This is a genomic window from Peribacillus sp. FSL E2-0159, assembly GCF_038643155.1.
Taxonomy (GTDB): domain Bacteria; phylum Bacillota; class Bacilli; order Bacillales; family DSM-1321; genus Peribacillus; species Peribacillus simplex.
Map to the genome: position 1 here is coordinate 5,684,306 of NZ_CP152053.1, position 57,671 is coordinate 5,741,976.

At 40.4% G+C, this 57,671-nt stretch carries 54 protein-coding genes, 1 tRNA gene, 3 pseudogenes and 1 riboswitch (2 of these 59 running past the window's edge); of the genes and pseudogenes, 13 read left to right on the forward strand and 45 right to left on the reverse strand.

Going from position 1 to position 57,671, the window contains the following annotated elements:
• From pdxK to bshB2, 3 genes are all read left to right on the forward strand, one after another.
• Nucleotides 1–582: the 3' portion of a pyridoxine/pyridoxal/pyridoxamine kinase gene (pdxK, locus tag NYE63_RS27810; RefSeq protein WP_342603587.1), read on the forward strand. It extends 246 nt beyond the left edge of the window; the window shows 582 of its 828 coding nt (coding positions 247–828); its start codon lies off the left edge, out of view; the stop codon is at nucleotides 580–582.
• Nucleotides 583–706: 124 nt separating this feature from the next.
• Nucleotides 707–1,054: a YojF family protein gene (locus tag NYE63_RS27815; RefSeq protein ID WP_063234205.1), complete on the forward strand. Its 348-nt coding sequence runs from the start codon at nucleotides 707–709 to the stop codon at nucleotides 1,052–1,054.
• An 88-nt stretch (nucleotides 1,055–1,142) separates the two neighbouring features.
• Nucleotides 1,143–1,808 carry a bacillithiol biosynthesis deacetylase BshB2 gene (bshB2, locus tag NYE63_RS27820; RefSeq protein ID WP_214744304.1) on the forward strand — a complete coding sequence of 222 codons (666 nt, stop codon included), beginning with the start codon at nucleotides 1,143–1,145 and terminating at the stop codon, nucleotides 1,806–1,808.
• Nucleotides 1,809–1,956: 148 nt separating this feature from the next.
• Here bshB2 and NYE63_RS27825 read toward each other — a convergent pair whose 3' ends face one another.
• The 21 genes and pseudogenes from NYE63_RS27825 to NYE63_RS27925 form a co-directional block, all read right to left on the reverse strand.
• Nucleotides 1,957–3,162 carry an MFS transporter gene (locus tag NYE63_RS27825; RefSeq protein WP_342603588.1) on the reverse strand — a complete coding sequence of 402 codons (1,206 nt, stop codon included), beginning with the start codon at nucleotides 3,160–3,162 and terminating at the stop codon, nucleotides 1,957–1,959.
• Between the two features lie 18 nt (nucleotides 3,163–3,180).
• Complete coding sequence (locus tag NYE63_RS27830; protein WP_342603589.1) at nucleotides 3,181–3,600, reverse strand: MarR family transcriptional regulator; 420 nt, start codon at nucleotides 3,598–3,600, stop codon at nucleotides 3,181–3,183.
• A gap of 410 nt (nucleotides 3,601–4,010) precedes the next feature.
• Entirely contained in the window at nucleotides 4,011–5,105 is a 1,095-nt protein-coding gene (locus NYE63_RS27835; RefSeq protein ID WP_342603590.1) for a PQQ-dependent sugar dehydrogenase, read from the reverse strand.
• 27 nt (nucleotides 5,106–5,132) lie between these two features.
• The gene (locus NYE63_RS27840) at nucleotides 5,133–5,999 is read right to left on the reverse strand and encodes a Cof-type HAD-IIB family hydrolase (RefSeq protein ID WP_342603591.1); all 867 of its coding nucleotides are present in this window, start codon (nucleotides 5,997–5,999) and stop codon (nucleotides 5,133–5,135) included.
• A 166-nt stretch (nucleotides 6,000–6,165) separates the two neighbouring features.
• Complete coding sequence (locus NYE63_RS27845; protein ID WP_342605882.1) at nucleotides 6,166–7,284, reverse strand: PRK06851 family protein; 1,119 nt, start codon at nucleotides 7,282–7,284, stop codon at nucleotides 6,166–6,168.
• 89 nt (nucleotides 7,285–7,373) lie between these two features.
• On the reverse strand, nucleotides 7,374–7,850 hold the full coding sequence (gene ybaK, locus NYE63_RS27850) for a Cys-tRNA(Pro) deacylase (RefSeq protein ID WP_342603592.1): 477 nt from the start codon (nucleotides 7,848–7,850) through the stop codon (nucleotides 7,374–7,376).
• 97 nt (nucleotides 7,851–7,947) lie between these two features.
• Nucleotides 7,948–9,492: a gluconokinase gene (gntK, locus tag NYE63_RS27855; protein ID WP_342603593.1), complete on the reverse strand. Its 1,545-nt coding sequence runs from the start codon at nucleotides 9,490–9,492 to the stop codon at nucleotides 7,948–7,950.
• A 22-nt stretch (nucleotides 9,493–9,514) separates the two neighbouring features.
• Nucleotides 9,515–10,349, reverse strand: a pseudogene (locus tag NYE63_RS27860) (SLC13 family permease).
• A 265-nt stretch (nucleotides 10,350–10,614) separates the two neighbouring features.
• A complete protein-coding gene (locus tag NYE63_RS27865) occupies nucleotides 10,615–11,313 on the reverse strand; it encodes an ATP-binding protein (protein ID WP_342603594.1) in 699 nt (232 codons plus the stop codon).
• Nucleotides 11,310–11,804, reverse strand: coding sequence for an ECF transporter S component (locus NYE63_RS27870; RefSeq protein ID WP_342603595.1), 495 nt, complete (start codon nucleotides 11,802–11,804; stop codon nucleotides 11,310–11,312). Before NYE63_RS27870 ends, NYE63_RS27865 begins: the two co-directional genes overlap by 4 nt.
• A gap of 2 nt (nucleotides 11,805–11,806) precedes the next feature.
• Entirely contained in the window at nucleotides 11,807–12,391 is a 585-nt protein-coding gene (locus tag NYE63_RS27875; protein ID WP_342603596.1) for a cob(I)yrinic acid a,c-diamide adenosyltransferase, read from the reverse strand.
• 14 nt (nucleotides 12,392–12,405) lie between these two features.
• Nucleotides 12,406–12,780, reverse strand: a complete 375-nt coding sequence (locus NYE63_RS27880) for a bifunctional adenosylcobinamide kinase/adenosylcobinamide-phosphate guanylyltransferase (RefSeq protein WP_260397938.1) — start codon at nucleotides 12,778–12,780, stop codon at nucleotides 12,406–12,408.
• A gap of 5 nt (nucleotides 12,781–12,785) precedes the next feature.
• Nucleotides 12,786–13,403: a histidine phosphatase family protein gene (locus tag NYE63_RS27885; protein ID WP_342603597.1), complete on the reverse strand. Its 618-nt coding sequence runs from the start codon at nucleotides 13,401–13,403 to the stop codon at nucleotides 12,786–12,788.
• Nucleotides 13,361–14,152 carry an adenosylcobinamide-GDP ribazoletransferase gene (gene cobS, locus NYE63_RS27890; RefSeq protein ID WP_342603598.1) on the reverse strand — a complete coding sequence of 264 codons (792 nt, stop codon included), beginning with the start codon at nucleotides 14,150–14,152 and terminating at the stop codon, nucleotides 13,361–13,363. The genes NYE63_RS27885 and cobS overlap by 43 nt, the downstream gene beginning before the upstream one ends.
• Nucleotides 14,149–14,724, reverse strand: coding sequence for a bifunctional adenosylcobinamide kinase/adenosylcobinamide-phosphate guanylyltransferase (locus NYE63_RS27895; RefSeq protein WP_342603599.1), 576 nt, complete (start codon nucleotides 14,722–14,724; stop codon nucleotides 14,149–14,151). Before NYE63_RS27895 ends, cobS begins: the two co-directional genes overlap by 4 nt.
• Nucleotides 14,697–15,770 (reverse strand): threonine-phosphate decarboxylase CobD, encoded by a 1,074-nt coding sequence (gene cobD, locus NYE63_RS27900; protein WP_342603600.1) that lies wholly within the window; start codon nucleotides 15,768–15,770, stop codon nucleotides 14,697–14,699. The genes NYE63_RS27895 and cobD overlap by 28 nt, the downstream gene beginning before the upstream one ends.
• Nucleotides 15,745–16,710: an adenosylcobinamide-phosphate synthase CbiB gene (cbiB, locus tag NYE63_RS27905; protein ID WP_342603601.1), complete on the reverse strand. Its 966-nt coding sequence runs from the start codon at nucleotides 16,708–16,710 to the stop codon at nucleotides 15,745–15,747. The genes cobD and cbiB overlap by 26 nt, the downstream gene beginning before the upstream one ends.
• Nucleotides 16,707–18,179, reverse strand: coding sequence for a heme ABC transporter ATP-binding protein (locus NYE63_RS27910; protein ID WP_342603602.1), 1,473 nt, complete (start codon nucleotides 18,177–18,179; stop codon nucleotides 16,707–16,709). The genes cbiB and NYE63_RS27910 overlap by 4 nt, the downstream gene beginning before the upstream one ends.
• Nucleotides 18,180–18,185: 6 nt before the next feature.
• On the reverse strand, nucleotides 18,186–19,241 hold the full coding sequence (locus NYE63_RS27915; protein ID WP_342603603.1) for an iron ABC transporter permease: 1,056 nt from the start codon (nucleotides 19,239–19,241) through the stop codon (nucleotides 18,186–18,188).
• Nucleotides 19,204–20,169 carry an ABC transporter substrate-binding protein gene (locus NYE63_RS27920; protein WP_342605883.1) on the reverse strand — a complete coding sequence of 322 codons (966 nt, stop codon included), beginning with the start codon at nucleotides 20,167–20,169 and terminating at the stop codon, nucleotides 19,204–19,206. Before NYE63_RS27920 ends, NYE63_RS27915 begins: the two co-directional genes overlap by 38 nt.
• A gap of 173 nt (nucleotides 20,170–20,342) precedes the next feature.
• Nucleotides 20,343–20,518, reverse strand: a riboswitch (cobalamin riboswitch).
• A gap of 86 nt (nucleotides 20,519–20,604) precedes the next feature.
• A pseudogene (locus NYE63_RS27925) lies at nucleotides 20,605–21,289 on the reverse strand (polysaccharide deacetylase family protein); the annotation flags it as partial.
• A 379-nt stretch (nucleotides 21,290–21,668) separates the two neighbouring features.
• Between NYE63_RS27925 and NYE63_RS27930 the strand changes: the two are divergent.
• Nucleotides 21,669–21,742, forward strand: a tRNA-Arg gene (locus NYE63_RS27930).
• Nucleotides 21,743–22,220: 478 nt separating this feature from the next.
• Complete coding sequence (locus NYE63_RS27935) at nucleotides 22,221–22,385, forward strand: hypothetical protein (protein WP_156404392.1); 165 nt, start codon at nucleotides 22,221–22,223, stop codon at nucleotides 22,383–22,385.
• 54 nt (nucleotides 22,386–22,439) lie between these two features.
• Here the strand turns inward: NYE63_RS27935 and NYE63_RS27940 are convergent.
• Nucleotides 22,440–22,702, reverse strand: a pseudogene (locus tag NYE63_RS27940) (DNA topoisomerase III); the annotation flags it as partial.
• Nucleotides 22,703–22,957: 255 nt separating this feature from the next.
• Between NYE63_RS27940 and NYE63_RS27945 the strand changes: the two are divergent.
• The gene (locus NYE63_RS27945; RefSeq protein WP_342603604.1) at nucleotides 22,958–25,150 is read left to right on the forward strand and encodes a DNA topoisomerase III; all 2,193 of its coding nucleotides are present in this window, start codon (nucleotides 22,958–22,960) and stop codon (nucleotides 25,148–25,150) included.
• Between the two features lie 508 nt (nucleotides 25,151–25,658).
• On the opposite strand, the gene NYE63_RS27950 is transcribed toward NYE63_RS27945, so the two are convergent.
• The 6 genes from NYE63_RS27950 to NYE63_RS27975 form a co-directional block, all read right to left on the reverse strand.
• On the reverse strand, nucleotides 25,659–26,300 hold the full coding sequence (locus NYE63_RS27950) for a hypothetical protein (RefSeq protein WP_342603605.1): 642 nt from the start codon (nucleotides 26,298–26,300) through the stop codon (nucleotides 25,659–25,661).
• Nucleotides 26,297–26,920, reverse strand: a complete 624-nt coding sequence (locus tag NYE63_RS27955; protein ID WP_342603606.1) for an ABC transporter ATP-binding protein — start codon at nucleotides 26,918–26,920, stop codon at nucleotides 26,297–26,299. The genes NYE63_RS27950 and NYE63_RS27955 overlap by 4 nt, the downstream gene beginning before the upstream one ends.
• Nucleotides 26,921–26,929: 9 nt before the next feature.
• A complete protein-coding gene (locus NYE63_RS27960; RefSeq protein ID WP_342603607.1) occupies nucleotides 26,930–27,658 on the reverse strand; it encodes a DUF2705 family protein in 729 nt (242 codons plus the stop codon).
• Nucleotides 27,645–28,367, reverse strand: a complete 723-nt coding sequence (locus NYE63_RS27965; protein ID WP_342603608.1) for a WxPxxD family membrane protein — start codon at nucleotides 28,365–28,367, stop codon at nucleotides 27,645–27,647. Before NYE63_RS27965 ends, NYE63_RS27960 begins: the two co-directional genes overlap by 14 nt.
• The gene (locus NYE63_RS27970) at nucleotides 28,357–29,118 is read right to left on the reverse strand and encodes a hypothetical protein (RefSeq protein ID WP_342603609.1); all 762 of its coding nucleotides are present in this window, start codon (nucleotides 29,116–29,118) and stop codon (nucleotides 28,357–28,359) included. The genes NYE63_RS27965 and NYE63_RS27970 overlap by 11 nt, the downstream gene beginning before the upstream one ends.
• A gap of 120 nt (nucleotides 29,119–29,238) precedes the next feature.
• A complete protein-coding gene (locus NYE63_RS27975; RefSeq protein ID WP_342603610.1) occupies nucleotides 29,239–29,685 on the reverse strand; it encodes a DUF2712 domain-containing protein in 447 nt (148 codons plus the stop codon).
• Between the two features lie 1,060 nt (nucleotides 29,686–30,745).
• Here NYE63_RS27975 and NYE63_RS27980 point away from each other — a divergent pair.
• Nucleotides 30,746–32,296 carry an ABC-F family ATP-binding cassette domain-containing protein gene (locus NYE63_RS27980; protein WP_342603611.1) on the forward strand — a complete coding sequence of 517 codons (1,551 nt, stop codon included), beginning with the start codon at nucleotides 30,746–30,748 and terminating at the stop codon, nucleotides 32,294–32,296.
• A 103-nt stretch (nucleotides 32,297–32,399) separates the two neighbouring features.
• Here the strand turns inward: NYE63_RS27980 and NYE63_RS27985 are convergent, their stop codons facing one another.
• Genes NYE63_RS27985 through NYE63_RS27995 form a run of 3 tightly spaced genes read right to left on the reverse strand, consistent with a single transcriptional unit; the run spans nucleotide 32,400 to nucleotide 36,290 of the window.
• Nucleotides 32,400–33,587 carry a class I SAM-dependent methyltransferase gene (locus NYE63_RS27985; protein ID WP_342603612.1) on the reverse strand — a complete coding sequence of 396 codons (1,188 nt, stop codon included), beginning with the start codon at nucleotides 33,585–33,587 and terminating at the stop codon, nucleotides 32,400–32,402.
• 33 nt (nucleotides 33,588–33,620) lie between these two features.
• Nucleotides 33,621–34,529: a phosphotransferase gene (locus tag NYE63_RS27990; protein WP_342603613.1), complete on the reverse strand. Its 909-nt coding sequence runs from the start codon at nucleotides 34,527–34,529 to the stop codon at nucleotides 33,621–33,623.
• Between the two features lie 15 nt (nucleotides 34,530–34,544).
• A complete protein-coding gene (locus NYE63_RS27995) occupies nucleotides 34,545–36,290 on the reverse strand; it encodes a DEAD/DEAH box helicase (RefSeq protein WP_342603614.1) in 1,746 nt (581 codons plus the stop codon).
• A 301-nt stretch (nucleotides 36,291–36,591) separates the two neighbouring features.
• Between NYE63_RS27995 and NYE63_RS28000 the strand changes: the two genes are divergently transcribed.
• On the forward strand, nucleotides 36,592–37,884 hold the full coding sequence (locus NYE63_RS28000; RefSeq protein WP_342603615.1) for an NCS2 family permease: 1,293 nt from the start codon (nucleotides 36,592–36,594) through the stop codon (nucleotides 37,882–37,884).
• An 85-nt stretch (nucleotides 37,885–37,969) separates the two neighbouring features.
• Here the strand turns inward: NYE63_RS28000 and NYE63_RS28005 are convergent, their stop codons facing one another.
• The 12 genes from NYE63_RS28005 to NYE63_RS28060 all read right to left on the reverse strand — a co-directional run bounded on the left by NYE63_RS28005 (nucleotide 37,970) and on the right by NYE63_RS28060 (nucleotide 51,136).
• Complete coding sequence (locus NYE63_RS28005; RefSeq protein ID WP_342603616.1) at nucleotides 37,970–38,506, reverse strand: hypothetical protein; 537 nt, start codon at nucleotides 38,504–38,506, stop codon at nucleotides 37,970–37,972.
• 10 nt (nucleotides 38,507–38,516) lie between these two features.
• Nucleotides 38,517–39,638 (reverse strand): glycosyltransferase, encoded by a 1,122-nt coding sequence (locus NYE63_RS28010; RefSeq protein WP_342603617.1) that lies wholly within the window; start codon nucleotides 39,636–39,638, stop codon nucleotides 38,517–38,519.
• Nucleotides 39,635–40,918 (reverse strand): hypothetical protein, encoded by a 1,284-nt coding sequence (locus NYE63_RS28015; RefSeq protein ID WP_342603618.1) that lies wholly within the window; start codon nucleotides 40,916–40,918, stop codon nucleotides 39,635–39,637. Before NYE63_RS28015 ends, NYE63_RS28010 begins: the two co-directional genes overlap by 4 nt.
• The gene (locus NYE63_RS28020; RefSeq protein WP_342603619.1) at nucleotides 40,915–42,192 is read right to left on the reverse strand and encodes an oligosaccharide flippase family protein; all 1,278 of its coding nucleotides are present in this window, start codon (nucleotides 42,190–42,192) and stop codon (nucleotides 40,915–40,917) included. Before NYE63_RS28020 ends, NYE63_RS28015 begins: the two co-directional genes overlap by 4 nt.
• Nucleotides 42,193–42,243: 51 nt before the next feature.
• The gene (locus tag NYE63_RS28025) at nucleotides 42,244–42,957 is read right to left on the reverse strand and encodes a WbqC family protein (protein ID WP_342603620.1); all 714 of its coding nucleotides are present in this window, start codon (nucleotides 42,955–42,957) and stop codon (nucleotides 42,244–42,246) included.
• Nucleotides 42,958–43,584: a PIG-L deacetylase family protein gene (locus NYE63_RS28030; protein WP_342603621.1), complete on the reverse strand. Its 627-nt coding sequence runs from the start codon at nucleotides 43,582–43,584 to the stop codon at nucleotides 42,958–42,960. It lies immediately after the preceding gene.
• Nucleotides 43,584–44,561: a Gfo/Idh/MocA family oxidoreductase gene (locus NYE63_RS28035; RefSeq protein ID WP_342603622.1), complete on the reverse strand. Its 978-nt coding sequence runs from the start codon at nucleotides 44,559–44,561 to the stop codon at nucleotides 43,584–43,586. Before NYE63_RS28035 ends, NYE63_RS28030 begins: the two co-directional genes overlap by 1 nt.
• Entirely contained in the window at nucleotides 44,551–45,675 is a 1,125-nt protein-coding gene (locus tag NYE63_RS28040) for a DegT/DnrJ/EryC1/StrS family aminotransferase (RefSeq protein ID WP_342603623.1), read from the reverse strand. The genes NYE63_RS28035 and NYE63_RS28040 overlap by 11 nt, the downstream gene beginning before the upstream one ends.
• A gap of 115 nt (nucleotides 45,676–45,790) precedes the next feature.
• Nucleotides 45,791–46,963 (reverse strand): glycosyltransferase family 4 protein, encoded by a 1,173-nt coding sequence (locus NYE63_RS28045; RefSeq protein WP_342603624.1) that lies wholly within the window; start codon nucleotides 46,961–46,963, stop codon nucleotides 45,791–45,793.
• A gap of 192 nt (nucleotides 46,964–47,155) precedes the next feature.
• The gene (locus NYE63_RS28050) at nucleotides 47,156–48,877 is read right to left on the reverse strand and encodes a hypothetical protein (protein WP_342603625.1); all 1,722 of its coding nucleotides are present in this window, start codon (nucleotides 48,875–48,877) and stop codon (nucleotides 47,156–47,158) included.
• Between the two features lie 514 nt (nucleotides 48,878–49,391).
• Nucleotides 49,392–49,934: a hypothetical protein gene (locus NYE63_RS28055; protein ID WP_342603626.1), complete on the reverse strand. Its 543-nt coding sequence runs from the start codon at nucleotides 49,932–49,934 to the stop codon at nucleotides 49,392–49,394.
• Between the two features lie 8 nt (nucleotides 49,935–49,942).
• Complete coding sequence (locus tag NYE63_RS28060; protein ID WP_289333799.1) at nucleotides 49,943–51,136, reverse strand: ParM/StbA family protein; 1,194 nt, start codon at nucleotides 51,134–51,136, stop codon at nucleotides 49,943–49,945.
• A gap of 364 nt (nucleotides 51,137–51,500) precedes the next feature.
• On the opposite strand from NYE63_RS28060, the gene NYE63_RS28065 reads away from it, so the two are divergent.
• The 4 genes from NYE63_RS28065 to NYE63_RS28080 all read left to right on the forward strand — a co-directional run bounded on the left by NYE63_RS28065 (nucleotide 51,501) and on the right by NYE63_RS28080 (nucleotide 54,926).
• Entirely contained in the window at nucleotides 51,501–51,920 is a 420-nt protein-coding gene (locus NYE63_RS28065; protein ID WP_342603627.1) for an FAD-binding oxidoreductase, read from the forward strand.
• Nucleotides 51,921–52,301: 381 nt separating this feature from the next.
• Nucleotides 52,302–53,822, forward strand: coding sequence for an FAD-dependent oxidoreductase (locus tag NYE63_RS28070; RefSeq protein WP_342603628.1), 1,521 nt, complete (start codon nucleotides 52,302–52,304; stop codon nucleotides 53,820–53,822).
• A gap of 111 nt (nucleotides 53,823–53,933) precedes the next feature.
• Complete coding sequence (locus NYE63_RS28075; protein WP_063234246.1) at nucleotides 53,934–54,128, forward strand: YwbE family protein; 195 nt, start codon at nucleotides 53,934–53,936, stop codon at nucleotides 54,126–54,128.
• 141 nt (nucleotides 54,129–54,269) lie between these two features.
• Nucleotides 54,270–54,926 (forward strand): SIMPL domain-containing protein, encoded by a 657-nt coding sequence (locus NYE63_RS28080; RefSeq protein ID WP_342603629.1) that lies wholly within the window; start codon nucleotides 54,270–54,272, stop codon nucleotides 54,924–54,926.
• Nucleotides 54,927–54,982: 56 nt separating this feature from the next.
• Here NYE63_RS28080 and purU read toward each other — a convergent pair whose 3' ends face one another.
• Both purU and NYE63_RS28090 read right to left on the reverse strand, forming a co-directional pair.
• On the reverse strand, nucleotides 54,983–55,882 hold the full coding sequence (purU, locus tag NYE63_RS28085) for a formyltetrahydrofolate deformylase (protein ID WP_342605884.1): 900 nt from the start codon (nucleotides 55,880–55,882) through the stop codon (nucleotides 54,983–54,985).
• A gap of 582 nt (nucleotides 55,883–56,464) precedes the next feature.
• Nucleotides 56,465–56,785: a hypothetical protein gene (locus NYE63_RS28090; protein ID WP_063234248.1), complete on the reverse strand. Its 321-nt coding sequence runs from the start codon at nucleotides 56,783–56,785 to the stop codon at nucleotides 56,465–56,467.
• Between the two features lie 813 nt (nucleotides 56,786–57,598).
• Between NYE63_RS28090 and NYE63_RS28095 the strand changes: the two genes are divergently transcribed.
• Nucleotides 57,599–57,671 carry the 5' end (the start) of a transporter substrate-binding domain-containing protein gene (locus NYE63_RS28095; RefSeq protein WP_342603630.1) on the forward strand. It continues 707 nt past the right edge of the window, so only the first 73 of its 780 coding nucleotides appear in the window; its start codon is at nucleotides 57,599–57,601; the stop codon falls past the right edge of the window.

Consider the following 57,671-nt stretch of genomic DNA (forward strand, 5'->3'; position numbering starts at 1 on the left):
GGATCAGTGGAAATCATTGAACTTGTTGCCCGTAAAATAGACGAGCTGAAACTGGACAAAGTCGTTATCGATCCAGTTATGGTATGTAAAGGTGAAGATGAAGTATTGCACCCTGAAACGGCTGTAGCTCTGCGCGAACTGCTTGTTCCACGTGCAACTGTAGTCACTCCAAACCTGTTCGAGGCCGCTCAGTTAGCGGGAACTGCGCCTATCAAGACGATTGACGACATGAGAGCTGCAGCTGAAAAGATTCATGCACTTGGCGCAAAGTATGTCTTGATCAAAGGCGGTAATAAGCTGGATCATGATAAAGCCATCGACCTTTTATATGATGGAAAAGAATTTGAAATCCTTGAATCCGAGAAAATCGAAACGACCAATACACATGGTGCCGGCTGTTCATCTTCTGCAGCTATTGCAGCTCAATTGGCTGAAGGGAAAAGCCCTCGTGAGGCTATCCTCGTTGCTAAAGACTTCATTACCGAGGCGGTTCGCCACTCTTGGAAGATGAATGACTATGTTGGACCTGTCAATCATGGTGCATACCATAAATATGGAATTGCTGAAAAAACACAAAAATAAAACATCAAGTATAATGGCCGCTCAAATTCGTCGAGCGGCCTTTTTCGCTTTTTTTGTTTTTATTTAGTAAAATAGAAAGAAGGAAAAGCTTATCTAGCCGCCCAGTTAAGGAGGAAATTATAGAATGAAACCTATAGACCGTACAGAGGTGCAAAATGCCATTGATTCTTTCGCCGGACAAGATGTATATCTTCACCTTGAAACGACAAATGGTGCCTATGCCACTCATGTAGATGAAGCTTTCTTTTCGGCAGGTGCTTATATTCGTAATGCTTTTATAAAGTATGAACACGGGAAGATAGTTGGCGATGGACCCTACCGCATCGGCTTGAAGCTCAATATTGGCTGGGTATATGCAGAAGGCGTTAACCACTTCGAAATGGATGAACAAGGGAGATTGCTATTGGCAGGCCTTGATTTTTCCGGAAAGCTTGCCGTCTCCATGCAGCTCAGTCCTACTCCCTTTGAATGATGACAACTTGCTTGATATACTTCCGATGAAAACTCCCATTCACCGATAACCATACTCACTGTAAGTAGAACGGAAGGAGAAATATACCTTGGAAAAAGAACGCCATGTATTAGTCATATTCCCACATCCCGATGATGAAGCCTTCTCGGTCTCCGGAACGCTTGCCCTTCATAGAGAAGCGGGCACTCCTGTCACCTATTTGTGCTTAACTTTAGGAGAAATGGGACGTAATTTAGGAAACCCTCCATTTGCAACAAGGGAATCGCTCCCCAAAATTCGTAAAAAGGAATTAATCGATGCAGCAAATGCGATTGGCATCCAAGATTTACGCATGCTTGGATTGCGTGATAAGACAATTGAATTCGAAGATGATGAAAAGCTGACTTCATTATTTACCGATGCCATCAATGAATTGAATCCTTCATTGATCATTACATTTTACCCAGGATACAGTGTCCATCCAGACCATGAAGCGACAGCACGGGCTGTGGTTCGGGCCGTGGAAAGAATGGAAGAGAAAGAGAGACCTAAACTGCATTGTGTCGCCTTCTCGAATAACTGCATTGACGAATTGGGACAACCTGACATCATCCATGATATTTCTGCCGTCGAAGAAAAAAAGGTAGCAACATTCACTGCCCACCGTTCGCAAACGCAGGCAATGGTGATCGATTGGAAAGAGAAGTTCGAAAATCAGGATGCAGATTTTCTGGACTGGATCCGTAAAGAACGATTATGGACCTATAAATTTTAAAGAAACCGCCAATTAGGCGGTTTTCTGTGTTTATGACATAAAAAAACGCCTGTCGATTACAGGCGGAGAAAAGGGGGATACTTTGGAAAATCAATCATAATATAAGCATCCCCAAAATTCTTCATTTTATACAATCATGTTCAAAAAATTAGGCAGACAAGCGCTTCTCATGCTGCATTTTCGTTCTTGCCGAGGCTTTTTTTCCATGTGCCAAGTAATAAATGCCAATAAGTACGAATGCAAAGATTGACATCCCTATGAATAACCCTTTGAACCCTGTAAATGGAATAAGGAATCCCAATAGGAATGGGCCAACACCAATACCGAAGTCATACATTGTAAAAAACGTGGAAGTGGCTAATCCCATTCGATTTGATGGGGCTTCCTTAATGGAAATCGCTTGACAACTTGATTGGAACGTACCATACCCCACTCCGATAAAGGCACCGGCAATCAGAAGCGTGATACCATGATGAGATTGGCTGAGGATGACCATACCGACGGCAAATAGTAAGAGCGATGGGTAAATAACTGCATTTTCCCCCTTCACATCAAACATCCGTCCTGTAAACGGACGGGACGCCAAAAGGAATACAGCAAATACGACAAAGAAAAAGCTCGCCGCATCCATTAAATCCATTTCCTTTGCAAAAGACGTTAAATAAGACAAGATGCTCGAATAGGTAAATCCGGCAAATCCGATAAAAATGGAAATGGGCAGTGCCCTTTTTTCAAAGTAATCACTGATCTTAAATCCTTTTTGTGGTGAAGCTCCGCCCTTTTCCCCTTCAGGCACTTTCATGAATAATGATGCAACTAAAGAAAATCCGGCAAATAAGGAGGCTGCATAGAAAATGATGGAATAACTGAAATGCTGTGTTATCAGCAATCCAATAAACGGACCGAATGCCATTGCCAAGTTTGTACTCATAGCAAAGTAACCTGTACCTTCACCGCGTCTTTCATTCGGAATGATATCTGCAGCAATGGTTCCAGTTGCCGTAGTGGCAAGGCCAAAAGCAAATCCGTGAATAAGCCGATCGATCAATAAGAGGGATAAACCATTCACCAGGAAATAGCCAATGGATGCAATCAGGAATAGAACCAACGAGCCAAGCAACATCTTTCTGCGGCCGATCTTGTCGATTTTTTCCCCTGCAATCGGTCTGACAAGCACAGCCCCGAGAACAAAGATACTTGAAGCAAGTCCTGCTTGTGCTTGCGACGCATGAAAGTTATCCATCGTATAAATGGTCAATGTCACCATCAAGACATAAAAAGTTAAAAATAAAAAAAAGTTCGCAGACGAGACAATCAAAAAGTCTTTCGTCCACAATTTCGGTTTGTGATTCATTTCAATCCTTCTTCCTTACTATTGTTTTAATTTTTCCTTCAGGAAAATCAACGTTCGCAACGTTGCCTCTCGATCCTCTTCAGCCAAACCGCTCATTAATTGAAGTTCAAATTCTTCAACTACCTTTTTGGCCTCCTGATAAGTCCTTAAACCTGATTCCGTTAACTGGATTCTCCGCTCCCGCTTATCTTTTCCTGGGATTTGTTCAATCAAATCAAGTTCTTCCAACCGGTTTACCGTCCTCGTTACCGTCGGTTTCTCCACATCCAGATAAGTGCTTATTTCAACAAGCGTAGAACAGCCAAACTGCTTCAGATAATATACAATCGACCATTGGGAATGAAAAAGATCAACCTTGGCTAATTGTTCATTTAACTTTTTGGTAAATGACCTTGAAAATTGTAAGTTATGATGAAAAAAACCATTATTAAAGGACAAAGGTATTCCTCCTGTAAATTAGTTACCTAGGTAACTATACACCTATTCATTAGAAATGTCTAGCGATCGGATGAACGAAAATAATCGTATGGACACTTTTTCCTCAGCTTCTCCATTGCTTCCGAGACAAAAAAATACCCTTTTCAGGAGATTCGGGATTTTACTTGAGAGTGGGGAGGAACTACTGTGCATTTAGAGCAAATACTCGTGAGTTTGGGCGAAATGGTAGGGGCAAATCGGGCCCATGCCATGCTCTTTGGGGCCGCTACTTCGAGGCCATATACAAAAAGGAAACCCCGCTATTAAAAGCGAGGCTTCCGATATTTAATCTTTGCGTTGTGGTATGATTTCATCCGAAAACTATTTTGAACCACACAAATACCACATCTCCGAACTTCTCATTAATAACTTCAGGGCATATTTCCCTTTAACCAAGAAAGTGGCAAACGATAAAGTTTATCATCTTTTTCATCAGGATTTCCTCGGCCGTCCGTATTATTGCTTATGAAATAAAGGAATTCTTCATCAACGAATACATCACGTACCCTTCCTGAGCCCGAAATGATATTAGTCAGTTTTCCGCTCTTTACATCATAACTCTCAAGCGCTTCACCCCTTAAGGCTGCAAAATAGAGCTTTCCGTCAAAATAGGCCATGCCAGAAGGAGCCCATGTATTTTCACCGGAATGAATCAATGGCTTTACCATATCAGGTTTTTGCTCATCGCCCTTTATCTCTGGCCAGCCATAGTTCTTACCTGGATTAATTTTATTTAATTCATCGTGTGCCGAATCTCCGTGCTCACTTTCATACAACTGTCCTGCCTCATCCCAGGCCAGACCTTGTGGATTGCGGTGACCGTATGAATAGACGTAAGAATTCCCGAAAGGATTATCTTTCGGAATGGTGCCATCCAGGTTCATGCGCAGAATATTCCCGCCTAAAGAATCTATGTCCTGTGCGATCTCAGGCTTTCTTGCATCACCTGTTGTTGCGTATAGCTTATCATCCGGTCCAATCTTGATCCTGCCGCCATGGTGGTAGTCCCCGCTTGGTATTCCGTCGATTAAGGTCTCCATCTCCTGCCATTTATCATCATTTTTTTCTAAAACGACGATTCGATTGATGGAATTGCCGCCTTCTTCATAAGTATAATAGGCGAAAGCTTGCCCGCTCTTAGAGAAATCGGGAGCTAGCAAAAATCCAAGCAACCCAGCTTCCGCTTTAGTTGACAATGTCTTTTTAAGGTTGACCTTTTGCCGTGTCATCTTATCCTTGTCCCATTCAACGATGGTTCCTGTCCGCTCTGACACATACATTGTGTCCCCATTCTTCTGAATCGACCATGGTGCATGCAGGTTCGTTACCAGCACATCCGGATCTTCCCCTAAAGTGCCCGTCACTTCTTTGTCAGGATTCGGCTGGGTTTTGCTGTCGTCATCATTCATGTTACAACCAGTTAAAATCAATGGAACCATAAGGAAAAATAAGAGCGATCTTTTCAAAAGTCTTTCCTCCTTCGATTCATGAGTTTAATAGGCTGACTGTTTAAGTACCTTTAAAATGGCCTCCGCTACACCGGATTCATCATTCTTGCCTGTTACTTCATCACACAGTTTTTTTATTTCGAGCGGAGCATTTCCCATTGCGACTGACAAACCTACCCGTTCAAACATGGATACATCATTATAATTATCCCCAATAGCCATCGTTTCCTGCATCGAGCCGGATTTTCCATTCACATATGTTTCAAGTGCCGTTCCTTTTTGAGCTGTTTCACTCATGATTTCCACATTTTCACGCCCCGATGAAGTGACTGTAACTCCCTGTCCTTGCAATTTCGAAGCAATTTGATTTAATAAAGTTAAATCCTTTGAGAAGCTGAGAATTTTATAGTATTCCTCATTCGAACGGCCGAATAACTCGGAATAGTCGGAAATGGAAGTTACCTGTCCAAGCTGTAAACGCTCCTCCGCATATTTCCGCATGCCCTCAGGGTCAATGTCCGGATTGGCTGTAACGAATACATCCACCAAAACAGATATTGCGTTCTCATAGTCTTTAGAATAAATTCCCTGACTCGTATATATTTCGAAATAAATCCCTTGTTCTTCGAGGAATCCAGCTACCATTTTAGCAGTGGCAGCTGACATTGGATTGGAAGCGGCAATCTTTCCTTCCTCTGTGAAGAGGGCAGCACCATTTACACAGATGACAGGGCAAACGATGCCTGCTTCATCTAAAGCGAACCTTGCTTCCACATAAGATCTTCCAGTAGCAATGATCACTTCCACTCCCTCACTTTGCGCCCTCTGGATAGCGTGTTTATTTTCCTCACTGACCTTTTGCATTTTGTTTAGCAATGTTCCGTCCATATCAATCGCAATCGTCTTTATCAATTCAACCGGCTCCTTTTTTCAATATAATCCCTATTTTAACCGAAAGGACGTGGATAAACACGTTTAACAAACCCGTATATATTCTTAGAGTGACTTCAGTCATTAAAAAATCCTATTATGTATATAAATAAACTGCACCTAATGAAGATAGGTGCAGTTTTCTTTTTTAATGTAGAATCGTTTTACTATTGACATCTTGTGCCCGTTCAATAATTTGTTCGTGGATGTCTCTTTGAATATCATCGATGGCTGTAAAGTCCATTGCTTTTACATAAATCTTTTCGAGTTCGTCATGCAGCTCTTTTGCCTTAGCCAGATTTGCTGTCGCTTCATTCATTTTCGTCCGGTACCTGGTGGAAACATCCTTTAACTGATCGGCATATATTTCATCTGTTCCTGGCAGGATGGCCGTTTTATATATATCAATGATTTCATCCCCTCCACAACTCGGGAAATATTCATGCGGGGAGGTGCTGTCAAAAATGGCGATCCCTGCCTCCCGGACGATTACCATGTCCAAGCTATGCGGATCGAAACCACAATGATATACTTCCACATCAAAGCCTCTTTGCTCCGCAGCCTTTGCAATCTTCTTCAGCATCGTTGATTTCCCTGAACCTGGACGTCCCTTTAAAAAGTACCGTTTTTGTATTCCCTCAGTAATATTGGGGATGAAATCAACTGCACCCTTTGGTGTAGCTGCACCTAAGAATCGGTGACGAACATCCGACTTCTTATTAAGGACGATATCTCTATAAAAGCCTTCTATCAATTTATTGGTCAACTCATTCAATTTAGCGAAATCAATATTTGCCTTATAAATGTCTTCCCATTCATCATGTATCCTCAACGCTTCAGCGAATAGGGCATATGCCTTCTCGAAACTCTTGCTTCTCGCATTCGTCAATCTTATGATGGCCGCTCTCTCAGAAGCCAGCTGCTGGGAATTCCAGGCAGACCCTAGATTGACATATTCCTCAATGGCCCCTGGTGCCTTCGGCTCAATCACATGCGGCGCGGTCCCATCCACGATTCCGATTTTCAAAGCCGGTATGATTACTCCATCAATGGAATCATTATCGGATGAACAATGTAAATACTCGATGTCATAGCCTTTATCCAGCCATTCTTGGCCGATTTTTTTCATAATGGTCGATTTACCGGAACCAGGTCCGCCCTTTAATATGAATAATCTTTCCAGACCTGTTAAATTGGAATCATATAAACTATAAAAACCTTTAGCCGTATTGCCTCCAGCAAAATAATTCATCACTTTTCCTGTCACTTTCACACTCTCCCCCACAATAAAGATGTGATCTTCAAGACAGCGTATGATGAAAAGACCCCATAGGTGAATACCTAAAGGTAAACAGTTTATTTTATTAGGGCCACAGATTCCGCTTGTGTGACTTCCAGGAATTCTGACGGTTTTAAAACGATCTGTGTACCGATCTTCCCTCCACTTACGATGATTTCAGGAAGGTTTGTTGCACTTTCATCGATAAAAGTCGGGTATTGCTTTTTCATTCCGATCGGGGAACAGCCTCCCCGAATGTACCCAGTGTATTTTTGCAGATCTTTAACCGCAAGCATTTCAATTTTTTTTGCACCTGCGGCCTTCGCTGCTTTTTTCAAGTCCAGTTCGGTTGCTACAGGAATGACAAATACGTAAAGCTGCTGCGGTCCGTTATGGGTAACAAGCGTTTTAAAAACGGTTTCTGGCGCTTTTCCAATCTTGTCCGCAACAGTGATCCCGTCGATTTTTCCATCGCGTGCATCATAACTCATCATGCCATACTCTATACGTTTGTTATCAAGAATTCGCATTGCATTCGTTTTACTGGCTCCCATAAGAAAATTCCCCTTATCGTTTTCTACCATTTTACCATTTTAAATACCCTGCAAAAAAAAAAGCACAGTGCTTATGCATCTGTGCTCTCCCTAAAAATTATTCTAAATGACGTCTTTGGAAATCAGCGATCCTCTTGTAGTCGCCGTCCAATTGCCTGCTCACGGATAAATAAATCGACATTAATTCTTCATACACTTTAACGTTCTCTTCGATCGGGACAAGTTCATTCGTTTCACCAACCATACCCTCAACCTCATCAAGGCTTTCGATTTCGCCTAAAGCGTACAATCCAAGAACGGCTGCACCTAAGCTCGAACTCTCAAAGCTTTCAGGAATTGTCACGTTTTGATTGAATATATCAGCCATGATTTGGCGCCAGAGCTTTGAGCGGACAAATCCTCCGCTTGCATGAATCTTCTCGGGAGCACCCGTCAACTCCTTTACAGCAAGAAGGACACTGTACAAGTTATACATCACACCCTCCAGCACTGCCCGGACCATATGGTCACGAGTGTGATGAAGCGCCAGTCCAAAGAAGGAGCCCCTTGCATCGGCACTCCATAATGGTGCCCGCTCCCCAGCCATATACGGGTGGAATATCAACCCATCAGAACCAGGTGCAATATTAGAAGCCATATCCGTCAGAATCTCATAGGAGTCCTGTCCCGAAGCCTTCGCTTTTTCGATTTCTACACGGCCCAATTGATCGCGTGCCCATCGGAAGGTGATTCCCCCATTGTTGACCGGTCCGCCGATTACCCAATGATCCTCAGTAAGGGCATAGCAGAATGTCCTGCCTTTAGGATCGGTAAGCGGCCGGTCACTGACGGTTCTTACCGCACCGCTCGTTCCGATTGTCACTGCCAGAACGCCTGGCTTGATTGCGTTTTGCCCTAAGTTGGCAAGCACACCATCACTCGCTCCAATCACAAACGGGGTACCAGCATGAATGTTCATTTTTGCAGCTAACTCCTCACTTAAGCCTGAGAGGATATGTGTTGTAGGGACAAGCGTCGGCAGCTTGTCAGTCCCAATTCCAGCAATGGTGAGTGCCTCTTCATCCCACTTCAGGTCATTCAAGTTGAACATGCCCGTTGCAGAAGCTAGCGAATAATCCATCACATACTCATTGAAAAACTTATAGATGATATATTCTTTAATTCCTATAAATTTTTCCGTTTCGTTAAAAATCCCGGGATGCTCATTTCTTAACCACATTACTTTTGTGATTGGGGACATTGGGTGAATGGGTGTTCCCGTCCTGTGATACAATTGCCTCCCCTGTTCCGAAGTCTTCAATTTCTCCGCATAGGCAACACTTCGATTATCCGCCCATGTAATGCTATTCGTCAGCGGGTTGCCGTCTATACCAATGGCGATCAAGCTATGCATCGCCGAACTGAACGATATGAAGCCCAGTTCTTGCTTTTCTATTCCGCTTGCAATCATAACCTCGCCTATTGCAATGATGACCGCTTTATAAATTTCCTCGGGATCTTGTTCCGCAACGGAAGGAGTTGGACTGTGAAGAGGATATCCCTTTGAACAAGATTGGACAACTTCCCCCCCTTTTGAAAAAAGAACAACCTTCGTACTCGTCGTACCAATATCGATCCCCATCATATAACCAGAATGTCCCATATTTACATCAATCTCCTTTCTCTTAAACAATTGAATTCAATAGTAAGATTAGGATAAGTGAAACGACTGATATAATCGTTTCCATGACCGTCCAAGACTTTAACGTTTGTGCGACTGTTAAATTAAAGAACTCTTTGATCATCCAAAATCCTGTATCATTCACGTATGATAGAATTAATGAACCTGAACCGATTGCAAGGACCAGCAATTCAATATTAACATCTGGTACAGATGTTATGATCGGCAGCACAATAACTACCGCAGTTGTCATAGCGACATTTACAACGAATTCCTAACACAAGCATCGCTGATGGACGTGGAGGCATTAAACCATGTACAATCGATAATCAGCTAACATGGGAGTCCCGATTTCCAAAACAATAAACCCATTCTTTTACAATCGTATAAACGATTGTAATCAGTAAAACGTGCCCAACTTCGAAGAATACGGGCATCCCTACCATGAAGGCAACGATCAACATCATCGCCCAATGGACTTTCTTTTCACCAAACTTATCCAAAAGGGTATTCGCAATCCTGTCTGCACCGCCCGACTCGGCCATCGTCTTTCCAATCAAGATGCCTAAACCGAAAAGGAGTGCTATCTAATCAAGAGTATTACCTACCCCTGTCTGAACAGCATCTGCAACATCCGGAATATCCATACCTGCGAGAATCCCTAAAATGACGGAAGCGAGAAGTAACGCAATAAATGGGTGCCATTTTACTTTGGCTTTGATAACGATCAAGAAAATGATGTAAACAAGCGCATAAACCAACAAACTATCGGTATGGCTCAATCCAAATAAACTAGACTTCTGCTGCAACTCCTTGGGATGTTGATTAAAAAGATTCATGGACCGTTATCCGTTATGATTGTTTGTCTCTATATCATCGCAACCTTTGGAATCTCTTTAATCTCTCTATCTGTATAAACTAACTTTGAATAATATTTTACAGTAATAACTTAACAATACATAGAAAGAGTTATTCAATAATTGCATCCATAAAGGTAAGATCTCAATAAAGGTAAGATCTCAATAAAGGTAAGATCTCAATGAAAAAAGCATCGAACCAGTTCATTGTGAACTAAACTCGATACCTGATTCAATCATGAAATGATCATTCACCAATAAAAAGAGGACCGGATCGGTGCTTGATTTCTTCCTCCAGTTGTTCAGGATAAGCAATGAGGAAGCAAGTGGATGGTCCTGATGATTTTTCAATATCGACTTTATTACTTATATGCACAGAAACACCTTCACCACTTTGATCCAGCTGCTCCCATTCATATGCTATCCCTTTTGAGCCGACTGGAAGTACCTGAACGTCTTCCATTTCACATAGGCTTTTATATAAAGATAATGGCGCGACCCAATCTTGCTGTTCCATTACTTCTTCTCCAACGAGCGGCCTGCCGATTAGAGCGATTTTCCGTAAAGCATGCTGCTTTTTAACGGATTCATTCGCTCGTTTACCAATCACCATAAGTCCAAGTGCTGATTGAAGAAGCGGCATGTTACTTTCAGTGCTGCCTGTAATGGGGAGATCCTCCATTCCCAGTTCATTCAGCCCTTTCCTGACACCCCTGGTCAAGTCCTCCCAGGCTTGATCACCGCAGAAATTATTTAGAACGACGGATACTGGACTCCCGCCAACGCCCAAACATTCCATGACGGCAACCCGAAAAGAATAATATCCAACGACCTCATAAGGGACGTGGACAAGATCTTTTTCCTTCAGGCCGATTCCGCCGCTATTATCACTTGAAACAATCAATGATTCTGATTCGGAAAATGGTAAAATCAATGAATCACTCATTCTGCGAATCCATCTTTAAAAATCATTTTTTTCAAGACAGGCTCCAAGCGTGGCAGTATAAGGGCAGCCAATCCTACATTTACCGCCGTCGCTGCCGTCAATCCCGGAACCAATAACGTGTAAAAACCAGGGCTGATCAGAAATGCGAAAGGCAGGGCTAAAACGAAGGCATTACCGATAAAGAAGAGGAAAAATGCGCCTATTTTTTTTCCGTTTGTATATAAAATGCTAAACATCCATGTCAGGACTGCCATCTCGACCATGATCAAAAAGTGGAACGGCCCAAGTGGCATGCCGCCGAATAACGCTGAAATGATATGACCAAGCCCAGCTACAATAGCCCCCGATACCGGGCCAAGTATGACAGCCGCCAAAAGGGCGGGAAAACTATCCAAAGCGATACTCCCGATCGGGGAAGGGATTTTAATCATTGCCCCTACAGCCGATAAGGCAATGAATATAGCAATTGCACTAATTTTTCTTACATCCATGTTTACTCTTTTTCCTTTCTTTTCCCTCCACGGAATACATTTGCGCTGCGGATATATTCCACATCTTTCACACCAAGACGGAAGTTGATCACACGTGCAACAGCAAAGAAGTAATCCGACAAACGATTTAAATATTGAAGTGATAATGGTGAAACGGCCGCACCAGACTTGATCAATGAAACGACCAATCGTTCCGCCCTTCTTGTAACGGTACGGGCGATGTGAATGGTTGCAGCCGCTTTTGAGCCGCCAGGCAGGATAAACTTTTCCAATTCCGGCGCTTCAAGTATGAAGGCATCTATTCGTTCTTCCAAATAGGTAACGGCCTCCTCCGTCAGCTTTTGCGGGGCCTTCTCGGAAACGGTTGCCAAATCACCGCCACAGTCAAACAACTCATGCTGGATTTTCTCTAGATCGGCCAGTACATCCGTAAATGTCGCTGAATCCAATTCTGTCACCGCAAGACCGATATAGCTATTCACTTCATCCACCGTTCCATAAGATTCAACACGGATGTCATCCTTATCAAGCCGACCTCCGATTACGCTTGTTTGTCCTTTATCCCCTGTACGTGTATAAATTTTCATCCCAATTGCCTCCTCTACTTTATTCGCTGGTTAATTCCATACCAGATGATATCAACGCGACTGGATATGGATGCTACATCTTGAAAGACCCATCCGCAGGCATCGCGCCATCTGCGATCTTTTGCTTCGATCGGGACAATGCCTTTGGAAATATCAGAACCGATCACAATGCATTTGTGTTCATCCTTTTCTTTCTCCCATATTCGCCAATCAGCCATGATTTCCTTCCATCTTTTTCGGATCGAATCTGAATCCATCTTTTCTGCATCTTGTTGAATCCATGCATCCAATCCTTGCAATACAACAGTCTTGCCTTGAAAATCAATCAATTCCGGCTGTTCTTTTCGATAACCTGATAGCCAAAGGACATCATTTTCCAAACCATACAATTGCTTTACCCATTTAGTTTTCCCATTATAGGCGCCTCCTGTAACAAAGTGCAGCGTTCTCCCCTCCTTAAGCTTTCCCGGTCTTCCCATATCAGATCATATCCCCTGCCATGGGAAATTCCCCAATCAAAAAAGGACTTTTCCTTCGGGGCATAGCGGACCAATAAATCACGAATTACCCCTCCATGTGTCATTAGGGCTAATCGGTTCTCCTTACAGGCAATCAATTGGTTCCAGCCATTATTAACACGCTCGGAAAATGCCGGATAGCTTTCACCCCCAGGCACCAGCGCCTCCATGGGACGTTCCAGCCAATTAAGATAATCTCCATCTGTTTTCAACTCATGATACGTCCGCCCTTCCCAACTGCCGAAGTTCATCTCACGGAACAAAGGGTTTTTGACCGGAACTGCATTTGGAAACAGCAGTCGTGCGGTTTCCACACAGCGAAGCAAATCACTGCTGTGAATTTTTTCATACTGTGGGTAAGAGCCTCTTAAGTCCAGTATTTCCTTTTCTCCTTCGATACTTAATGGAGAATCCGTCCAGCCTAAATAAGCCTTTCGCTCATTTGCTACTGTCAGCCCATGGCGAAGTAGTGTAATAACCACAATATCAGCCATAACCAAAGCTCAACCCCTTCCACGGATGCCCCCAGTACATCCCCCGTTATCCCACCGAACCAACTGACGATTTTGCGTTTTATATAAACCAGGAAAAACATCGCAGCCAGACACATGATGAAAAATAAGGTGACAAGCTTAAAATCGATGATCCAGGTAAACGCCAGACTTACAAGGAGGTACAGCCAATAAATGGGCAAACTGCTTTTCATTACTGCACTTTGAAAAAAAGCACCGAGCCCCTCTTTTTTAGCCAGTGGCATCCGGATGAGTAAATAACCCATCACACATTTGCTTAAGAGTGGAAGGGCAATGATCAAGAAGTATGTCCATTCATTTACCCTTTCAACAATTTCATAGATAAATATGAACCGTGCGGCCAAAAGAACTATGACGGAGATGACACCGAATGCACCTGTCCTGGAATCCTTCATGATTTCCAATCGCCGCTCTTTATCCTGATAGGAAAAAAAGGCATCACTTGCATCAATCCAGCCATCAAGATGCAAACCTCCCGTTAATGCCATCGTCAAAAACCAAAGGAAAAAGGCAATCGCAAGCGATGACAATGGGGTCCATTCCACTAGTGCATACAAAACACCGCCCAATATCAAGCCTAGCAAAAGACCTACTAATGGAAAGGTTTGAATGGCACGGTGAATATATTTCTTCTCCATAGGAAGCTGCTTCTTTATTGGAAATACCGTAAAGAATTGCAGGTTAATTAAAAATCCGATCACTCCGCTCATTCCTGCATGCACCCTTTCTTCCGCAATGGAATTCCCGCTTCTACAAGATAGGCTTCATCCGCCTGTCCAACGATCGTTTGATGAAGCTGGCCCAATATTTTTCCGTATATATGGAGGAAATCATCCTGGAAAATCGGTTCCTGCACCAATTCATTGCTCACGACTATTAAGCAGCTGGATTGTTTTCTTATCTCATTGATCCCGGTTATTATTTTTGAAAAAACGCTATCTAAAAATTCTTCTTCAAGCGGAATACCGGGGCCAAATAGTTCGTTATCAAGCAGGGTTGTCAGACAATCGAGCAGAATTATAGAATCCTGATCAATGTCCGCTCCTATTCTTGTAATATCCGTTGCGTATTCGGAAGTTTTCCAAGCAATCGGGCTGCTTTCTCTATCTTTCCGGTGCCTAAGGATGCGTTCATCCATTTCAACATCACTGGCACGGCCACAAGCGAGGTAATGCAAGTTCCCATCCATTTGGAGTGCATACTCCAGGGCTTTTCTTTCTGCGAAGCTGCTTTTTCCGGAACGGACACCCCCGGTTATAAAACAGAGCCTTGCTTTCTCCACTGTCTTACCCCCTCCATCAGTGCTTCGTTATCATGTTCACTCTTCACTGCAAACCGAAGCCACCTTCCATCCAAACCCGGGAAATTATAGGTATGGCGCGGTACAACTCCTTTTTTCAGCAAAAAGGGGAAAAGGGATAAGGATTCATCTTTAACCAAATAAAAATTAACTGTGCTATCGGAAAAATTCAACCCTTGCTCCTCATAAAACCGGAATAGTTTTTGCTTTTGCAATGCAATGTAGTCTCTTGTTTTTTTCATATAGGCTTCTTCTGCGAGACAGATTTTCCCCACTTCAAGTGCCACATGGTTGACGCTCCAATGCGGTTTATAATTTCTTACCCTTTTTATGATGTCAGGTGCCGCAAGCAAATAGCCTAGTCTCAAACCCGGAATTGCAAAGATTTTAGTCATTGATCTTAGAATGAGTAAATGTGGAAATACATTGATTAAAGAAGCATAACTAAAGGCATCTTCCGTAAAATCATAAAAAGCCTCATCCAGGACAACCAGGCAATCCGCTTTTTGGCATTCCATGATCAATTCCTTAACTGCATCCCGCTTAAATGAAACTCCTGTCGGATTATTAGGCGTACATAAGAAAATTGCATCATATTCAGGTAATCGGGGAATCAAACGATCCAAGTCCAATTGCCACTCAGGAGCATCAAGCTGGTGAAAATCGACCTTACATTCTGCTGCCAAACAAGCTTCTGCATATTCCGCAAATGCCGGCTGAATGATTAGCACCCTTCGATTGGCTAATCCGTTCGCTACCAACATGATTATTTCAGCACCACCGTTCCCCATCAAAACGGATTGCTCAGGAAGAGCTTCTTTTTTTGCAATTGATTTTGTCAGTTCAATGGCATGCGGATCTGGGTATTGAAGGATTCCTTCAAAAAACCCAGACCACTGTTCCTTTATGCGTAAAGGCGGACCCAATGGGTTGATGTTAGCACTGAAGTCGAGAACCGATTCAGGCATTTCGATTTCCAGTGCTTCGTAAAGATAATGAGGATTAGAGCCATGAGAAGGTAATGTCAAGAATAAGTCCCCCTAGCCATAGCATCAGTAGAAATAGAAAAGATGACCGATGCATAATGGTAATCGTTTGTGGTATATGTTTTGCTTCCAATCGAACAAGCGGAACTCCCATCCTCGCACGCTCGGAAACAATTCCTTTGTACATATTCCGGCCTCCAAGCTGGATTCCCAAAATGGCAGCAACGCCTGCTTCACACCACCCGCTATTCGGGCTTGGATGTTTTTTTGCGTCATTGAATAATATCTTCCATCTGGCACCAAATCCATGATAGCCGGATTTTGAGCTCAGCAACATCAGGAACCCGGTGAGGCGGCTTGGAATCCAGTTGACGATATCATCGAGCTTGGCAGAAGCCCAGCCGAATTGCCCATATTTATCATTTTTGTACCCTACCATGGAATCGCAGGTATTAATCGCCCTGTACACCATCGCGAGTGGCGCACCGCCAATAGCTGCCCAAAACATTGGGGCTGTAATCCCATCACTGGTATTTTCCGCTACGGTTTCCACGGTGCCCCTGACTATTTCGGATTCATCAAGATCAGCAGTATCGCGGCCCACGATATAGGAAAGCTTTAGCCTTGCTTTAGGATAATCCCTTTCATTCAGCGGTAGGCAAACGTCCATCCCAGCTTGCTTCAAGCCCTTCTGAGCTATCGTAGTAGAAATGACAACAGCCTCCCAAAGGATACCTGCAAGCGGATGGATTCGATAAGCCAAATAGACAGTTAGACCTGTAATCAATACCACCACTGATAAGACGATGATCAACATGAATAGTCCATTCCGTTTCTTATATGTTCCTCTATTGAATGCCAGATCCAACTTGCTTATCATCGTTCCTATCCATTTGACTGGATGGGGCCAATTTGGCGGGTCACCAATTAATAGATCAAGGAAAAACGCAAGCGTAACTGCCAAAAGATGATGGTAAATCATAAATCCTCAATCCGTTTCCGATTATTCTTTAATGCTTCCACTGTACAATCATATACACCTCGGCTGATCAGCTTCCCTAATGGAGTGATGGTGCCTGCATATTGAAGCTTTGCCCCTCTTTGAGTTGCAGCAATCAAAATGCTGTCTGTCGATGTTCCTGTTGCACATGTATTTGTCACCTTATCCAATACATGCAAATCATGAAGCGCTTTTACTTTTGCCTCTGTCGCAGTAACTATGCTGTGGATGAAAGCCTCTTCTGCCAAATGACCATTTACGAATATCCATGTATTTATTGTTCCTGGAGCGGAACTCCAAGAATGCCGGTCAGCTAAAGAAGCATCGATGGCATTCCCTACACCAGCCGTTACGATAATAAAAACCGAGAAATCTTCAGCTCTTAATAGCTTGAAAGCTACCGTATCGAGAAAGACAGCTGTCATCATCCCTACCGTTTCCTGAGGTTCAAAACCATGAGCTTTTAAATAGTCGGCCATTTCAACATGATGATCCTCGCAATCATAGCCATGATGGACGTGCCTATTCACAAAATATTTATGCCAGCCCGTCCCCGAACCAGTCACTCCAGAAGACATCGTTCTAAGCATGATCGGAGAATCCAATTGAATCATCTCAGGTCCGACTGTCAAATAAGAATCATCAATTTCCAATGGGATAGTATCCTGGCCATGCTTTTCCGGTACGATGAACATCTGCGGTTTCGGAAGGGCGGGATGTGGATGTTTTTCGATCGTAGTATGATATACACCCTGAATCCGTTCCTGTTGGAGCACTTCGTTCGGCACATCAACAACCTGAATTTGCCCTTTCTCAAGCAACATAAGCCGATCACAATATAATCCAGCCAAATTCAAATCATGAAAAATTGAAATAACGGTCAACTTCTGCTCTTTTGCCATTTTCCTCATTAGATCAAGAAGATCTTTTTGATAGGAAAGATCCAAGTGGTTCGTAGGTTCATCCAAAAAAAGGATTTCCGGCTCTTGAGCAAGTGCCTGTGCCAGCAGGACCCGTTGTCTCTCCCCTCCTGATAATCGTTCAAAATGAAGATCCTGAAAATCAGCTACTCCCGTTTGTTCCATAACCCGTTGGACAATCGTTTCATCTTCTTCGGACCAACTATGGAACCAACCTGATTGATGGGCATATCGCCCAAGTGAGACCGTCTCTTTTACTGTATAGGAGAAGGCTAATGAGGAATGTTGAGGGAGCACAGCAATGACCTGTGCAAGTTTTTTAGACGAATAATCCTTCAAATCCCTCCCTCTTATCCGTATGCTTCCGCCCTTATAATCGAGCACCCCGCTAAGCATACTTAAAAGCGTCGTTTTTCCGCTGCCATTAGGACCAAGAATCCCGAATAATTCCCCTTTATGTACATCAAAAGAGACAGAGTCCAAAACAGCTTTGTTGTCATACCCACCTGTTAATCCTTTAACTTCAAGCATCCGTTTTTACCCTTCTCTCCGTCTCTTTAATAAAATCAGAGCAAATGCAGGCGCCCCGATAAGTGAGGTGATCACCCCGATCGGCAGTTCCGATGGGGCAATGATCGACCGTGCTGCAAAATCCGCCAATATTAAGAATCCGCTTCCTACCAGCAATGACAACGGAAGCAAATGTTTATGGTCAGGTCCCCAAATCTTTCGGACAAAATGAGGAATGACCAAGCCAACAAAGCCAATCGTCCCGGAAACGGCAACGGATGCTCCTGTCAAAATCGAACCGGCTATCAAGATCCACATTTTCCGCCGCTTAACATTCACACCTAAGTGTTTTGCCCGGTCTTCCCCGAAAGTCATCGCATTCAATTCGCTTGTATTCACCATCAAGGTCAACGAACCAATAATAAAAAATGGCAAAATGATTGCAATATAATTCCATCCGCGCATTGAAACGCTTCCCATCAGCCAGCCGATGATTTGTCTTAATTCATCACCCGTCAGCGCAATCATCAATGAAATGAAGGCACTTAAAAACGAGCTGAAAATGATTCCTGTTAAAATGATCGTTTCCACTTTCATCGATCGATCCATTTTTTTTGCAAAAGTCAGTACGCAGAGCATCGTGAGCACTGAGCATAAGATGCTCAATGCCGGAAGAGTATATAAACCGATGAATGGCAGTGATATATTCAAGAATATTGTCATTACGGCGCCGACTGATGCTCCTGATGAAATACCTAATGTGTAAGGATCAGCGAGCGGGTTCCGGAGCAGTCCTTGAAATGCTGCACCCGCAATCGCAAGTGATGCCCCAACCAAACCAGCAAGCAACACACGCGGCAAGCGGATGTTCATCACGATATTCGTAAGCATTTCATCCGGATCAGCAGCTATCGGTAAATGGAAAATCTCCTTGCCGATTATTTGTATAAGTACGGGAATCGGTACTGGCACCGAACCAAAGGAAATGCCTATCGTCATTGCGAATAACAAAAATAACAACGCAATCAAATAAGCAAACGTCCATTTAGTTGTCAAATAGGTTCGGATAGACTGATTTGGCAAGTTCCTCTACTCCCTCTATTAAGCGTGGACCGGAACGGGTCACCAAGTCAGAATGGACATCAAAGACTTGGTCATTCTTAACAGCATTTACGTCTTGCCATCCTTTTCGGGCCGTCACTTCACTTTCTGAATCTTTCGTATAATAACCATACGTTGTAATGATGACATCCGGATTTGCAGCAATCATCGACTCTTCATCAATTTTTGCCCAACCGTCCAATTCAGCAGCAGCATTATCCGCTGAAATAATATTAAGCATTTCATTCATGAAAGTATTTTTTCCAGGTGTGTATATTTCTGGTGAAGGCGAAACTTCCACTAAAACGGTCTTCCTATCCTCTTCCTTTACGGATTTGGTCTTTTCCTGGATATCCTTGAGCTTCGTTTTCATATCCGCAACGATTTCTTTTGCCTTATCATGTTCTCCCGTTGCCTGTCCAATCATTTCAATAGACTCATAGACTTGGTCAAAGCTTTGTGCATCATTGACTACGAGGACATCTATTCCAGCATCCTTAAGCTGCTGTAAACCCTCATTTGAATTATGGGCACTTGATGCATGCGCAAGAACAAGGTCAGGTTTCATGGAGACAATCAGCTCCGTGTTCATTTCCATTCCGCCAACTTTTTCAATTTCTTTCGTTTCTTCCGGGTAATTATCATTGTCGGACACACCAACGACCTTTTTGCCCAAACCAAGTGCAAAGACCACTTCCGTATTACTTGGTATCAACGAAACGATTTTCTTCGGTTTTTGTTCTATCGTTACTTTTTCCCCTGTCGCATCTTTAATCGTAATCGGGAAAGCTTCGTGTTGAGCATGATTCGTTTGCTGTTTTTCTTTTCCTTCATCAGTAGCGTCACTGCAGCCGACCATCATGCCTGCAGTAATCAACATCAACAGTATCAGACCAAAAATTTTCTTCATTTTCATTCCCCACAATCTTTTCATTTAATTTCTTCCCACCTAATAAAGAAAACGCAATCCTGGAAGATGCCTCCAAAACAAAAAGCACCTCCCGTTAAACGGAAGATGCTTGCATGGCAACAATATCATTACGGACTCTTGGGTCTGCCACACACCTTCCCATCCGCGTAGGTTACAGGTGTACGAATTCTGGCAGGTCTCCTGGCTCATGGTCATCGTCAACGGCACCTTCCCATATCTCATACAGTGGTACACAGCCGTCAGCTCCCATATACAGTGGCGGGACCGCGCTGGCATTTCACCAACTTCCCTTTTAAGTCATTAAGACACCAAATCGTTCATATGTATATAATTTTCACTGCCCTCATTATACACCATGTAAGAATCGATTATTATATGATTTTTCTGAACAAGTACGAAATGAGCCGTCCACCTTCAATGATTTGAAGCATTTTCAATCAGTGCAGCAAACCCCTCGACTGATAACCCAGGTGAGATCCGAACTCGATGCAGGGCATGCACCCCTTGGTCCCTTAAAGCCCCCCCAGGTTCGGTAGTGACTGCCATCTTGTATCCAGCTTCTTCTGACAGCCAGAGACTCTCTTCGTTATAACGGCCAACCGGATAAGAAAGCACTGTCGTGTCCTGATCGAGGATACGGTCGAATAGCTCCTTCGATTGAACCATTTCCGCTTCTTGCTGATTTGCCGTCATGCGGTTCAGCTCCAAATGGTTGAAAGTATGACTTTCGATTGAAATCCCATTCCTGCTCATCTCCACCATTTGATTTTCAGTCAGGTGATGACCTTTATCAATGGACTTCCCGATCATGAAGACAGTTGCTTTCATATCATTTTCTTTTAATATCGGGAAAGCCTCCGTGTAGTTATCTGTATAACCATCATCAAAAGTAAGCCAGACGCACTTCTCACTTGGCATCCGATTCTCGGTTAAAACGAGGAATGCTTCTTCAGGGGATAATGTATAGTAACCATTCTCCCGAAGCCAAACCATCTGTGATCGGAATTCCTCCCTTGGAACCCGGAGGCCATTACCTTGAGAAATGCTGCGGGAGCTGGACCGGGGACTCGGCCGTTATCCAGTCTCCCGTATCGATTTGGCCCCCCGAATCCTGCCCGGTCCCATTCTCAGCCGCTTCGGCCACTTCAATGTCATCTTCCGCAATCGGTGCAGCCGTCTTTGTGCCTATCCCCTCTAAAATCCCTTGTGAGCATCCAGTTAAAATCAAAATCCCCAGCAATGCCGCCATCCTTAAAACTCTATATTTTTTCACTATCATTCTCCTGATTTTTTTATAGTATAATAGTACCAGGAAATCAGTAAACAATAAAGTATTCCATTTAATGAAAAAAGAGGAAACAATAGAGCTTAGCGACACGCTAAACATTCATGAGGATTTTTTTTCATAAGTATGTGCTATTAGCTTGAAAAGTTTGCCTATAAGAAATATAATAAATAAGTCGTCGACTTTAATATATGTCCCAGTAGCTCAGCAGGATAGAGCGACAGCCTCCTAAGCTGTAGGTCGTAGGTTCGATTCCTATCTGGGACGCTAATTATAACCCCCTGTTACAAGCGGTTCTTCCGCGGAGTAACAGGGGGTTTTTTTTGTTAGTTAAGAACAATTGATTTTTTGATGGAGAAAACGCAGGTCTCAAAGCTAAATTATTTCATCAAGCCATATAGATATCAAAAAATCCGATTGCAGAAAATCCTCGCAAAAAACTATGCATAAAGGTTGGGAAAATTCGCAAACAACAATACAAACTGTTTGAAAGTAAAAAAATTAATCATGTCTTTTTTTGAAATATATGTTTTAACCTGTCTAATCCGGGTATACAAATACTGTAAGACATTCTCACCAAAGGAGATGATAGTGCATAATGAGTACAATCAGAAGCCAATGGAACAAAGAGAATGACGCAGCGGTGTTTAGTCCCGGTGATCAGCGTTAGAGTCAATTGAAGAGTTGGATGATAATCAAACATGGGAATTACTAGTCTTCTCATCCAAAGGAGGGAGATACGATCATGAGTATTTACAGCCTATGGAATCCAGAGAATGATGAAGCAATTTTCAGTCCGGGTGATCAAAAGCCATTCAGTACGCTCATACGAGTAGATTCGGATAAACACACACACACTGACAAAACACTTGAATATGAATTACATGGCACCGTACTGAATGAAATTTAGTCGAAGCAGTAATATACCGAAAAAGGATGGAGCGATTGCTCCATCCTTTTACTTTTATTTATCGAATTTCAGTTTCGCCAATGCAGTATTGATCGGCTCTTCTTTATTTTGCTTTTTCATATAATTGGATACTTCATTTTTGGATACTTTTTGATTTTTATTTTGCCCTCTTCGTTTATTGTAAGAAGATAGTTTTTCGTGAAAACCGCATTTACAGGTGAATGTCTGTGCTTCTCCTTGACCGCGCATTTCCATCTTTTATGACATTGCGGGCATCTGGAATTTGTTACACGTGAAACACTTTTTTTGTGGCCGCAATCAGGACATTTCGTTCCTGACGGGGACGAATATGGAATATCTCCTACTTTAAGATTTATTCAAATATAGAAACTACAATTTCTCCTAAAAAAGTTAATGAAATTTCCAGAGAAAATACACGCTAAAAAAAAGAAGTTGAAATTCTCAAACAAGCAATGTCTATTATGTCCTCTAAATAGGAGTGTATGGGGCAATTTCCTCCTTGAAATTATGTTATATTAGACGGTAAATAGTTAGTAAGGGAGTTTGAACAAATGTCAAAAAGTGTGGTAATTGCTGAGAAGCCTTCAGTTGCACGTGATATCGCAAATGTATTGAAGTGTAATAAAAAAGGCAATGGGTTTTTAGAAGGCGATAAATACATCGTTACGTGGGCATTAGGACATTTAGTTACACTAGCAGATCCAGAGGCATACGATATTAAATATAAAACATGGAAACTGGAAGACCTTCCTATGCTTCCTGAACACATGAAGTTAGTTGTCATGAAACAAACAGGAAAGCAATTTAATACTGTTAAAACACAATTAAATCGCAGTGATGTAAATGAAGTAATTGTGGCTACTGATGCAGGGAGAGAAGGAGAATTAGTTGCACGTTGGATTATTGATAAAGCAAAAGTTCATAAGCCTATCAAACGACTCTGGATTTCTTCTGTAACAGATAAAGCTATTAAAGATGGATTCAATAACTTAAAGCCTGGTAAAGCTTATGAAGACTTGTATATTTCTGCAGTAGCACGTTCGGAAGCAGACTGGTATATCGGTTTAAATGCAACTCGTGCTTTAACAACAAAATTTAATGCACAATTAAACTGTGGACGTGTTCAAACACCAACAGTTGCAATGGTTGCAGCACGTGAAGAGGAAATTGCGAATTTCAAACCTCAAACCTATTATGGAATCGAAGCCCAAACAGATGGACTTAATTTAACGTGGCAAGATGCAAACGGGAATAGTCGCAGCTTTAATAAAGAAAAGACCGACGCAATCGTGAAATCACTGGGAAGTAAAGATGCGACTGTTGTCTCCATTGACCGTAAAGCAAAGAAAACATTCGCACCTGGTCTATATGATTTAACAGAGTTACAACGTGATGGGAATAAACTCTTTGGCTATTCTGCCAAAGAAACATTGAACATTATGCAAAAATTGTACGAGCAACACAAAGCCTTAACTTATCCCCGTACAGATTCACGATATTTATCATCTGATATCGTTAGTACGCTTCCAGAGCGTTTAAAAGCGTGTGCTGTAGGTGAATATCGTTCTCTTGCAAATAAAGTGTTAAGTAAACCTATTAAAGTGTCAAAAGGGTTTGTGGATGATAGTAAAGTGAGTGATCACCATGCCATTATTCCAACTGAAGGTTATGTAAATATTTCATCCTTCACTGACAAAGAACGCAAAATCTACGACCTTGTCGTGAAACGTTTCTTAGCTGTTTTATTCCCTGCATTTGAATATGAGCAATTAACAGTGCAAACGAAAATCGGGGATCAAAAGTTTATCGCTAAAGGAAAAACAGTGATTCATTCTGGCTGGAAAGAAGTTTATGCAAACCATTTTGATGATGAAGAATCAACAGATGATGTAAAAGAGCAGTTATTACCTCGTATTGAAAAAGACGATGTATTAAAGACAAAAATAATCACTCAAACGTCAGGCCAAACAAAGCCCCCAGCACGCTTTACTGAGGCGACTTTACTATCAGCAATGGAAAATCCCACGAAATACATGAAAACAAATGATAAAAAGCTTGTGGACACGTTAAAATCGACTGGAGGACTTGGTACAGTAGCCACTCGTGCTGATATCATCGATAAATTATTTAATTCGTTCTTATTCGAAAAACGTGGCGGTAAGGAAATCTATATCACATCTAAGGGTCGTCAGCTTTTAGATTTAGTGCCAGAAAAACTAAAATCTCCTGCAACAACAGCTGAGTGGGAACAAAAGCTCGAGCTAATCGCAAAAGGGAAACTGAAAAAAGACGTGTTCATCAATGAAATGAAAGATTACACAAAAGAGATTGTCAGTGCAATTAAAACGAGTGACAAAAAATATAAACATGACAATATCTCTACGAAATCTTGTCCAGACTGTGGTAAGCCAATGCTTGAAGTGAATAGTAAAAAAGGCAAAATGCTCGTCTGCCAAGATCGTGAATGCGGCCATAAAAAGAATGTCGCCCGTGTAACGAATGCACGCTGTCCACAATGTAAAAAGAAAATGGAACTACGTGGTGAAGGCGATGGTCAAATCTTCACATGTAAATGCGGATACCGCGAGAAACTATCTGCTTTTGAAGCAAGACGTAAAAAAGAGTCTGGTGGAAAAGTGGATAAACGTTCCGTTCAGAAGTATTTAAAAGAGCAGGAAAAAGAAGCCGAACCGATTAATAATCCATTTGCGGACTTATTAAAAGGGTTTAATTTAGATAAATAATAATTTATAAAAGGACACTTCTATCCTTTATAAAATGCACACATGTTGATTTGAAAAGTTTACTGTCGTTGCTTAAGATAAACGCTTGATTTTTAAACTAAAAAAAGGAAGAGCGTGTCCTGAAAGATCGAAACACACTCTTAATATATCCCGGTAAATCACTTTTTATATAAAAGATTCTATCTGGGTGTTTTTGCCCTCATCTCCCGAAAATGTGGATTTAGGGATAGGAGGGCAAAACATCCAAATTAATTCCCGCTACCCAAAACGAGACGATAACCAATCTTTAAAATGCTCTGTCTCAGTTCATTTGAGATAGAGAAAGTAAATAAAATTCGTAAAATGAGTAATTTGGAACACCATATGAGGTGAAAGCTGGACGTACGGTGTGGAGCAGAGGAAAAGATGAAGATTATATCAAAGTCTTGCCTATTTTATTTAGGCCATGTATGGCTACCTTTGTTCAGAGCTTAGTACCCAGTGTTGTATTTAATTTACCAATTTACGCCTATTTTACAGGTGTAAGGTAGAAAGAAACATTTTTATTAGTCGAAAATCCACTTTGGTTAAGTTCCAACCATGTATTCTCCTTCAGGTCAATTTCAAACTGATTGGCATCTCCAAAGGAATCTCCTCCTATTATTTTTTGCAAATCAGCAGATATAATTTGGAACCATGGATCTTCCTTTAATAATTCATTATTCCTAGTTTCATAAGTAATGATATACTTTCCAGATTTTATTTGTTTACCAATTGTATAGAAACCAGAATGATGTATTTTATAGACATCACCATCTTTACTAACTGGTGAAAAAGCTGATTTTTCAAGCTTAATTGTTCCTTTTCCACTAACTTGGGCTATATTTTCATCATAAAGTTTCAAACCTAAAAAATGATCACCATCTGAAAGTTGAGTACCATTAAAATAATTATCACCAACGCTTGTAACGTCATAATACCCCTCTGGAATATCCGTTCCTACATGGAAGTTGCCTTGTGTGAGTCTGTATTCGATACCTCCGCCCTTGATTTTTTTTGTTTCAAGATGTTCATTTGGAGTAAGAGATTTTATGAATTCAGGTATGGATATGATTGTGAGTAAACATACAAATGTGATAACCAAAAAAATCATTTGAGATTTTCTCATCATTTTAACCGTCCATTACTAATTTCTATAACTTCATCAAAAATCGGGAAAACATCATCTTTATTATGAGTGGCAATAATGATGGTTGCTCCTCTCTCCCGTTCTTTTTGCAATATATCAAGTACTCGTTCCACACCTTTTTCATCAATTGCATTAGTTGGTTCATCCAATAAAATAATTTCAGGTTTCTCAAAGATGGCTTGTGCTATATTCAGTCGCTGCTTCATACCTAGAGAATATTTTCTTACTTTTAATGTACCGAACCGATCCAGCGCAAGTCTCTTTATGGCGTGTTGTATATCTTCGAGCGACGCTGTTTTCTTAATCGCAGCAAGAATTTTCAAATTAGTCTCAGCATCGAATTGGGGAAGCAATTCGAGATTTTCAATAATAATGCCGATACTTGGCGGAAATGAAATATCCTTATGCAATACTTTACCATCAATGGTTACACTGCCTTCAGTTGGAATAATAAGTCCAGCTATCGCCCGAAGCAACATGGTCTTACCAGATCCATTTTTTCCAACCAAACCATAAATTCTCCCTTTTTCGAAGGTGTAAGTGATGCTTTGTAAAACATCATTTTTTTTTAGCTTCTTTGATAAGTCATGGACTTCAATCATTATAATTCCTCACATTAATTCTATTTTTTTTATTCTTATTACGGAAAGACAAAACAGAAACAAAATAATAACAATTAAAAAAAGCCCGGGCTCATTTAATTGGCCTACCGTTTGCTGCAAGTTAGGATTAGCAATAATGCCATTGCGAAAACTCATTGAAAGGTTCGGGAAAAACACATGAAACAGCACTTTTTTTTGAGTGAAACCTTCAACAATCGTTATTGATAGAAGCACATAACAATTGGTTAATATAAATGCCAATTGAGATTTCATATACAGTTCCAATATCATTTGCATCGATAAAACGGCCAAGATTGTTAACACATAAAACAATATACCTTCAAACAGGTGTGTCAATTCCAGTACAGGATTAAAATCCAAGATTGTTTGAAAAAAAGTTGTAGCGATTAATTGAGAAAAAACTAAAACCAGTACAACCCTCCACATATGGATTACTTTAGACATTAGCCATGAAATCCTACTTTTTCCCCTTAAAATGATATATTTACCGTAATCAAATAGTGAATCCGAGATGTGCCCTAATAAAATGAAGCTACTTGCAGCTATCGATATATACCAGCCCATTAAATAGGAAACTGAGTGAGGATAACTAACTGGTGTCGGTACACCATCCAAAAACGGAAAGGAAGAATGTGCTAAACTATCATTCATGAAATATACATATTGGATGAGTGCAACAATAAACAAGATGAACGCTTCATTTCTAAATTGAGTCATTTTTCAGGTAATCCTTCCTTTGAAACATGTTCCACCCAAAAACAAGCAGGACTACGACAATCGTTATTTGGCGCAAATAAATCGTTACTATACTGTACATATCACCAGAAGCTACTAATAATAAAACGATATTTGCTAGATCTCGAATCGGTGTATACAACTCTTGCATGACTAACTTATTGAAAAAGAAAGTCAATGTCACAGTAAAAAACACAAAAGAGTAAGATAATATATCTGAATTTAGGATCGTTTTAATCGCTATATAAAGAAGAGCTAGCGAGAAATAATAAAAAACAAGACCAAGAAACTCACATAATAGGATCTGAACAAAACTTACACCCTTTAAAAAAACACTTCCCAAATAGAAAAAGTTATAGCAACTTAAAATGAAAAGATGGATTGTAACGAAAATAAGAACTGCATAGAAAGCATTTAGAACATCCTTCCGATATTTTGCACCACGCATTAAATATCTAACTGTTGCTGCTGCATGACTTGGAGTTGCAGTGCTTTTTACGCACATCAAAAAAGGATAAGTGAAAAATAGTACATGTGCTTCGATTGAGTTCGGCGAATACATATTAGAGTTTATTGAGAGAAACCTGTTATAAAGTGGTTGAAGATGAACAAAGTCACTTGTTTGTTTATACCAAAGCACCACCATAAACAGGAATAAACAGAGAGTTGAAAGCAACCGTTTAGATTTCATTTATTTTCACCTCATGGAGGTACGTCAAAATATACAGAACAAGAAAAGCAAGTGTTGACGTAATAAAAATGGGTACTAAAGTCTCTAACCCATACTCGGCAAACGGTTGAAATAGATACATCACCGTTCCCTCATTTGAAATAAGGATATACCAAAATGCAAACGTTACTGGATACGCTATTTTTTTATCGTAAGTCAGCATACTAAAGCATGTACCAGCAGCCCCTATCAAACCCGCAAAAAAAGAGGTTGTTAAGGAAAATAAAAAGATACTAAGATAAGGACTTTCCACTTGCTTCTTTATAAATGTTTCCCCTGACACTCCATCATAATTGTTTGCTGAACTAAATCCGGCCATATCAAAAAAAAGAGAATTGATTAGAAAATTTATTGTTAAGGCTAAAAAAATCACAGTAAAAGACACAATAAAAGAAGCTTTAAGCTTAACAAAGAAGTATTTCTTTTTTCCTAATTTAGAAATCCAAATGTCTCTAACGCCTGTCTTCTTATCTTGTATAGGATCATCTGAGCAAATCACCAGTAAGTAGAGTGGGAGAAACCACAGTAAAATAATTTGTGTTACATGTCCAATCGTCGACCCTGAAAGAAAAAAGGCCTCCGCCAGATAGGAATCTTCATAAATATCAGCCGATAATAACTGAATAATCTCCATACAAGGAATCAGGATGATAGCTAAAATTCCAAAACGACTTAATTTATTTCTAAACACTCTACTAATTTGACTTTTCATTTTTTCTCCTTGTTATGCATTTTAAGGCTCTTAAAGGCCCCTCTTACGAATCTTTCATGATGGTAAATAGGGGCGGCTTCTAACATACATGAATATGAATATGGATATGCTATCTTCCTGTTAACGCACTGCTGGATCCCAATATCCTTCTACTTTATGTGATTTTGTAGAAAGATTATTATTTTCAGCGCCAATACGTACTGAACCACTGGCAGCTTTTTTAACTTTACTGGTATATTTTTTTCCTTGATAATATTTGCTTGGATCTGAGTAGGAAGTACCGCTCTTATCAAGCCACATTATTGTAATTGTCCCTGCACCTTCTGAAGAATAGGCCAAATTCAAATACCATGGGGCATTCTTTTCTGCGGTCGACCTTGATTGCGTCTTGGAGTATCCATTCTCGTAAGTAGTGCCCTTATCCGGATTGCTAGATGCAGGAACAGTAAAACGAAAACTTTCATCATCACTCGTATTGTTAACAGCAAAGACACTTGTACCAATACTAAAAATTGAGGCGATAATCAATACAAACATTAAAAAATTTGATTTTCTTGAAATAGTCATATTTTTCTCCTTAAATTATTATTAAATTGAAATAATCTATATTCACCTAAATAATAGTTCTCTAACGGTGCCAATTTAGAGACTCCACTCTTTAGGAAAATACCACCAAGACCAAAAAAAAAGGCCTTTATAATGGATACATCAGAATCTGTTCTCAAAATAGTAATTTCGAATGAGCTTTTTTCTAATGCGATTTCCCGAATAAAGCTTCATAATTTAAGCATCCTCAACACTTAATTCTTTGCCAATATCATAGTAATCAAATATTTCTGATACTAATTTGTGTTCTATCTTTTTTAAAGACTTTCAGCTGCAGAATATCTCATAGAATACGTAGTAATACGGCGAATATGGAAGTGATTGTAAATTATTATTTGGTTCCCTCCGCCCCCGCTAACAGTATTCTATCAACAATTAATGGCACAAGGAGTTTCGAATTTAAAACTCCCTGTGCCATTTTTGAACTTTAATTGAGTCCTTTTTATGATTCGTAGTAGAGAATATCGACCATTGCGGAGAAGGCAGGGAGTTCCATAACACAGTAATCGATGGCCGCTTTTCAAAACACCACTCCTTGTTCGTAAAGGTGATAAAATGAAGGACGGTGAATGTGCCTTTTTACCTTTGGAGTTAGATCAGGCGGCGGAAAGGGAGAGTTTATGAGCTTTTTAAATGTACAGAACCCCGAATAACCGATGCTTTTTTTAAATAATGAACACATTCGGGGTTCGGTTCATCTTATTCAATTTAAAAAATGGATCACATTCTTTTTCGTGTTTCATAATACATGTCCATTTTTGCTTCCAATCCATAACATAGATATCGACATAATACATATCTAAACGATCATCAGGTAAATCTCCAATTCCCTCCCATCTTTTTCAACAACTTATAATTAGAAACATACCAACAACTGGTCTAAAGTATTAAAGATCCCCCACCAAGAGGCACCCCGTACCCACATATATGTAAATTAATAGATTAGATAGCATTCCCGTGCAGATTTTAGTATGATGAAACGTAGGGATTTTTTCAAATTAATTGGGAGGTTCAATATAAAATGAGCTTACTTTCTATAGATAAATTAGCACACAGCTTTGGAGACCGTACCTTATTCAAGGATGTATCATTCCGCCTGATGGCCGGTGAACATGTAGGCCTGGTCGGGGCAAATGGTGTCGGGAAGTCAACGATGATGAATATCATTACAGGACAACTCATCCATGATGAAGGCCGGGTCGAATGGACACCTGGTGTCGAATATGGCTATCTTGATCAACATACGATACTTTCTAAAGGTAAATCGATTCGCGACGTATTAAGGGATGCATACTTACCTTTATTCGAGCAAGAAAAAGCATTGAATGAAGTTACAGAAAAAATGGGTACGGCCACTCCGGAAGAACTTGAAGAACTCTTGGAACAAATGGGTGAAATCCAGGACAAGCTGGAAGCCGGCGGTTTTTACAATCTGGATATTAAAATTGAAGAAGCGGCACGCGGTTTAGGGTTGGATGCAATCGGATTGGACCGTGATGTCTCTGCCCTAAGCGGTGGACAACGGACAAAGGTTTTACTAGCCAAGTTACTTTTGGAACAGCCTGAGGTACTGCTTCTTGATGAACCGACGAACTATTTGGATGTAGAGCATATCCGCTGGCTGAGCAGCTACTTAAAGGAATATCCTAATGCATTCTTATTAATTTCGCATGACACTGAGTTCATGAACGGCGTCGTCGACGTCATTTTCCATCTTGAATTTTCAAAACTGACCCGTTATACGGCAACTTATGAAAAATTCCTTGAGCTGGCTGAATTGAATAAAAACCAACATATTAACGCATATGAAAAACAGCGCGAATTCATTAAAAAGCAGGAAGATTTCATTGCAAAAAATAAAGCCCGCTATTCAACGACCGGCCGTGCAAAGAGCCGTCAAAAGCAATTGAATCGCATGGAACGTATAGATCGTCCGGAAACTGCAATGAAACCTACATTCGACTTTAAAGAATCACGTGCGAGCAGCCGTTATGTCTTTGAAGGTGAAGATTTGGAAATCGGATATGACCGCCCATTGCTTCCGAAGTTATCCATGACCATCGAACGAGGAGAAAAAATTGCCGTGGTCGGCTGTAATGGAGTTGGTAAATCCACTCTATTAAAAACGATTTTGGGTAAAATCGATCCTCTAGGCGGTAAAAGATCACTTGGGGACTTCCTTTTTTCTTCTTATTTTGAACAAGAAGTGAAAGCAGGCAATACGACGCCGATCGATGAAGTATGGAATGCATTTCCGCATCTGGACCAACCGCAGGTACGTGCCATTCTTGCCCGTGTCGGTTTGAAAAACGAGCACATTACACGTCCGATGAGCCATTTAAGCGGTGGAGAACAAGCAAAAGTGCGCCTGTGCAAACTCATGCTTACCGAAAGCAATTGGCTGTTATTCGATGAGCCGACAAACCATTTGGATGTCGTTGCAAAAGAAGAACTGAAACGTGCATTGAAAGAGTATAAAGGAACAATTGTCCTCGTATGCCATGAACCTGATTTCTATGAAGATTGGGTTACCAAAGTATGGGATGTAGAAGAATGGTCTGCCCAAAATTAATTTTTTTAGGGATGTCGCAGAACGCGGCATCCCTTTTATTTTGAAATACATAAAAAGCTGACTGAAAATTCTCCTTCAGTCAGCTTTCATCTCAACAGGCAGCTTAAACTCTTTCCGCCACCAAGGTATATGTTTTCGGAAGTCCAATATCGTGGATTTTATGATTCGGTTCTTCCTCGAGTACTTTAATAACAAGCCCTGATTGACCTATTGACGTTATAAGTTCCCCGATTGTCCATTTACGCTGTACAACTCTTGAAAGGCTCCCTTTTTCCTCATCCGGCAAATGCTTTGAAAAAGCGACCTCATTGTTTTCGATTGCCGGAGCGAAATAGTTACCTGTGATTTTATGTTTTTTACCACTTGAAGTAATGAGCTTTGTTGAAATCGGGTGAAATTCATGCAGTATGAATCGGCCTCCAGGTTTCAGCAACTTTTTGATTTTTTCAAATAACGGCTGTAGATCTATTAAGTAGTGAAGCACACCGAGCTCCATTAATACCAAATCCTGATTCCCTGATTCATGCTCGGATGATAGTGAAAGGACATCCGAAACGATATACTCGATTGAGACATTGGCGCTACTTGCCAGCTCATTTGCAAACATTGCGTTTTCCTGGGAAAAATCAACAACTTTCACTTCAGCTCCCAATATGGCGAGGGCAACTGCTTTAACACCGTTCGATCCCATCAAATGAGTAATTTTTTTACCGGATATATCTCCCATATATTTATAAAAAGGGTGCAGTCTCCATTTTGGATTTTGCTTGACTTTTGATGCCAATTCCACGGGATTTCCATAACGGTTGACAAGCGCTAAATAATTATTCTGGTTCCACGCCTGTTCATTTTCCGCTGTGAACCCCTGTTGCTCGGCAGATAAGTAAGCATGGATCTCCGCACTGTACTTTCTCATTTCTTCGTCATATAAATAACTGTATAACGACCTGCACCAAACCTCCATATCCCCCATCTTTAATGACAAACGATAAGGGTCGGTTTTAATGGTCGTGTTAAACCAGCAGTGAACAGTGGCAGAAACCCCCTCGACATCCATTAGAAAGAAGGCAGTCTCAGGACTTCTTTCAGGCTTTGTTGGGGAGTATTCAGAAAAAAGATTTAAAGCCTCGTTAAAGACATCCCATTGTACATCAATATCGATGTTCTTAAACTGATCAATATCCACTCCTTGCACGAACAGAGCAGATCGACCTGTATATTGGTATGGAATATTAGCTTGATCCAACATGTTCGCCATTAATGTGATTGAATGATAATAACTTGCCTTCATATGAACCTCCTAAACATTAAAAGAACATGACAATTATTCTTCTATAGCAAATTTCAAACCGGTACTCGTAATGGCAATCAGCTCTTCATCTTGGCGGTCTATGCCATAAACGAGTAATGTAACAAGCATATATATGGCTCTGAACCGGGCTAAGCTCTCTGTTTCCTTTTCGATTTGACCATAGATTTCATAAAAGCCTCGGCGCGCCTCTTTTGGAAAATAACTGTATAAAAAGGAGAAATCAATGGCTGGATTCCCGACATGAACATCTCCCCAATCAATGATACCTGCAAGGACGCCTTCGTCATCAAGTAAAACATTCCGGATATGAATGTCTCCGTGAACGAGTGAAATCGGATGCTGAACATCCAATTCTCCTAGCTCTTCAACAAAATCCTTAACAGCATACGCCTGTTCAAAGTATCCTAGTTTTAATAGATTTGAGACATTTTCCATTAGTGATTTCTTTCGATAGGATACATCAAGCCTCATCATCCCATCAGGCTGCACACCTAAACGCATAGCCCTTTCCACAGGGAAACTGTGAAGGACTTTCAAAAAATGGGCAAACCTTTTTGCCGATTCGACCTTATTTGCCAAAGATCCTTCTACAGGCAAGTGTCCCTTTACCATTTTATAACCGGTAAAAGGATATGGATATATGGTACTTGGTTTCCCAAAAAAGATCGGCTCAGGGATATCAAGTGGCAAAGTGCCTGCAATGGAAGGCAAAAGTTGATTCTCCACCTGAATCAGCGTAACTGCTATAGGGCGTCGGGGGAAACGGAATACAAATTCCCCATTGATTTGTATGACCGTGTTATCGAAACCCTCCCCAAGTTGCTTGATCTCTTTCAACTCAATTTCCGGAAACTGCAGCATGATTAATTTCCCTGCTAGCTCCAGCGAAACTGGAAATTCTGCCAACCAAGGCTTTTCCACTCCCGTCTCCCCCTTTTACCGGTTTCTCCCTCTATTGGGGCTGCTGCCAGATCCACCTCTAAGATTACTTGGCCCTTGTGTACTAGTAGATCTACGGGTGTCTCTTTGATTTCCTCGTAGATTGTCATGCTTTGGTCCACGGCTGTCTTCCGAGCGGCCACCCCGCGGATTCTCTCGCCTTGGTTCGCGTCCGTTTTCCGAACGGCCTCCCCGTGAATCCTCACGTATAGGTCCACGGCCATTTTCCGAACGGCTTCCCCGTGAATCCTCACGTTTGGGTCCGCGGCTGTTTTCCGAACGGCTTCCCCGTGAATCCTCACGTTTGGGTCCGCGGCTGTTTTCCGAACGGCTTCCCCGTGAATCCTCACGTTTGGGTCCGCGGCTGTTTTCCGAACGGCTTCCCCGTGAATCCTCACGTTTGGGTCCGCGGCTGTTTTCCATCCGGCCTCCCCGTGGTTTCTCTCTCTCGACTTCACGATTGTCAGCTTGATTTACAGAACGGTGACTGCCTCGATTCGGTCCTCTCGTATCTATCCGTTCCCGATGCTTCCTTCCCCCTCCCGAACGCGGGCGGCGGGTATCCTCATCAGAAGAGTCTTCATAACGCTTCCTTTTTTGCCTCACCTCATCAGGTTGGAACATTTTCACTCCTTCAATCGTCCTTCTTTCGATTTTCATGGAGATCCCTTTTTCAATATCGCTTAAAAGCTGAAGATCCTTCGTTGCTATGAAGGTTACAGCCAAGCCATTCTCACCCGCTCGGCCCGTCCGGCCAATTCGATGGATGTAACTTTCTGCATCCTCGGGAACATCATAATTAAACACATGGGTCACGCCTTCTACATCGAGCCCTCGTGCAGCAACGTCCGTTGCCACTAAATATTGAAGCTTTGCGTCTCTGAAGTTTTTCATGACACGCTCCCGCTTTGCCTGTGAAAGGTCACCGTGCAGCTCTTCAGAATTGAATCCAGCTGCCTTCAGGGCATCATTCAAAACCGAAACGCGACGTTTTGTACGGCAAAATATAATCGCAAGGTATGGCTGTTCTTCTTTGATCATGTTGATTAGTGAAGACTGTTTGGCACGATCGGTGGTCTCGATGACAAGCTGCCTGATTTTCTCGACCGTTACTTGTTCAGCCTTCACAGCGGCAGTTAATGGTTTAGTCATGTAACGTTTAGCCAATTGATGCACCTGTTCAGGCATCGTCGCTGAAAAGAGCAACGTTTGGCGCTCCTCTGGAAGCTGTCCCATGATCTCTTCCACTTCTGGTAAAAATCCAATATGAAGCATTTGATCAGCTTCATCAAGCACGAGTGTTTGAGTTTGTGATAGATCGATGGTGCCTCTCCTTAAATGATCTAATAACCTGCCTGGCGTGGCGACCACCACGGAGATGTTTCTTGTCAGCTTTTTCATTTGCTGCTCGACATCCTGTCCGCCATAAACTGCAAGCACTTGAAGTCCTTCGATTTCATTAGCGAATTTTTTCAATTCAGCAGTGATTTGCAAAGCCAATTCTCTAGTTGGCGTGACGATCAGTGATTGTATGTGGGATGCGGCGGGATCGACTTTTTCCAGGATTGGCAGCAAAAATGCCAAAGTCTTCCCCGTCCCCGTCTGCGCCTTCGCGATGACATCCCTTCCAGCAAGAATATCTGGTATCGATTTCTCCTGAATTGGGGTAGGTGAGGATATTCCTATTTGCTTTAATATCATGTTAATCGCCGGGCTGACGCCAAGGTCGATGAATTCTGTCATGTATGGGCCTACTTTCTGAATTTCTTCATTTAATTGACTGGTAAATCCACTTTAATGGTAACAGCTTCCTTCACTCTTATGTCATTTTCCTTAGTCTAAGCTATTTGTTAGTATATCATTATCTATTTTCGAGAAAACCTGTACCTTAAAATTTTTCATCCTATTGTACTTTAGTTATTTTTCTAATATAATTTATAAGATTTATTATCCATATATCGAGCTACTTACTTGAAAAAGGGTAAGCATCTCCTCCTTGTAGATTTTTACAAGGATTTTTTGTATATAAAAAAGGAGTGACCGCATGTTTAAATTAAAAGAACGGAATTCAAATATTAAGACGGAAGTACTTGCGGGACTTACAACCTTTTTAACTCTGGCTTATATTATCGTTGTAAACCCCATGATCCTTTCTGATGCCGGTGTTCCATTCGACCAGGCATTCACAGCAACCATAATCGCAATAATAATCGGTACCCTATGCATGGCCTTTTTAGCCAATTACCCAATTGTCATAGCACCGGCAATGGGATTGAATGCTTATTTTGCATACTCGGTATTGGGAACCCATGATATTTCATACACAGTTGCCTTCTCTGCAGTCTTTGTTACCGGTATCATCTTTATCCTTTTATCCCTTACCTCTTTCCGCTCAAAATTGATCGAGGCCATCCCAAATAACTTGAAGCATGCAATCAGTGCCGGAATCGGACTTTTCATCACCTTCATCGGACTTCGTTTGTCAGGTGTCGTAACACAGCATGAATCCAACCTGGTTACCCTTGGAAGCTTCAGGGATTCCAGTGTGGCGCTTACATTGGTAGGTTTGGTCATAACGATCGTGCTGATCGTTCGCAATGTGCAAGGAGCGATATTCATCGGAATGATCATGACTGCCATAATCGCTTTCTTTACAGGACAATTGGAAATTAACGGTCTAGTTTCCACTCCTTCCTTACCTGAAGGGATAATAGTTGCCAATCCCATCACATCTATCGCCGATGTGATTAACTACGGGCTTTATGGCGTCGTCTTCTCCATTTTGCTTGTGATGCTTTTCGATACGACCGGTGCCTTATTAGGCATTGTCCGTCAAGCTGGATTGCTGAAGGAAAATAAGCTTGAAAAATCCGGAAGTGCCTTCTTTGCGGATTCCATCGGCACTACTGTTGGCGCCATGTTCGGTACAAGCCCGACCGCTGCCTCAGTTGAATCATCAGCTGGTGTAGGAGCGGGCGGCAAGACAGGTTTAACCGCGTTGGTAGTGGCCATCCTTTTCTTAATAACCGCCTTCTTCAGCCCGCTGATAGGAGCTGTCTCAAATGTAGCGGCAATCACGGCACCAAGCTTGATCATCGTCGGAAGCATGATGATTAAAAGCATTAATGAAATTGACTGGACACACTTTGATGAATCATTCCCAGCCTTTTTGGTCATTGTCGCCATGCCTTTAACATCAAGTATCGCCAACGGGATCGCACTCGGATTCATCGCCTATCCCATATTAAAAATGGCGAGAGGCAAATTCCGGGAAGTGCATCCGTTCGTCTACATGTTTGCCGTTCTATTCCTTTACCAACTGATTTTCCTGGCTTGATCATTTCGTGAATGACATCATGGGAGAATAAAAAGGAGTGTTCAATTCAGGTTAATTGAACACTCCTTTATTTGTTTACGTGCCATTATTTTATAACGTTTTCTTTCTGCTTACCTTTAATCACACTTGGTACTCCAACTGCCGTGCAATTATCGGGAACGGATGTCAAAACAACTGCATTTGCTCCCACTTTCGAATTCGTGCCAATTCGGATGCCGCCCAATATTTTAGCGCCTACTCCAATATATGCATAATCACAAACCTCAGGAGCTTTTCTGCTTTCTTTACTTTGCCCGAACGTTACTTGATGCAATATAGTAACATGATCACCTATTTTAGTAAACGGATTGATTATAATGCCTTTAGCTCCATGTGGCAGACGTAAATCCTTTCCAATTTGACATTGCCCAGGAAATTCGCAATTCAGGAAAAGTCTTATGATTAACAAATCTACCATGCGGTACAAAATCCATAATACTTGTTTAAAGATTGGAACGTTCACTTTATAGTAAATTATATTGCCTATCCGGTAAACAAACATGACGATTATTCCGTGGATTCCGCCCAGCCTCCCCCAGTTACTAATAAATTCCAATTTATTTATCCATTTAAATAATCCCATAGCAAACCTCCTAGGAGCATGAATCTAATTCATCAAACAGGGATAGTAGTTTTTCCTCTTCATTCTCCCAATTATATTCTTGTCTATATGCAGCTTTTCCTCGTTCCCCCATGTTCGCGGCCATGGCTGGGGATTCCAGTAAATAAACCGCTTTTTGAACCATATCATCCATGTTTGCTACATCGGCCGACACTCCACAGCGCCATTTATCCAGTACATCTTGAATAAGAAAATCAGAAACCATAAATGGAATGCCAGCGGCCATATATTCAAAACACTTTGTTGTTTTACCACCCATGAAATTAGGATCAGGAACTAAAAATGCCATGCCTGCATGTGCTTTCTGGATGGACTCGAATGCTTTATCAAAGGCCATTACACCCTCTAGACTGATATAATCTTCCAAGCCGTTGTCAAGGATGAATGTTTTCAATTTTTCGATGTATACTTCACTGCCCGTTCCAATAATCTTCATTTGAAACACTTTCTTTAATTCTACTAATCTTTTTGCAAGAAGCAGCATGGTTTCCCCGCCACGTATATCAGAGATGCTTCCTAGGTAGATAAAGGTGAAAACATCTTCTTTTCCTTTGATTTCTTTCATTTCAGGAATTTTCGGGTAATTGTAAACATCTGTTGTTGGACAAGTTAAGAACTGATAATCCTCTTTATACGTCATTTCTGCAAACACGACCCCGCTGCATGCCCTTAGCAATCGTTTCTCCAAATGACGATACATACTCAATGCAATTTCCGGGATTTTTTTTCTCATAAGGACCTTTGGTACATTTTCATGCATGTCATAAACAATGACTGGATGATAACGGGGAATCCTCCTAATGATGCTCATTAAAATCAGCAGCTCCGGATCATGAAACTGAATCACATCAGGTTTATCTTTCTTAATCTTCCGGTAGAGAGCAGTCCAATTTAACATACGCCCTTTCCTGGATTTCTTAGGCAACAGTTCAACTTCTATATTGGCAGGTATATGATCAGGGATTAGGTTACTTTCAATCGCTATATGCTTCACTTTGTACATTCCTGTTTCTCCAAAAGAAAAAGCTTGCCGAAAATAAATCCTCGTATCATTCCATGGGTGCACCGAACTAATATTATAAAATAACTTCATCTGTTATCTCCCTTTTGTAAATCTGACCCTAACAATAAATACATGATAACGAAAGTAAAAAACATCCCGCCTGTCACAAACGTTGTTGTAAGCGCAGTATCCGCTAAACACCATGCAGGTACAACAAACAGGATTATGCCGACACCTTGCCACTTTTCATTTTGCGTCAAGCTATCATAAAACCATAATATCGCTGCTAAGATCACTGTATAAACCAAGAATCCAATATAACCGAAATTAGCAAAAGCATCGGCGAACATATTGGCATTGGCTGCCATTTGAGGTCGGCCAAAGTACTCTGTACCGATAATGTATGGCGGACTCTTGTCATAAACAGGATCTATGAATTCTTCTAAAATGCTATACGACAGCAAGGCTTTTGGATGAGTTGAAAAGAAGTCTACATAATAGGTTGTCAGCAAACCCGGTGTGATAATCATTCTTCTGGCAAACAAATTAGATAAATATGTCTGATCAAGAATACAATCCAGAAAAATGCTGATGCCTAACAGCGAGCAAAGACTTACACAAAAAAGTATGGAGAAATCCCTTCCCTTCTTCCGAAAAGCAATGAATACAATGATTAATAATCCAGTCGATAAAAGAGTGGATTTCAATCCATTGACGGTGTACAAAAGGTATTGCAGCCCTAGTCCGATAACCACATATGTATATTTTTTTTTGCATAAGCCAATGGTCACGATTAATGGATTACATACTTTTGCAAGCCACTGTATAATATAGCCTGCAAGAGGGGTTAGTTTTGTTCGAAAGGTCATTCGCTTATCATAGATATCCTCAGAATTTATAGGAGGCTTTAGACTAGTTCCGCCCGAAACTTTGAAGATGTAAAGAAAAAAAATCAATAATGTTATAACAAAAATGATTTTTAATAGACCGAGATTAACATTAGGAGGTGTAAACTTCATGGCTGGCAATCTATTTACATTTCCAATGATAAGTAAACAAAAAAACAAAAGAACATTCGTATATATAAAATCAGGCTGCAGCGTAAATAAATAGTTCGGAACCCATACTACCGGTATATAGACAATAAAATACAAAATCCAGAAAACGAGTTCCGATGGCTTATCCAGTTCCTTTTTTATGAATATGGCTGGCAATATAATAAAAAACATGGAAATTACTATCATGACTGCACTTGAATGTTGCCGATATATATACCCCATATAAGCATATTCAGGGGAAATAAAGTAAACGTAGGATATATCCAGTAACCAGACGTATATTCCTACCAGACCCAGTAGAATCAGCTTCATTTTTTTAGGTTATCCTCTCGATCTATGGAATGTATCGCCCTATAGCCAAGGAGAGCAAAAAAGTAGTAACTGGCCCCCATACAAATGCTAAAGTATAAAATGGCTGCTTCAGCCGAAGCCCCTGAAAAGAAAATGACCAGTACTCCAGAAGATGACAGTAACATCCTTGAAACATCCCATAAAAGCTGAGTCCGTTGTTTTTTGATTAAAAACAATATTTGGGAAACTGGCATGACAATCACTTGACTAATAAACATAAATGACATCAATGTCACATATTCACCGGAAACACGCCACTCTTCTCCAAAAACAAAGCTGAAGAGACCGGGTGCTATCCATGCCAAAATTGCCATTAACGGCACACCTAACATGGCCGTTTTAGTAATAATGCTCTTATACAAATGTAAAACTCTTCCTGGTTCATTTGAAATGCTTTTTGCCACTTCGGCATAGAATACTGTCGAAATACTCGCTCCCAACAAACTAATGGGTAAACCGATCGTTTTTGTAGCCATGGAAAAATGCCCTGTCACGTCAGGTCCGTATAGACGCATCAATAACAAAAAAATGATTTGCAGAGATAAGGAACTTAAGAGGGTTGACCATGTGGAGTATTTGGCGAATTTCTCATATTTTTTAAGCAAATAACCGATTCTCCTATAGTTCACTTTTGGCCAATGCATTTGCTTTAAGAAATATCGCCAAATGTACACAAGGGTAATTGCCCGTCCAATCATATCTCCCGCTATTAAACCTATTCCTGGAGTCACATGATTAATGGAAATAAGTGAGAACTGACTTATTACATTGCTAATCGATTGAAGCAGTTTAGAATGAGTTATCCCCTTAAACTTATCTTCTTTTAACATCCAGTAACTCATCACTTGATATATTCCAGCAAAAAACAGGCCAATTGAAAGCAAAAGGTCATTCATAATCGAAGCTTCTATACCGTATAATCGAAATAATGATAGATTAAGGAATCCTAAACCTATATTCAGGATACAAACGACGGCAATCGTAAATATACTAATGTACATCAAGTGAACCGTATTACTATGTTTTTTTTCTAAAGGAATCGCCTTTTCTAAACAAAGAGATGCAAATGACATGAGAATCGCCAAAAGTGACGTATAGGTTGAAAACACACCAAAATCTTCTGGTGTATATATTCTTGTCAGTATGGGAGAACTTGCGAATAGAATAAGCTGTGCAAGTGAATTCCCTGTTAATAATAAAAGGATTTTATTTATAAATTCATTTTTTATTTTCATATTTTCAACCACGCCACATCTCTATTTTATATACTCATTTATGTTTTCGGATTAGCCTAATTTATCGTTCGTTAACGTTTCTTTAATAAGATCCGCTGGATAGTGCATGATCCAGTCAAGAATCGATAAATTTTTTACACATTCCTTCTCATTTTTCACATAATAGACAGGATGAATGAAATTTTGATAGACAAGATCAATTCCTTCTTTACGAAACAATTCTTCTTCCAAATAATCCTTTCCGCTTTTCCCGCTCATATAGCATGTACCACCGGTCTGCTTTAGTAAGCTGACTAATCTCTCTGTTTTTCCAAAGGATGTGTTAAAATCTGTGGAAAGGTGTGTTTCTCCTTCATAGTTTAAGTAATTTAAGATCAATTCAATTAAATGAATATTTAAATCGACTAATAAAGCGTGTTCTTTTTGATATGCTTCTTCTAACAGCGGGAAAAAATCTTGAAAGTGCCGAGTTTTTTTATAAACTTCTGAGATTTGCTTCAAGTGATTCCTTTTCCATTTTTGATTTGGGGAATGGTAACTGATTAATTTTTCATGTAACATTTCAGGTTTTTTTTGAATTGGTACAGTTAGCCTTGACTCTTTTCCATCAGCACCTAGGATATATGTTTTATTTTGAAAATTACTTGAAGAATATTTCACATCCGACAAATATATAAATGAATCCGATTGGAAAACCTTATGAATCAAACCAATCCAGGGCAGGAAATTAGGCTGGTGAATTGCGACTATCTTCTTTTTTCCCACCTACAATACCTCTTTTGAAAAAATTAATAGGAACGTCTCTGCGTATTTACAATTCACTTGGGAACCCCTCCAACTCCCGATATGCTCCGCATTCACTAAATAATGCCCCATATAACCTGTTAGCTGAGATTGGAACAAGGTTATCATTTGTTTTTTATCTTCCATGAACTCTGTAATATCACTATAAATATTCGGGTGAAATTGATTGGCAGCGATGTTATTATTTTGGTTAATTTGTTCGAATTCATATAGGCTAAATTGTTTTTTCCTAAAACAGCTTCTTACGACCTTTGATAATTTTTGATGATCTTGATGACTGTCATTCATCCAATGTGTGTAGACTTCGTCTGGATTCATCTTTTCAATGATATTGTCGAGCTCTTTTATTAATTTATGAAGAGGAATATCCTCAACGTTATTACCCTCACAGTACTTAGAAAACCGTACCTCATATCCGAAATTCTTTGATGACTCCATTGCCTCTTGTTTCCTGACCTCGATATTCGAAGGTATGGAAAATATGATGTTGATAATGTGATGTCCTTGATTCAATAGCTTACGAATGGTACCGCCCATACTAATTTCCGCATCATCCGGATGTGCTGTTACTAGCAATATTTTTTTCATCATGTTCCTCCATTTAAAGCTTGTTCAATGATAGATATCGCTTTAAGTGTAATGTTCTTTTGTTCCCTGTACGCTGTTCGATTTTTCCTTAAAATATATTCCGAAAATTCAGTGATTTCGTACAGCAAACTATTATCAATAATAGGTTCACTTATCGTTTCTTCAATGTCATTAATGATACTGCGGTAACTAATCGTTCGAATATCGTATAACGAGTGAAAACGCAAGGTTCCGTTCTCTCCGTAAATTTCCGATATTGAATCATTCGTTAAGTTAATTTTTGAAATCAACATGGTTATTTTATAATCTTTATATTCAAAAATGCACGTGCCGCCTAAATCAATGTTTTTTTCAATCAGTTGTTTAAAATAAAAACTTTTAACGGGAACACCAAATAATTGAATGGCCACATAAATAGGATAAATACCAATTGTCCTTAACGTACCGCCACCATGATTTTCATCGAAAAGTGGAGCTTTTCCCCCTTTTAATAAGGCCGAATACTGCTTGGAATAGTTTTGATACTTTATGGTTGCCCCATGAATTTCCCCTAACTTTTTAATAGCATTCTTTAAAATTTGAAAGTTAGGTTCATAAATGGACCTTATTGCCTCAAACACAAAAACATTTTGTTTTTCTGCAGCATGGAAAACTCGATTGGCTTGATCGACTGTCATAAATGCCGTTTTCTCCACAATAACGTTCTTTCCATGCTCAATGGCTGCCATCGCTGGTTCATAATGGGAGGCATTGGGAGTGGCTATATAAACAGTATCTAGCTCATCATCTTCAAAAACTTCATTCAGGGATCCATAAACTTTAGAAACTCCTTTTTCTTTAGCAAGTTCCTTGGCAAAATGGAATCTTCTTCCCCAAATTCCTATCACCTCTCCATTTGAACTTTCATTAATGGCATCAATCATTGCACGACTTATCGGACCTGACCCCACCACTCCAATCCTATTTTTAATCGCCATGTTCCACTACCTGTTTACACTTCGCTACAATGTATTTCAAATCCTCATCGGACAGATCCAAGTGACAAGGTAACGTGAAGTGAGATTCACGAAATCTATCGGCATTCGGGAGTGATGCAAGGCGATATTCCTCTAGCAATGTGGGCTGTAAATGTAATGGGACCCCATAACAATGCCCCGTGCTTATTTGACACTCTTTTAAATGCTTTTTAAATGTTTCGCATTGCTCTTTGCTTTTAGACATGACGATAATTTTATAAAATGAAGATTCATTGTGGTCGGATGAAGCTTGGAAGTAAAGACCGTGTTCTTGAAAGATATCTTTTAAATTCTCTTTATAAAAATGGAAGATTTCCTGCCTGACCTGGATCATCCCATAAGCTTCCTGAACTTGCAGATAGCCAAGCAATGCATTAAATTCACTAAGAAGCATGTCACCGGATAATACTTGATTGACTGCACCATTTTCATTCCCATGGTGCCTTAACAACTCACAGTATTTGATTAAATCTATATCATCCGATGTAATGACACCGCCTGTGGCACTTGTAACAATTTTAGTGGGGTACATCGAAAAAACCCCAGCAAATCCAATTGTACCGGCTTTATATCCATTTATAGTGGCACCAAATGCATGTGAAGCATCTTCGATTAGATAAAGATCATTCTCATCACAAAACTCTTTAATTTCAAAGATGTTGTCAGGGATCTTTCCAGCAATATACGTAATTAAGACAACTTTCGTTTTAGGAGTCACGGCGTTCTTCAGACTATTTAAATCCAAATTGAAATCCTCTAAATTAATGTCACAAAGAACGACTCTTCCTTTCGCATTTTTCACCGCATATACTGGAGAAATAAACGTATTGCTTGGCATGATCACTTCTTTGTCTTCAACATCCAGGTACTTTAAGATAATTTCAATGGCTGCCGTGGCACTAGAAAGTGCGACAGCATACTTAGAATCACTGTATTGTCTGATGCTTTCTTCAAATTTCCGAGTATACTCACCTAAAATTAACCTGCCAGAATCCAAAATGTGCTCAATGTTCTTAAGGTATTCGCGTTTTACCCAACCTGTTATCACTGGCTTTGTATTTACGATATTCTCCATGGAACTCCATCCTTTTTTCCAAAATTAGATCTTTATTACAAGTAATGCGAGAAGCAGACAAATATATAAAATTCTGAATGACCGACCCCATAATTCAAGAGAAACACTTGAATGTTCAATGATTATTAACAACCAATTCCGACAGTGTTCTCTCTAGTTTTGAAATCAATTTTGTTTTCTCATAATTTAAGGTTAACTTCTTTATATTTTCTTGTATTTTCAGATACATTTGTTTGTCACTTTTCATTGATTTTACATACTTCATCATCTTTGATAGTTCACTATATTCAAAACCGTGACCTGCATCATACTTTGTCATTACCCCATGTTGCCAGCCTTTATAGTTTATTAATGTTGGTTTTCCGGCTGCCCAAAAATCAAAAAGTTTATTTTGACTATTCCTATCCAATATTTCATGATTTCGTACAAAACACAGACCTATATGAGATACAGCCATTAATAAATACGCTTCTTTTTTAGATACCTGATCTAAGAAAATAACGTTGTTTAATTTTTTGCTCTCTTTCACTTGAATTAAGCGCTCTTTTTCCTTTCCGTCCCCTACAATTAGATAGACAATATCAGGGTCATCCGTCTTTTCAGCAAGCTGTAAAATATAATCGATATTATTGATAAATCCCAATGTGCCCGCATATAAACAGATAAACTTCGCTTTTAAACCTAATTTATCCAATGCTTCTTCTTTATCTTCGGAACAAATTCGAGAAAAATAGTCTATATCCGCAAAGTTGGTAACCGTCGAAATTTTTTCCCGTTTAACTCCTTTTTTCAATAAATCTTCTTTCATTCCTGGCGAAAGCACGATGATTTTATCAGCTGCAGAATAAATCATGCTTTCTAGCTTCAATAAAATTGTCTTTAACCATTCATGTCTTATGATTCCCAGTTCAATAGGTATATCTGGCCATAAATCCCTTACTTCAAACACAAATTCGCAGCGCTTTACCTTAGCAAGAAGCATACCTATCAATCCAATTGTCAAAGGAGTAGAGGAAGCATAAACAACGTCTACCCCTTTCTCCTTCACCCCAATAAAAAAACTCTTATACATATAATGAATAAACGATAATAATCTTTTCAGGTAACTATATTCTTGTTTATATTTAGTTTTGGTCGATATGATCTTTATTCCCTCACGCGAATCTATGGAATTTCCGGTGATGATGGTGACTTTATTATTTTTGGAGACTAAAAATTTGGCTATTTCATAAGATCGGGTACTGCCTTTATTGGTATTGAAATATTGATGCAAATAAAGAATCTTCACTTTTTCACTTCCTCTTTTATCCCATGTGATGTGATTTAATTTGACTTACAGCTGAATGATTTGCCTATTGCATTCACCTCAGAAAACAAATGTACCATTTAATATAGGCGAGACCTGTCCCTTTTTTAGAATGGAACGTTTTAACTTTGAAACCCACAAGAATTTTGTACAGCCATTCCTTACCCTTGCTTTTTAGTACATCAGATGGGTTTCACCATCTTGAATGATTTTTTTCTTCACATTAGGCTTGTTCCAGTCAAGGAAGGCTGAGATGGCAATCAAGTCATCCAGGCGGTTGTAAACTGTTTTGTCTTGAACATGGATTTCATGCCCAACTTCAGTAAATTTGTTATCCCTTTCAATGACGTTATTTTTCATGTTCAAAGAGGTAATGTCATAGTCATTTGTAGGGCTGCCATTATTATGAGACCCTCTGATACCAATGCCCGCTGATATAAACTTTTCGTAGGATTTATGAATTTGGTTTATGATGTTTCCTTGGATCTTGGTGAACTTGTTGGAACTAAGAATCGCGATTCCATTGTTGAAGCTATTTTCAATGGTATTGCTTTCAATAAGGGCATTTTTGGTCACATGAATACTGATGCCTCCCCATTCCTCGACATTTGCCTGGACATCATTCACATAATTGCCTTTAATCACGACCGTTTGCAGGAATCCCATCTCTGTTTCAGTAAGATCATGGAATTGCGTTCCGTTGATTGTAATGCCTCGTTCGCTGACTGTTGCATTTTTATCTATATCGTAATACGCATAATCATTAAAAGATTCGCCATTGATTCTATTCCCCACGATCGTAATATTGCCGGGTGGGTAAGCTGAGATATCTCCCCCCTTGTAGTCCATTCCGCCGACAATGATTGGAAAACGCGTGTTTAAGATGACATTATTCGTGAAGGAAACATTATGGCCTGAATGGGTGTCGATGCCTTCCCATCCAGGGTTATTCGCCACCACATTCCCATCCACTGCGATTGTGTCACTTCGCGGGAACTTTGATTGAGCCATTGCATCCCCCGTATTGACTTTCCGGTGGCTAAAGGCGATACCATAGCTTTGTTTGGTATTGCCCACCGTCTCCCCAGGCCCAAGATCTCTCACCGTCGCATGCCTTACAGTCACGTTTCTCGCGGAATACCCGCCGATGCCTGCATATCCAATATCTTTTATGATCATTTTGTTTCTTTTTCTTGAGTCAGACCCTTTAATCGTGACTCCATTCACATGTTCTAAGTAAATGCCAAATCCCTCATACCCGGTGATTTGAACATCCTCGATCAGGATATTTTGAAGCCTCTGCAAATCATTCACAGTCGAATAGACAGACACCAAATCCGCCGTGGATTTTGATTGATCGATTGCAGTAACCTCAATGCCCCTGTTCCGTGCCGCATAATAGTTCCTCAGTTCCCCAGTTTGGGGGTCTTCCGTCCGTCGTTTTCCATCGAGTATCAGGTTTTTGACACCAGTATGGCCCACCTTGATTTTAATGGTGACAGAATCGCTTGAGGGCTGGGTACACATTGTCGTGACTGGTCTTTCGTTCTCCACCGTCCCTTCTAAAGTAACCCCTTCTTTCATCGCAATAAAGGCACTCGCCGTGAACTGGCCTTTTGACAGACGGACCGTTCCCCTTTTCCCATTTGATTGATCTTGCGGAAAGGCTGAAACCCTCGTAATGGCATCATTTAGGATCGTCCGGATCGTTGTAGCGGAATAGTTCGCGTCTAGTGACAGCGTTTGTTTTAACTTCCCTTTATTGTCCAATAACTGAATCAAAGTTCCCGTTGTGGGACCGCAGACCTCGTTTGCCCCGACGGCAGTTGACTGGAAGGAGAAGTACGCCATGATAAGCACGGTAAATATTCCTGTTATTTCATATAATTGTTTCATCTGAAAACTCCCATGTCTTTTATTCATTTTTCGACAGTTGTTTTACACATTCCATGAGCCGATATCAAGGAAACCATAGTCGGCCTAGAAAAAAGGGGGGGCATATCTAATGTTACATGGGATGTGAGATGTGCATTTCTCAAAATCAACATAACATGTGTTAATCTTGAAACAGTTGCTTAAACGTACGGCTAATTCGACAATTTCCCCATACAAAAAAGCCTTCAATCGAATATGGAATAAAGGGTTAAACCGGATTGTGATTGGGGAAAACAAACCTTCTTGCGTGGCTATTGAAAAGTGAATGGCCGGTTAATGCGTGCTTTATAAGGAATGTTCGGCGATTACGAGGGGGGACATCTGTCATTCAAAAGAAAAAGCCTTTCCCCGTTTGTTTACCGGGAAAAGGCTGCAGCTTAATATACTCTTTTTTATGTCGGTATGTATCATTCTTATAGCCCCCGTAAAAGAAAAAGGAGGATATCCAACTTATCGTCAAATATCCTCCTATAGTTCACTGGTTCATTTGATCAAGAAAATCACCCAGGAGATCGTCGAGATTTTCCTCTTCCTCTTCTGGTTCGGGTTCTTTCACTTGTTGTTCAGTTTCATCCAAACTATTCCAATCAAAGTCATCCAGGTCTTTCTTAGGCAGATCCTCCCGGACCTCCTCGGGTTCCTTTTCTTCAGACTCGGCCTGCACATACAATTCCTCATTATTGTTCAAAGAGGCAAGCAAGGCCGTAGCGCGTAAAGGATCGGATAAAAGGTGGTACATAATCGTTCCGAGCATAGCTTCTGAGTGGGAATGCTTGAGCCAATCACGCTGAGATTTACTTAGCTTGTTCGGCATGGGCAGGGCAATCATTTCCCGATCCTGATGGGTGGATTGCCCGACTCCATCGAGAACATACTCAGCAATTTTACTGGAAAAATTCCTTCTTTCCGTTTCCTTCAATTTCTGCAGCTGTCTTAACGTATAGTCTGATACATCCGAAGGGATACGAAAAGTGATGGCTTGCCCTCTTTTAATTTCAGAAGAAGCTGTTTTTTTCATTCTCTCACCTATTTAATGGAGCCCGATCTTTGTTCTTTCTTCTTTTGCTGGGACTGATTCTGTTCCTTTGCATTCCGGCGGTTAAAATCCGAAATCAATTTATAATAGGCGTTTGCCATCATCCAAACGCTTTCCCGCTCATCTTCGAAAAAGTCTATGTTATAGCCATCGAAATTTTGATTCAATGTTTTCAAGTAATCTTTCAGGACAATCGATCCCCCGCCTACAAAATAGCAGATTTCCGTTTGTGAATTTTTTTGCCATACGTTGCGTAGGTGGCGATATTGCTTTTTGGCCAGTTCTCCCAAAATACGGTCAACGATATCATGGACGCTTGTCCGGCTTCCGCGAACCATAATATGATTGCGATCATTTTTCTTAGTGATGATTTCTACGACATCGCGCCTGCTATCCAACTCGACACCATGTTTCTTCCTGATTTCCTCACGAATTGATTCAAGAGCTTCAGCTACTCCCAAATTGAATCCTTGTGCCTTGTCATCGTCAACTTTACGATTTTTAATGACCGCGATATCTGTCGATAGTCCACCGATATCCTGAATGAGGATTCTTCTATCTATCAATTCACGGTTAATGATATTCAAATCTTTATCCATGACCAAATTTATGTATGCTGCAAAGCCCTCTGGATAGACCTTCACTTCATCGAATTTGATATTAACTTTCAACCCTTGGTATTTAGGGGTAATTAAAAATTCCACCTGATGGACAGATCCGAGTAATTTCGACCGATACCCAACGTCTTTTCCTTCTTTAACCTCACGAAGAGGCAAGCCTGTTCCAAGTGTATAATTGGCTTCCACAACATTATTAACTTTTTTGAATGTATCATTGTTCCCCTGTTTGGCAGCGTCTAATGCCAGAGCCGCAAAAAGCATGACCAATGTTTGATCTTCTTCTGATTTACTGCTTCCCAAATCCAATTCGGTAGGATTATCGCTTTTTGTCGCTAAGTTCCCAACGCGATAAATAGCATTATTATCTTGAAGGGCTGGTGAATGAACTCTGATATGAATCCCTTCCAATGGATTTTTTTCATCAAGTTCCTCAATCCCGATGACTGGACGATCCTCTATGTCTTTTGCAATGACGTTCGGTATATAAAGTTCAGACTCTAGCTTTCCAAAAATAGCCTTGATAGCATCATTTCCTACGTCTACTGCTGCGATTCTAGAACTCATCTAAAACATCCCCTTTTTTATTGAAAAAAATTAAGTGAAGCATTCCCTTTAAGAATAGGAAAAGTTTCCACGATAGTCAATCCTTCATAAGTTGTAGCTATATTTGTCGAATTGTTTTCAAATTGTTTACAATAGGAACAAATATGTATACACCTTATATATAGCCGCGTGTACGTAATTGTAAACATGTATACTCATTTGTGTACAATGTGTCTATTTTTGTTTACATGCATACGTATTTGTAAACAAACCAAATAATGTATTTTTTTCAATCTTTCTTCTTACAGAAATAAGCGTATAAATAGCGCTTTGGACATGGTAATAAATGGGCGCTTTGCTAACTGAACTGTAGGGAGGTATTCAAATGAATGAAAAAAACACAGACCTTCCCCGATTTCCGGAACCCTATTGGCGCAGTGCGTTAACTTTCCCTTCTTTTTCTAAACTAGATACAGATATAACCACTGATGTCTTAATAGTAGGCGGAGGAATTACTGGAATCACATCTGCTTATCTACTAGCTAAACAAGGTGTTAAAGTCACACTGATTGAATCAGGCGAAATCCTTACTGGAACGACAGGACACACTACAGCAAAAATTACGGGCGAGCATGGCTTGATTTATGACCGGTTGATCACTGACCATGGTAAAGAGAAGGCCAAACTTTATTATGAAGCCAATGCAGATGGAATGAAACTAATTAAAGACTTGGTAGAAGAACATTCCATTGAATTCAATTTGACTGCAAAAGATGCTTATGATCCCTTTCTCCATTCCTTGTAAATCTTCTATGATCCAAGCACAGTTTCACCCCTTTAAAATATTTAACGGCCCTCCTCTTCACGATTCTGGAAGCTGAAAAAGTTTCCACGATAGTCAATCCTTCATTAGTTGTAGCTATATTTGTCGAATTGTTTTCAATTTGTTTACAATAGGAACAAATATGTATACACCTTATATATAGCTATGTGTACGTGATTGTAAACATGTATACTTATTTGTGTACAATGTATCTATTTTTGTTTACATGTATACGAATTTGTAAACAAACCAAATAATGTATTTTTTTAATATTTCTTCTTACAAAAATTAGCGTATAAATAGCGGATTTGGGTATGGTAATAAATGGACGATTCACTATCTGAACTGTATGGAGGTATTCAAATGAATGAAAAAAATACAGACCTTCCCCGATTTCCGGAACCCTATTGGCGCAGTGCGTTAACTTTCCCTTCTTTTTCTAAACTAGATACAGATATAACCACTGATGTCTTAATAGTAGGCGGAGGAATTACTGGAATCACATCTGCTTATCTACTAGCTAAACAAGGTGTTAAAGTCACACTGATTGAAGCAGGCGAAATCCTTACTGGGACGACAGGACACACTACAGCAAAAATCACGGCCCAGCATGGCTTGATTTATGACCAGTTGATCACTGACCATGGTAAAGAGAAGGCCAAACTTTACTATGAAGCCAATGCAGAGGGAATGAAGCTAATAAAAGACTTGGTAGAGGAACATTCCATTGAATGTAATTTGACTGTACAGGATGCCTATGTCTACGCAAATACGGATGAATATAAAAGCAAAATTCAAAATGAACTGAAAGCCTATCAAAAACTCGGCATTCGGGGGGATTATGCAGAGAATATCCCTTTCTCCATTCCTTGTAAAGCTGCTGTGATAATGAAAGATCAAGCACAGTTTCACCCGTTAAAATACTTAACTGCCCTCATTTCGACAATTCTCGAAAGTGGAGGCACAATTTATGAACGGACAACGGCAATGAAGATTGAAGACGGCGATCCGCCAACCGTTCTGACGGATACTGGACATTCAATCAAAAGCAATCAGGTAATCGTTGCCTCCCACTTCCCCTTTAACGATGAAACGGGCTTATACTTTGCCCGTGTTCATGTAAATAGGTCCTATGTGCTTGGTATCAAGACTGAGCAGGAATATCCTGGCGGGATGTATTACAGTGCAGACAGCCCTACCCGCTCCCTTCGCTATACGGAATTGAACAATGGGGAAAAACTTATACTTGTTGGCGGAGATGGCCATAAAACAGGCCAGGGAATCTCGATGATCGAGCATTATGAAGCACTGAAGGACTTCAGTTCCCAGTATTTCGATGTGAAGGACATTCCCTATCGCTGGTCGGCACAGGATATCGTGACACCGGATAATATCCCCTTCGTCGGTCCAGTGACAGCCAACCATCAAAACGTCCAGATAGCTACCGGCTATGCGAAATGGGGAATGACGAATGGATCGATTGCCGCAAAGATCTTAACTGACCGGATTTTACAAAGAGATAACCGGTATGCGGAATTATATGACCCTGCCCGTCTAAAAGGCGTGAAAAATATGGTCCAAGATAATGCTGATGTGGCGAAGCATCTGATCAAAGGTAAATTGGCCGTCATTCATAAAACGCCAGAAGAACTAGGTAATGATGAAGGAGCAATCGTGAAGGTGAATGGAGACAAAGCTGGGTGTTACCGTGATCATGATGGCCAGCTTCATATAGTCGACTCCACATGTACTCACATGGGATGCGAAGTTGCCTGGAATAGCGGCGACCGTACCTGGGACTGTCCATGCCATGGCTCCCGCTACTCTATCGCTGGTGAAGTTTTAAATGGCCCTGCTGTCGAACCATTGAAAAAAATACGCTAATGGTCAATTTGTGATTTTATCTAATAGTCGACTGAGACCGCCGTTTTCCTTATACTGAAGTTACTGCATGATTGAATGGTTGCAAATAACTCTAAAAGGATTGAATTGAATATGAACGGTAAAAATCGGAAAGATATTACCCCAGGTACCTCTGTGGACATTGTACTGAAAGCAGATCAACGCAGCGGAAAACTGACAAGTGGCACTGTAAAGGATATTTTAACCAACTCCAGCACTCACCCACATGGAATTAAAGTAAGATTGACTGATGGCCAGGTTGGCAGGGTTCAAGTCATTCATAAGTAATGTGCACTCGGTCCAGGCCGAGTGTTTTTTTGTGATTATTCGACCGAATTAATGACAATGGGGATATTTCAATCATGTTTCCCGTTCATAATTCGTACAATAGGGGTAAGATTATCTCTTTTAAAAAAGGCTGGTGTCAAAATGAAAGAATACAATGCCCCTGATAGGGTTCATTACCGCAACGATGAACATACATTGAAAGTTTCCGGCTCAGAGACGCTATCTGCCGCTCCGGATCAAGCCACAATCACCCTAGGAGTCATAACAGAGGATAAAGACCCGCAAAAGGCCCAGCAAGCCAATTCCCAAGCAATCGCAAATGTGATCGCATCGCTTAAATCCGCAGGCATTCCTGAAGAGCAATTGAAAACGAGTGATTACAGAATCGATCCACAATATGATTATATTGACGGAAAGGAATTGTTCAAGAACTACAAAGTCCAACACATCATCCAAGCCCAAACGACCGACATCGAGAAAATAGGCAGCATAATCGACACTGCCGTCAGAAGCGGTGCCAATTCAATCACCAGCATCCGCTTCTCTTTATCCAATCCAGATGCATACTATAACCAGGCACTTTCTCTCGCTTTAAAAAATGCATACGAAAAAGCACTCTCCATGGCTCGAACGCTAGGAATCTCATTGAACCCAGTCCCTAATAAGGTTGAAGAGCTATCTGAAACGGCAACCCCAATGCTTTACCAAACAAGTACCTTTTCGAAAATGGCTTCTACCCCGATTCAGCCTGGCGAATTGAACATCACTGCCTCAGTAAGGGTAGAGTACACGTACTAGCACTCACTAAATTCCATCCTAAAAACCCCCCTTGATGAACAATGGGGGGTTTCACTTTAAAAGACTACCGTCTTATTTTCATGAACAAGGACGCGGTCCTCCAAATGCCATTTAACGGCACGTGCCAGCACCCTGCGTTCAGCTGAACGACCGATTTTCTTCATATCCCCAGCAGAATCACGATGGTCCACACGTTCAATATCCTGCTCGATGATTGGACCTTCATCCAAATCATTCGTCACATAATGAGAAGTCGCACCAATCAGCTTAACACCTCTGTCATAAGCTCTTTCATAAGGCCGTGCTCCAATAAATGCAGGTAAAAATGAATGATGTATATTGATGATTTTGTTTGGATGGGCCGCTACGAAGTCCGGCGTCAATATCTGCATATACCTGGCTAAGATAATAAGGTCCACTTTGAATTCTTCCAGAAGTCCAAGCTGTTTTGTCTCCACTTCCCTACGTATATCCTTATTTGCAGGAATGTAATAAAATGGGATGCCCATCGATTCGACAATTTGCCTGGTATCTTCATGATTACTGATGACCAGCGCAATATCAGCTAATAAATCCCCGCTTTGCCACTCCCATAACAATTCCAGAAGGCAATGCGGTTCCTTGGAAACGAAGATTGCCGTCCTCTTCAAATCACTCACATGGTTAAATGTCCATTGCATCGAGAATGCTGTCGAAACTTCCTGGAATGCCAGTTGCATATCCGCTGCCCTATCCTTCAATCCCGGACAATCGAATTCGATCCTGGTGAAAAAGGTACCGCCCTCAGGATTCATCGAATACTGACTCAATTCAACAATATTTGCATCATATTCATTAAGAAAGGCAGTAACTGTCGAAACAATTCCTGGCCGATCCGGACACTTTATAATCAAACGGCCTCTATCTTGATTTCTTTCGCGAAATTCCTGTAACTGCTCTTGCACAAAGTTGCTCACCATTTTCCCAACTGCCCTTCTTCTATTTTGCTATATTATACTTCAATTCATAGGCAAAATTAAAGTCAGTCAATCAATACGAGATTTTGTTGGCGGCCACCATGGTCCTTGTCTGAAATCCTTCACTACTTTCAACGATGCACAATTACATATAGTTGAATTTAAGAAACAAAATGAATTAATAAAGAAAATAGTATTACGATAGAACAAATTCTTACCATAATAAATGAGAATCGGGATTTATTTTTAATTGCGATATATGTAAATGTTGGGGTCGAAAATAAAAACAAAAATTGCATCCAAATAGGCTCATCAAAAGGACCCGTACACAATAAAATCGTTATCGCCAATGCATAAACGATTAGTATGATAGAAAGCGGAATCATTCTTCCTTTCAGCTTCTTCCCCTCCTATAAATTCTATAGCGACGGAGCGCAGAAGTGTAGACATATCTTGGGAACATTGGTAAATCAAGTGAATGCAGGTCTAAAAGCCCCCCCTTTTCTTACAGGGGGGTAGTAATTTCATAAATGACTAATATGATTTTGAAACGAGGTATATCTGTGCTTTTTTATTTATTATTTATTTTTTTTCACCTAAACTTGCTGCTAAAGATAAAAATATATATGGGAAAGCTAATAAAATTAAATCCGGAAATCCGTATTTCTCAAATACTAGGTTGTTCGGGGTTTCCTCATCAATATAAAAGCCAGAGCCTGCCATATAAAATCCAACAAGTAAATAAGTTAGAAGGGAAATAGCAAGGGTACTAATAGTTAGTGTATTTAATTTGATTTTAACGATAGTTAATCCGAAATAGATCAAATAAACAATTCCTAAAAGTAGTAACAGTAGAGAAATATAATCTGGCTCATATATTGCTTGATTGGAACTATTAAACATGTGAAATCATCCTCTTACTTAAATTTATACTTGATGTAAACACCTTACGTTGGATTGCATTTATTGTAATAAGTTGATGAAAGCGATAAATCAGGACGCCAAGGTTCTAAGTTCCAAGGTGATTTGTAAATTGTTAATTGATTTACAGCATGACAAATGAATTGATCTTTAATTCTTCCTTCTCTTGAGTTTGATATATGGGCTTTAAATGAAGGATCAGCTTTTTAATTCAGCCCATATACCTTTTATTAATGAAGGTTGAATTGTAATAATTTAATCGTATATAAAAGTAAATTATTTAACGTTCCTACTTTGGAACAATGGGTTTCATTTTTGAGTAAATAAAGAGAAAGTGATGATATGAAATGAGGGTCTTTTATTCCAAGAGTCACTAATTCTACTCTAGTAACACTTGCAAAATCAAATGGAGTTTCCTTTTTATAAAGCTATCCTCTATTCATATTTCATAGGTTTTAATCGCGGAAAAGTCGGCCTGATCACGGTCGACTTTTTTTATTGAAATAGAAATGACCTAGATATGAGAATGAAAAGATACCATTAATTCTCATCCTCTATTAATAGGCACTATCATTCTTCCAATAAATAACTGGTGAATTTAAAGGAAATCAAGGCAAAGGTCGAGAACCTTTATGAAATGCATAGTGAAGGGGATTCTTGAATGAAATGTCGGCATGTTCTGGACACCCTTTTTTATTTCAGTTTTAATTTCCCTAGTTAATGAGGTTATTTCACTGCCTCATAAGGGTATAGACCATTCTATTAGTTTTTTTCAAAGGGGGAAATGAAATTATCATGAAAACATCAGTTACATTCATTGTATCCATTCTGGCTGTTCTCGGTCTTCTGTCCGGCTGTGCTGAAAAGG

Bases quoted from the DNA above. Each gene is read 5' to 3' on its own strand.
- NYE63_RS27815 (WP_063234205.1), top strand. From the start codon at position 707: ATGAAACCTATAGACCGTACAGAGGTGCAAAATGCCATTGATTCTTTC.
- NYE63_RS27825 (WP_342603588.1), bottom strand. From the start codon at position 3,162: ATGAATCACAAACCGAAATTGTGGACGAAAGACTTTTTGATTGTCTCG.
- ybaK (WP_342603592.1), bottom strand. From the start codon at position 7,850: ATGGGAGCCAGTAAAACGAATGCAATGCGAATTCTTGATAACAAACGT.
- gntK (WP_342603593.1), bottom strand. From the start codon at position 9,492: ATGGGACATTCTGGTTATATGATGGGGATCGATATTGGTACGACGAGT.
- NYE63_RS27865 (WP_342603594.1), bottom strand. From the start codon at position 11,313: ATGAGTGATTCATTGATTTTACCATTTTCCGAATCAGAATCATTGATT.
- NYE63_RS27870 (WP_342603595.1), bottom strand. From the start codon at position 11,804: ATGGATGTAAGAAAAATTAGTGCAATTGCTATATTCATTGCCTTATCG.
- NYE63_RS27875 (WP_342603596.1), bottom strand. From the start codon at position 12,391: ATGAAAATTTATACACGTACAGGGGATAAAGGACAAACAAGCGTAATC.
- NYE63_RS27885 (WP_342603597.1), bottom strand. From the start codon at position 13,403: ATGGCTGATATTGTGGTTATTACACTACTTCGCCATGGGCTGACAGTA.
- cobS (WP_342603598.1), bottom strand. From the start codon at position 14,152: ATGAGCGGAGTGATCGGATTTTTAATTAACCTGCAATTCTTTACGGTA.
- cbiB (WP_342603601.1), bottom strand. From the start codon at position 16,710: ATGATTTACCATCATCTTTTGGCAGTTACGCTTGCGTTTTTCCTTGAT.
- NYE63_RS27910 (WP_342603602.1), bottom strand. From the start codon at position 18,179: ATGCTTGAAGTTAAAGGATTAACAGGTGGGTATGACAACAAAGCTGTT.
- NYE63_RS27920 (WP_342605883.1), bottom strand. From the start codon at position 20,169: ATGAAGAAAATTTTTGGTCTGATACTGTTGATGTTGATTACTGCAGGC.
- NYE63_RS27935 (WP_156404392.1), top strand. From the start codon at position 22,221: ATGAGTATTTACAGCCTATGGAATCCAGAGAATGATGAAGCAATTTTC.
- NYE63_RS27945 (WP_342603604.1), top strand. From the start codon at position 22,958: ATGTCAAAAAGTGTGGTAATTGCTGAGAAGCCTTCAGTTGCACGTGAT.
- NYE63_RS27950 (WP_342603605.1), bottom strand. From the start codon at position 26,300: ATGATGAGAAAATCTCAAATGATTTTTTTGGTTATCACATTTGTATGT.
- NYE63_RS27955 (WP_342603606.1), bottom strand. From the start codon at position 26,920: ATGATTGAAGTCCATGACTTATCAAAGAAGCTAAAAAAAAATGATGTT.
- NYE63_RS27960 (WP_342603607.1), bottom strand. From the start codon at position 27,658: ATGACTCAATTTAGAAATGAAGCGTTCATCTTGTTTATTGTTGCACTC.
- NYE63_RS27965 (WP_342603608.1), bottom strand. From the start codon at position 28,367: ATGAAATCTAAACGGTTGCTTTCAACTCTCTGTTTATTCCTGTTTATG.
- NYE63_RS27970 (WP_342603609.1), bottom strand. From the start codon at position 29,118: ATGAAAAGTCAAATTAGTAGAGTGTTTAGAAATAAATTAAGTCGTTTT.
- NYE63_RS27975 (WP_342603610.1), bottom strand. From the start codon at position 29,685: ATGACTATTTCAAGAAAATCAAATTTTTTAATGTTTGTATTGATTATC.
- NYE63_RS27980 (WP_342603611.1), top strand. From the start codon at position 30,746: ATGAGCTTACTTTCTATAGATAAATTAGCACACAGCTTTGGAGACCGT.
- NYE63_RS27985 (WP_342603612.1), bottom strand. From the start codon at position 33,587: ATGAAGGCAAGTTATTATCATTCAATCACATTAATGGCGAACATGTTG.
- NYE63_RS27995 (WP_342603614.1), bottom strand. From the start codon at position 36,290: ATGACAGAATTCATCGACCTTGGCGTCAGCCCGGCGATTAACATGATA.
- NYE63_RS28000 (WP_342603615.1), top strand. From the start codon at position 36,592: ATGTTTAAATTAAAAGAACGGAATTCAAATATTAAGACGGAAGTACTT.
- NYE63_RS28005 (WP_342603616.1), bottom strand. From the start codon at position 38,506: ATGGGATTATTTAAATGGATAAATAAATTGGAATTTATTAGTAACTGG.
- NYE63_RS28010 (WP_342603617.1), bottom strand. From the start codon at position 39,638: ATGAAGTTATTTTATAATATTAGTTCGGTGCACCCATGGAATGATACG.
- NYE63_RS28015 (WP_342603618.1), bottom strand. From the start codon at position 40,918: ATGAAGCTGATTCTACTGGGTCTGGTAGGAATATACGTCTGGTTACTG.
- NYE63_RS28020 (WP_342603619.1), bottom strand. From the start codon at position 42,192: ATGAAAATAAAAAATGAATTTATAAATAAAATCCTTTTATTATTAACA.
- NYE63_RS28030 (WP_342603621.1), bottom strand. From the start codon at position 43,584: ATGAAAAAAATATTGCTAGTAACAGCACATCCGGATGATGCGGAAATT.
- NYE63_RS28035 (WP_342603622.1), bottom strand. From the start codon at position 44,561: ATGGCGATTAAAAATAGGATTGGAGTGGTGGGGTCAGGTCCGATAAGT.
- NYE63_RS28040 (WP_342603623.1), bottom strand. From the start codon at position 45,675: ATGGAGAATATCGTAAATACAAAGCCAGTGATAACAGGTTGGGTAAAA.
- NYE63_RS28050 (WP_342603625.1), bottom strand. From the start codon at position 48,877: ATGAAACAATTATATGAAATAACAGGAATATTTACCGTGCTTATCATG.
- NYE63_RS28055 (WP_342603626.1), bottom strand. From the start codon at position 49,934: ATGAAAAAAACAGCTTCTTCTGAAATTAAAAGAGGGCAAGCCATCACT.
- NYE63_RS28060 (WP_289333799.1), bottom strand. From the start codon at position 51,136: ATGAGTTCTAGAATCGCAGCAGTAGACGTAGGAAATGATGCTATCAAG.
- NYE63_RS28065 (WP_342603627.1), top strand. From the start codon at position 51,501: ATGAATGAAAAAAACACAGACCTTCCCCGATTTCCGGAACCCTATTGG.
- NYE63_RS28070 (WP_342603628.1), top strand. From the start codon at position 52,302: ATGAATGAAAAAAATACAGACCTTCCCCGATTTCCGGAACCCTATTGG.
- NYE63_RS28075 (WP_063234246.1), top strand. From the start codon at position 53,934: ATGAACGGTAAAAATCGGAAAGATATTACCCCAGGTACCTCTGTGGAC.
- NYE63_RS28080 (WP_342603629.1), top strand. From the start codon at position 54,270: ATGAAAGAATACAATGCCCCTGATAGGGTTCATTACCGCAACGATGAA.
- NYE63_RS28090 (WP_063234248.1), bottom strand. From the start codon at position 56,785: ATGTTTAATAGTTCCAATCAAGCAATATATGAGCCAGATTATATTTCT.